This window comes from Bacillus sp. sid0103 (assembly GCF_019219025.1).
In genome coordinates this window covers 1-57,671 of record NZ_JAHUWN010000037.1, presented here as the reverse complement: position 1 = coordinate 57,671, position 57,671 = coordinate 1, and the positions used below count along the sequence as shown (strand labels likewise).

42 protein-coding genes and 13 pseudogenes (1 of these 55 running past the window's edge) are annotated in these 57,671 nt (G+C 37.6%); 42 read left to right on the top strand and 13 right to left on the bottom strand.

The window, feature by feature from the left end; translation table 11 throughout:
- From KW850_RS34385 to KW850_RS28450, 5 genes and pseudogenes are all read left to right on the top strand, one after another.
- A pseudogene (locus tag KW850_RS34385) lies at positions 1-60 on the top strand (hypothetical protein) (its annotated part extends 21 nt beyond the left edge of the window); the annotation flags it as partial.
- A 244-nt stretch (positions 61-304) separates the two neighbouring features.
- Positions 305-1,238, top strand: a pseudogene (locus KW850_RS28465) (aldo/keto reductase).
- Between the two features lie 50 nt (positions 1,239-1,288).
- Positions 1,289-2,044, top strand: a complete 756-nt coding sequence (locus KW850_RS28460) for a M15 family metallopeptidase (RefSeq protein ID WP_218351064.1) — start codon at positions 1,289-1,291, stop codon at positions 2,042-2,044.
- A 599-nt stretch (positions 2,045-2,643) separates the two neighbouring features.
- Positions 2,644-2,922 (top strand): annotated as a pseudogene (locus KW850_RS28455) (group II intron reverse transcriptase/maturase); the annotation flags it as partial.
- Between the two features lie 354 nt (positions 2,923-3,276).
- A complete protein-coding gene (locus tag KW850_RS28450; protein WP_098935116.1) occupies positions 3,277-3,459 on the top strand; it encodes a hypothetical protein in 183 nt (60 codons plus the stop codon).
- 655 nt (positions 3,460-4,114) lie between these two features.
- Here KW850_RS28450 and KW850_RS28445 read toward each other — a convergent pair.
- From KW850_RS28445 to KW850_RS28435, 3 genes and pseudogenes are all read right to left on the bottom strand, one after another.
- A pseudogene (locus KW850_RS28445) lies at positions 4,115-5,167 on the bottom strand (IS110 family RNA-guided transposase).
- 392 nt (positions 5,168-5,559) lie between these two features.
- Positions 5,560-6,775, bottom strand: a pseudogene (locus tag KW850_RS34380) (IS110 family RNA-guided transposase).
- Between the two features lie 727 nt (positions 6,776-7,502).
- Positions 7,503-9,461, bottom strand: a complete 1,959-nt coding sequence (locus KW850_RS28435) for a fructose-1,6-bisphosphatase (RefSeq protein ID WP_218351063.1) — start codon at positions 9,459-9,461, stop codon at positions 7,503-7,505.
- Between the two features lie 1,358 nt (positions 9,462-10,819).
- Here KW850_RS28435 and KW850_RS28430 point away from each other — a divergent pair.
- From KW850_RS28430 to KW850_RS28400, 7 genes are all read left to right on the top strand, one after another.
- Positions 10,820-10,954 carry a BA3454 family stress response protein gene (locus tag KW850_RS28430; protein WP_098934455.1) on the top strand — a complete coding sequence of 45 codons (135 nt, stop codon included), beginning with the start codon at positions 10,820-10,822 and terminating at the stop codon, positions 10,952-10,954.
- Between the two features lie 52 nt (positions 10,955-11,006).
- Positions 11,007-11,678: a ribose-5-phosphate isomerase RpiA gene (rpiA, locus tag KW850_RS28425; protein ID WP_218351062.1), complete on the top strand. Its 672-nt coding sequence runs from the start codon at positions 11,007-11,009 to the stop codon at positions 11,676-11,678.
- Positions 11,679-11,781: 103 nt separating this feature from the next.
- Positions 11,782-13,320, top strand: a complete 1,539-nt coding sequence (gene zwf / locus KW850_RS28420) for a glucose-6-phosphate dehydrogenase (protein WP_218351061.1) — start codon at positions 11,782-11,784, stop codon at positions 13,318-13,320.
- A gap of 3 nt (positions 13,321-13,323) precedes the next feature.
- The gene (tkt, locus tag KW850_RS28415; RefSeq protein WP_218351060.1) at positions 13,324-15,321 is read left to right on the top strand and encodes a transketolase; all 1,998 of its coding nucleotides are present in this window, start codon (positions 13,324-13,326) and stop codon (positions 15,319-15,321) included.
- A 60-nt stretch (positions 15,322-15,381) separates the two neighbouring features.
- Positions 15,382-16,278, top strand: a complete 897-nt coding sequence (gene gnd / locus KW850_RS28410) for a phosphogluconate dehydrogenase (NAD(+)-dependent, decarboxylating) (protein ID WP_098934459.1) — start codon at positions 15,382-15,384, stop codon at positions 16,276-16,278.
- Between the two features lie 37 nt (positions 16,279-16,315).
- The gene (fsa, locus tag KW850_RS28405; RefSeq protein WP_218351059.1) at positions 16,316-16,978 is read left to right on the top strand and encodes a fructose-6-phosphate aldolase; all 663 of its coding nucleotides are present in this window, start codon (positions 16,316-16,318) and stop codon (positions 16,976-16,978) included.
- A 98-nt stretch (positions 16,979-17,076) separates the two neighbouring features.
- Entirely contained in the window at positions 17,077-18,414 is a 1,338-nt protein-coding gene (locus tag KW850_RS28400; RefSeq protein WP_218351058.1) for a glucose-6-phosphate isomerase, read from the top strand.
- 71 nt (positions 18,415-18,485) lie between these two features.
- On the opposite strand, the gene KW850_RS28395 is transcribed toward KW850_RS28400, so the two are convergent.
- The 3 genes from KW850_RS28395 to KW850_RS28385 all read right to left on the bottom strand — a co-directional run bounded on the left by KW850_RS28395 (position 18,486) and on the right by KW850_RS28385 (position 20,278).
- Positions 18,486-19,121, bottom strand: coding sequence for an FMN-dependent NADH-azoreductase (locus KW850_RS28395; protein ID WP_218351057.1), 636 nt, complete (start codon positions 19,119-19,121; stop codon positions 18,486-18,488).
- A gap of 69 nt (positions 19,122-19,190) precedes the next feature.
- On the bottom strand, positions 19,191-19,514 hold the full coding sequence (locus KW850_RS28390; protein WP_098934462.1) for a winged helix-turn-helix transcriptional regulator: 324 nt from the start codon (positions 19,512-19,514) through the stop codon (positions 19,191-19,193).
- Between the two features lie 269 nt (positions 19,515-19,783).
- Positions 19,784-20,278, bottom strand: a complete 495-nt coding sequence (locus KW850_RS28385) for a hypothetical protein (RefSeq protein ID WP_218351056.1) — start codon at positions 20,276-20,278, stop codon at positions 19,784-19,786.
- A 254-nt stretch (positions 20,279-20,532) separates the two neighbouring features.
- Here KW850_RS28385 and KW850_RS28380 point away from each other — a divergent pair.
- The 8 genes and pseudogenes from KW850_RS28380 to KW850_RS28345 form a co-directional block, all read left to right on the top strand.
- Positions 20,533-20,751 (top strand): annotated as a pseudogene (locus tag KW850_RS28380) (NAD(P)H-dependent oxidoreductase); the annotation flags it as partial.
- Positions 20,752-21,178: 427 nt separating this feature from the next.
- Positions 21,179-21,754 (top strand): annotated as a pseudogene (locus tag KW850_RS28375) (VOC family protein); the annotation flags it as partial.
- A gap of 22 nt (positions 21,755-21,776) precedes the next feature.
- A pseudogene (locus tag KW850_RS28370) lies at positions 21,777-22,385 on the top strand (flavin reductase family protein).
- Positions 22,386-22,690: 305 nt separating this feature from the next.
- On the top strand, positions 22,691-23,296 hold the full coding sequence (locus KW850_RS28365; RefSeq protein WP_218351055.1) for a nitroreductase family protein: 606 nt from the start codon (positions 22,691-22,693) through the stop codon (positions 23,294-23,296).
- Positions 23,297-23,684: 388 nt separating this feature from the next.
- On the top strand, positions 23,685-24,308 hold the full coding sequence (gene wrbA, locus KW850_RS28360; protein WP_218351054.1) for an NAD(P)H:quinone oxidoreductase: 624 nt from the start codon (positions 23,685-23,687) through the stop codon (positions 24,306-24,308).
- A 594-nt stretch (positions 24,309-24,902) separates the two neighbouring features.
- Entirely contained in the window at positions 24,903-25,529 is a 627-nt protein-coding gene (cdaS, locus tag KW850_RS28355; RefSeq protein ID WP_218351053.1) for a sporulation-specific diadenylate cyclase CdaS, read from the top strand.
- A gap of 80 nt (positions 25,530-25,609) precedes the next feature.
- Positions 25,610-26,935 (top strand): glycoside hydrolase family 18 protein, encoded by a 1,326-nt coding sequence (locus KW850_RS28350; protein WP_218351052.1) that lies wholly within the window; start codon positions 25,610-25,612, stop codon positions 26,933-26,935.
- 255 nt (positions 26,936-27,190) lie between these two features.
- Positions 27,191-27,607: a nucleoside 2-deoxyribosyltransferase gene (locus tag KW850_RS28345; protein WP_218351051.1), complete on the top strand. Its 417-nt coding sequence runs from the start codon at positions 27,191-27,193 to the stop codon at positions 27,605-27,607.
- A gap of 167 nt (positions 27,608-27,774) precedes the next feature.
- Here KW850_RS28345 and KW850_RS28340 read toward each other — a convergent pair whose 3' ends face one another.
- A complete protein-coding gene (locus KW850_RS28340; protein ID WP_218351050.1) occupies positions 27,775-28,365 on the bottom strand; it encodes a hydrolase in 591 nt (196 codons plus the stop codon).
- Positions 28,366-28,981: 616 nt separating this feature from the next.
- Here KW850_RS28340 and spxA point away from each other — a divergent pair.
- From spxA to KW850_RS28305, 7 genes are all read left to right on the top strand, one after another.
- Positions 28,982-29,377, top strand: a complete 396-nt coding sequence (gene spxA, locus KW850_RS28335; protein WP_218351049.1) for a transcriptional regulator SpxA — start codon at positions 28,982-28,984, stop codon at positions 29,375-29,377.
- Positions 29,378-29,502: 125 nt separating this feature from the next.
- Entirely contained in the window at positions 29,503-29,931 is a 429-nt protein-coding gene (locus KW850_RS28330; protein WP_218351048.1) for a MarR family winged helix-turn-helix transcriptional regulator, read from the top strand.
- A 187-nt stretch (positions 29,932-30,118) separates the two neighbouring features.
- The gene (locus KW850_RS28325) at positions 30,119-31,057 is read left to right on the top strand and encodes a ring-cleaving dioxygenase (RefSeq protein WP_218351047.1); all 939 of its coding nucleotides are present in this window, start codon (positions 30,119-30,121) and stop codon (positions 31,055-31,057) included.
- 101 nt (positions 31,058-31,158) lie between these two features.
- Complete coding sequence (locus tag KW850_RS28320) at positions 31,159-32,103, top strand: ring-cleaving dioxygenase (protein WP_218351046.1); 945 nt, start codon at positions 31,159-31,161, stop codon at positions 32,101-32,103.
- The gene (locus KW850_RS28315; RefSeq protein ID WP_218351069.1) at positions 32,103-32,711 is read left to right on the top strand and encodes an alpha/beta hydrolase; all 609 of its coding nucleotides are present in this window, start codon (positions 32,103-32,105) and stop codon (positions 32,709-32,711) included. The genes KW850_RS28320 and KW850_RS28315 overlap by 1 nt, the downstream gene beginning before the upstream one ends.
- Positions 32,712-32,836: 125 nt before the next feature.
- On the top strand, positions 32,837-33,502 hold the full coding sequence (gene wrbA, locus KW850_RS28310; protein ID WP_098934475.1) for an NAD(P)H:quinone oxidoreductase: 666 nt from the start codon (positions 32,837-32,839) through the stop codon (positions 33,500-33,502).
- A 136-nt stretch (positions 33,503-33,638) separates the two neighbouring features.
- The gene (locus tag KW850_RS28305; protein WP_098934476.1) at positions 33,639-34,067 is read left to right on the top strand and encodes an organic hydroperoxide resistance protein; all 429 of its coding nucleotides are present in this window, start codon (positions 33,639-33,641) and stop codon (positions 34,065-34,067) included.
- Positions 34,068-34,273: 206 nt separating this feature from the next.
- On the opposite strand, the pseudogene KW850_RS34375 reads toward KW850_RS28305, so the two are convergent.
- Together KW850_RS34375 and KW850_RS28295 are read right to left on the bottom strand one after the other, a co-directional pair.
- A pseudogene (locus KW850_RS34375) lies at positions 34,274-35,259 on the bottom strand (acrylyl-CoA reductase family protein).
- A gap of 134 nt (positions 35,260-35,393) precedes the next feature.
- Positions 35,394-36,338, bottom strand: a complete 945-nt coding sequence (locus KW850_RS28295) for a 3-hydroxyacyl-CoA dehydrogenase NAD-binding domain-containing protein (RefSeq protein ID WP_256358508.1) — start codon at positions 36,336-36,338, stop codon at positions 35,394-35,396.
- 617 nt (positions 36,339-36,955) lie between these two features.
- Between KW850_RS28295 and KW850_RS28290 the strand changes: the two genes are divergently transcribed.
- The 4 genes and pseudogenes from KW850_RS28290 (at position 36,956) to KW850_RS28275 (ending at position 39,620) form a co-directional block, all read left to right on the top strand.
- Positions 36,956-37,090 carry a BA3454 family stress response protein gene (locus KW850_RS28290; RefSeq protein WP_218351045.1) on the top strand — a complete coding sequence of 45 codons (135 nt, stop codon included), beginning with the start codon at positions 36,956-36,958 and terminating at the stop codon, positions 37,088-37,090.
- A gap of 27 nt (positions 37,091-37,117) precedes the next feature.
- A pseudogene (locus tag KW850_RS28285) lies at positions 37,118-37,231 on the top strand (fructose-bisphosphatase class II); the annotation flags it as partial.
- 69 nt (positions 37,232-37,300) lie between these two features.
- The gene (gene gnd, locus KW850_RS28280; RefSeq protein WP_218351044.1) at positions 37,301-38,194 is read left to right on the top strand and encodes a phosphogluconate dehydrogenase (NAD(+)-dependent, decarboxylating); all 894 of its coding nucleotides are present in this window, start codon (positions 37,301-37,303) and stop codon (positions 38,192-38,194) included.
- A 100-nt stretch (positions 38,195-38,294) separates the two neighbouring features.
- Positions 38,295-39,620, top strand: coding sequence for a GntP family permease (locus KW850_RS28275; protein ID WP_098934479.1), 1,326 nt, complete (start codon positions 38,295-38,297; stop codon positions 39,618-39,620).
- A 213-nt stretch (positions 39,621-39,833) separates the two neighbouring features.
- Here the strand turns inward: KW850_RS28275 and KW850_RS28270 are convergent, their stop codons facing one another.
- Positions 39,834-40,274 (bottom strand): PaaI family thioesterase, encoded by a 441-nt coding sequence (locus KW850_RS28270; protein WP_218351043.1) that lies wholly within the window; start codon positions 40,272-40,274, stop codon positions 39,834-39,836.
- A 187-nt stretch (positions 40,275-40,461) separates the two neighbouring features.
- On the opposite strand from KW850_RS28270, the gene KW850_RS28265 reads away from it, so the two are divergent.
- From KW850_RS28265 to gntK, 7 genes and pseudogenes are all read left to right on the top strand, one after another.
- Positions 40,462-41,067: a TetR/AcrR family transcriptional regulator gene (locus KW850_RS28265; protein WP_218351042.1), complete on the top strand. Its 606-nt coding sequence runs from the start codon at positions 40,462-40,464 to the stop codon at positions 41,065-41,067.
- Between the two features lie 252 nt (positions 41,068-41,319).
- A complete protein-coding gene (locus tag KW850_RS28260; protein WP_098934482.1) occupies positions 41,320-42,024 on the top strand; it encodes an SDR family oxidoreductase in 705 nt (234 codons plus the stop codon).
- A 234-nt stretch (positions 42,025-42,258) separates the two neighbouring features.
- Positions 42,259-42,465 (top strand): annotated as a pseudogene (locus KW850_RS28255) (GAF domain-containing protein); the annotation flags it as partial.
- 17 nt (positions 42,466-42,482) lie between these two features.
- Positions 42,483-43,001, top strand: coding sequence for a peptide-methionine (S)-S-oxide reductase MsrA (gene msrA, locus KW850_RS28250; RefSeq protein ID WP_098934483.1), 519 nt, complete (start codon positions 42,483-42,485; stop codon positions 42,999-43,001).
- Positions 43,002-43,213: 212 nt separating this feature from the next.
- Positions 43,214-44,449, top strand: a complete 1,236-nt coding sequence (fabF, locus tag KW850_RS28245; protein ID WP_098934484.1) for a beta-ketoacyl-ACP synthase II — start codon at positions 43,214-43,216, stop codon at positions 44,447-44,449.
- Between the two features lie 122 nt (positions 44,450-44,571).
- Positions 44,572-44,775, top strand: a pseudogene (locus tag KW850_RS28240) (GntT/GntP/DsdX family permease); the annotation flags it as partial.
- A 156-nt stretch (positions 44,776-44,931) separates the two neighbouring features.
- The gene (gene gntK, locus KW850_RS28235; protein ID WP_142354506.1) at positions 44,932-46,455 is read left to right on the top strand and encodes a gluconokinase; all 1,524 of its coding nucleotides are present in this window, start codon (positions 44,932-44,934) and stop codon (positions 46,453-46,455) included.
- Between the two features lie 84 nt (positions 46,456-46,539).
- Here the strand turns inward: gntK and KW850_RS28230 are convergent, their stop codons facing one another.
- Positions 46,540-46,860, bottom strand: a complete 321-nt coding sequence (locus KW850_RS28230; RefSeq protein ID WP_098934486.1) for a winged helix-turn-helix transcriptional regulator — start codon at positions 46,858-46,860, stop codon at positions 46,540-46,542.
- A gap of 745 nt (positions 46,861-47,605) precedes the next feature.
- On the opposite strand from KW850_RS28230, the gene KW850_RS28225 reads away from it, so the two are divergent.
- From KW850_RS28225 to KW850_RS28215, 3 genes are all read left to right on the top strand, one after another.
- On the top strand, positions 47,606-48,205 hold the full coding sequence (locus tag KW850_RS28225; protein WP_256358513.1) for a hydrolase: 600 nt from the start codon (positions 47,606-47,608) through the stop codon (positions 48,203-48,205).
- Between the two features lie 306 nt (positions 48,206-48,511).
- Entirely contained in the window at positions 48,512-49,111 is a 600-nt protein-coding gene (locus KW850_RS28220) for a hydrolase (protein WP_256358512.1), read from the top strand.
- Between the two features lie 265 nt (positions 49,112-49,376).
- Positions 49,377-50,303, top strand: coding sequence for a LysR family transcriptional regulator (locus tag KW850_RS28215; protein ID WP_218351041.1), 927 nt, complete (start codon positions 49,377-49,379; stop codon positions 50,301-50,303).
- Between the two features lie 92 nt (positions 50,304-50,395).
- Here KW850_RS28215 and KW850_RS28210 read toward each other — a convergent pair whose 3' ends face one another.
- On the bottom strand, positions 50,396-54,784 hold the full coding sequence (locus KW850_RS28210) for a S8 family serine peptidase (RefSeq protein WP_218351040.1): 4,389 nt from the start codon (positions 54,782-54,784) through the stop codon (positions 50,396-50,398).
- A gap of 662 nt (positions 54,785-55,446) precedes the next feature.
- On the opposite strand from KW850_RS28210, the pseudogene KW850_RS28205 reads away from it, so the two are divergent.
- Positions 55,447-56,520: pseudogene (locus KW850_RS28205) on the top strand (IS110 family RNA-guided transposase); the annotation flags it as partial.
- 725 nt (positions 56,521-57,245) lie between these two features.
- Here the strand turns inward: KW850_RS28205 and KW850_RS28200 are convergent.
- Positions 57,246-57,671 (bottom strand): zinc-binding dehydrogenase (locus tag KW850_RS28200; RefSeq protein WP_218351039.1); only part of this gene is annotated, 426 nt, incomplete at its 5' end.

Here is a 57,671-nt window from a genome sequence, read left to right as displayed (position 1 = left end):
GGAAGTGTAAACCATAAAGTGGTCCAGCACGCTGATTGTGCTGTAATGATTGTAAAGTAAATATGAAGTGATCGTTACCCCAAGTACTAAGAGAAAAAGTACAAGAAGTAAGCCAGCTCGTATATACCATCAACGAGTAGTCGGCAAGAATATTCTGCCTAAGGTCTTTAGCAAAATAAGCCGAATCCTTGTCCATCCTTGTAATAATACAAGGAGGAATTTAAAAGAAATGTACTACTAATTGTGAAAAGACTGTTCGTATCAGTAAAGAAAAATAATACTAAAGGGTTGAAGGTTAAATGACGTGCACGTTCGAATCGGGAAAACAGATTTATATGTCAATCCAATTGGTTAAGGAACAAACGCAGTCGGCGGTCACAATCTTTTTCCTAACCTTGATGATGAAGCTGGAAGGGAATTAGTTCGCGCAGGACTGGCACACGGGATAAATTTTTTGGATACAGCTTTTATCTATGGTCCCAAACCGTTCCGAGGAGATAATTGGTGAAGTCGTAAAAGAAACCGGTAATCGCTCAGAAATTGTGATTGCGACAAAGGCAGCTCATAAATTTGTCGGTCCTGAAGTTGTGATTGATAATTCTCCTGCTTTTTTAAAACAATCTGTTGAAGAGAGCTTAAAACGTCTGCAAACGGATTATATTGATTTATTTTATATTCATTTCCCTGATCAGGATACGCCCAAGGATGAAGCGGTCGGAGCCCTAAAACAATTGAAGGATGAGGGGGAAATCAGAGCGATCGGTGTCTCTAATTTTTCGATTGAGCAATTGAAAGAAGCCAATAAAGATGGTTATGTGGATGTCTTTCAAGGGGAGTATAATCTGCTAAGCCGTGGGGCCGAGAAAGAGTTGTTCCCTTATGTTTCTGAGCATACCATTTCCTTTATACCGTACTTCCCGCTTGCTTCAGGATTATTAACGGGCAAATATAACAAAAATACCTATTTAAGTGAAAAAATGAGAAAACGCCCGCAATTCTGAGAGGGCGTTTATGAGGAGAACCTGGAAAAAATCGAGAAAGTTCGTAAAATTTCCGGTTAAAAAGGAACTGAAGTTGCCCATGTCGTTCTTGCCTGGTATTTAACCCGTGAAGCCATTGACGTCATAATTCCGGGAGCAAAAAGGGCAGAACAAGTCTTGCAAAATCTGAAAACACTGGAAGTCCATTTAACGAATGAATCTCTAATTAATCCCAATGGAATGTTTTTAGTCAGTTGATAGTGTCCATGATGATAACAGAATTTAATTTAAAAAAAAGGAAGTTATTCATGTTAAAATTATGGCCCATTACTTTATGTCTTTTCCTAGTTGTTATTATTTTAACTGGCTGCATGGAAAAATTCCATTTTGCCCAAGAAGAAGGAAAAATCTCGGCTAATATGTCTTCTTCACACCCTGGCAAGAAACATTCTGAAACGGATGATAGTATTGTGGTTGTCACCCATCCAGAAAGTATTCCTGTCCTCGTCAACAAACAAAATAAATTACCAGAAAATTATACGCCAGTGGATTTGGTATATGCGAATATCCCTTTTATTTTTGAAAAAAAATCCGAGAAGCGGAAAATGCGTGCGGTAGCTGCCACCGCGATTGAAAAATTATTCGCAGGTGCTAAAATGCAGGGTGTAAATCTTTTAGGTGTATCGGCATATAGGTCGCACGGTGCCCAAACGGCTTTGTTTAATAGTTATGTGAAACAAGATGGCTATAAAAAAGCGATGACCTATAGTGCTGTACCTGGAACGAGTGAGCACGAAACAGGTCTTGCCATTGATGTGACCGGCGAAAATGGGACATGTGCGGCAGAAGCGTGCTTCGAAGGAACAAGAGAGGTGAAATGGTTGGATAAACATGCCGCTGAATACGGCTTTATCATTCGTTATCCGAAAGGAAAGGACGACATAACCGGCTACACCTATGAACCATGGCACCTCCGCTATGTCGGTAAAACTATTGCTAAAAAAATCATGGCACGCGGTATCACCCTTGAAGAATACTACAACTCCGTTCTAGTTAATAATTAATCACGTCATGTAACAAGGGGTCTCCATTTTGGAGACCCCTTTTGGTGTGCGCCCGGCATGGGTGCAGTCTCTAGGGTGAAAGTCCCGAGCCATGAAGGCAGTAGTAATGGTTAGCTTAACGCAAGGGTATCCGTGGTGACACGGAATCTGAAGGAAGCGAGCGGCAAACCTCCGGTCTGAGGAACACGAACTTCATATAAGGCTAGGTATCATTGGACGAGTTTGCACTACAAAACAAAGTCCTTACTGCCGAAGGTGGTACAGAGTAAATGAAGCAGATAGGTGGAGGGAAAGACTGTACTCTTACCAGGGGAGGTCTGATTGATAAGCCAAGTACACTTGGTAACCTACCTAGCAATGGATAGCTGAACAATCAGAAGTCAGCAGAGGTCATAGTACCATTCTAACTCGAGAAAGAATGGGAAGGACTGAACTATTAAGAAAGAATGAAATCTGCACATTCGGTGATTGCATTGAACACAGACAATCCGAAAGGACTTACCTAAAGGAGGAAGCGGTGAAAACGCTGGGGACTCTAGGAGGGTGGAGCAAGAACCGGCATAAACAGAACCTTCATTCACGTGGAAAGGAATAGCATCATGTTAATGGAACGAATCTTGTCACGGGAAAATCTCTTAACTGCTCTATAACGGGTAGAGCAGAACAAAGGAAGTCACGGCATAGATGGAATGTCCGTAAAATTCCTACGACGACATCTCTATGAAAACTGGGATTCCCTTCGGGAAGCTTTGAGAACAGGTAACTATCAACCTTTCCCTGTTCGCCGTGTCGAAATCCCGAAACCAAGCGGAGGAATAAGGCTTTTAGGCATACCAACTGTGACAGACCGTTTCATCCAACAGGCAAATGCCCTTGTTTAGTGAAAAAGATATCCAATGAAAAAATGAAGAAATTTTCATTGGATGTGTAATTTTCATCATTAAAAATTTATTAGATTTTTTCCAATTTTCACAATTCAAATGCTAAATTATGACTAATAAATTGACAAATAAATATTTTTTTTAAAAAGTAACGTAGAACACGCAATCTGCCCAATAAGGGGAGATATCTAAATAACATTCAAACCAATATACAATTCTGTCATGTATAAGAGGTAATTTGCAATATAAACGCTATTGGGAAGGGATGTATGATCCCAAGTTCTAAATCAAAAAAACATCTTATTAACAATTATATGGCCTTTTTTTGAATGTAGCTTATCAACTAGTAAGATGTCGAACGTCAAGATTGGCGACCCGGCAAAAGCAGTGGAACTGATTATTTCCGTTATAAAAAGCGACAATTCACCGCTTCGATTGGCAGTTGGATCTCATGCTGCATATACGATTCGCGAAGCTTATACCAAACGGCTTGAAGAAGTCAACACAAGGTTGGAGCGTTCGGCTGAAGCCTAATTGAATAACAGGCTGAAACAGCGGCACTTATTATTAAACCTGTTCGAAAAACAACAATCTTTTAGAAAAGAGCCATTTTATAATTGCAGGTGTGAGTATCATTTTTGAAATTATACTTTTAAACATTATAAGGGTTGGAATTTTGGGAGTTCATTATTATTTAATTCAGTAATATTTCCAATGTAACTGCTACACTTTGTCAATTATAAATTAGCTTTATTACTAAGTATTCCATGTACACTCTTCATGCTGATGGTTTGATTATATGAGAAAACAAAATTGAAATTTAACAAACTGGTGTGGTGCTTCAATTAGGCTTCCCTTTCCTAGTGCGACTATCTAACAGATTGTGAAGAATTGTACTTAAACTATCCTGAAAATAAAAACGGCTATGAGGGATTTTAGGCAATACGAAACTAGACCCAGTAAAATTCGGTTAAAAAAAAGACCGGGACTCCAAATTAACAATATATTGTTCTTCATTATGCTATAGCTTCAACCGTTACCTTACAGCCAAGTACCTCTAGCCGTTTAATAGATTGTTTAATCACTATTTCTTTTTTTCGTCGATCAAAGTAGTCTGCACCCAACTCAACATAAAATTGTCTTTTGTTTAACAAATGATAAACAATGGTTAAAATGGTATGTCCAACTGCTACTGCCGCACGTTTTTTTCCAATTCTCGCCGCCAAGCGTTGATATTGAGAAGAAAGATAAGTGTTTTTCGTTTTTGCTGCTGAATGTGCTGCTTCCACCAGTGCCGCTCGTAACTTTTTATTACCTTTTCTCGTTTTACCGGACTTTTTTTTTCAGCACTTTCGTTATTACCCGGAACCATCCCAGCCCATGAACATAAATGGGCGGCTGTAGGAAATTGCCCCGCAATTTCTCTTCCTAGTCCTATTTCAGCCAAAAGTTGTTCCGCATGGCTTCTACCTATACCTGGAATTGAATCTAGTAATTCAATATCTTCTTCATAAGGTTGCATGCGTTGCTGGACTTCTTCACTTAACATTTTGATTTGTTGGTCCAAAAAGTCGATATGTGAAAGCTGTGTTTTTAACATCATTTTTTGATGGAGTCCGACGGATCCGAGTAAGGCACGTTCCAAATCATCCTTTTTCATTTTCATACTTCTTTTTGCCATTCCAGCTAATACTTGTGGATCTTCGATCCCATTGATGATCCCCTCAATCATTGATCGTCCGGATACACCCATAATGTCTGTTGCAACGGAAGAAAGTTTTATATTAGCACCTTCCAACACTTTCTGCATTCTACTTATTTCTCTTGCTCTTTCTTCTATAAGACTTCGGCGGTATCGAACTAGTTCCCGTAATTCTCTTTGATCTCGATTTGGAATGTAGCTGTGTTGAAGAAGACCGTGACGAAGCAATTTTGCGATCCATTCTGCATCTTTTACATCGGTTTTTCGTCCTGGGACAGCTTTGATGTGAGCAGCGTTGACAACCATGGGTTGAATGTCTTCTTATTCGAGAAGGTTGTATATTGGTTTCCAATAAACACCGGTACTTTCCATAGCAGCGTGAGAACAACATTTACTTTTAATCCAATCTATTAATTTAATCAGATCATGTGTCATAGTACCAAATGTTTGAATCTCCTTTCCTTTTGGAGTAATGGCACACGCCGTAATGCTTTTCTTGTGAATATCTAATCCACAACATCGTTCATTAATAACATCCATTATTATCTTCCTTCCTACGGGCTGAAGTAAATTAAGGCTGGTGCAACAACCATATAAGATTAATCTATCCAGCGTGCTTCCCGTGAGGGAGCGACAATTTGTGGTGCACCTGGTCGTTAAAAATCAGTCTACCATGCGGGCTCGAGGCACCATAGTTTAACGACCTTCCTTCGCCAGCCTATAAAAAGGATTGACAGGTATAATAAAAACTAGACGGGTTTAAGAACCATTTTCATTCATTTGATGGTGCCGCAGCGCGGCATGGTTGTCTATCCTGAAAATAAACTTCTGTAACTCAGAAAAAAGGCAATACTAAAGAAGACGCAGCTCATTCATTTTTAAAAAAGAGGAGAGCGCCTAATTCATTGATCTTTGGAATCGAGTTGAATAGATTAAGATGCTTCTGGTTCTTGTAAAGTAACTGAGTATCCTAAACTTTCAAGTCTTCGTAGTGAATGCCGAACAATGGATTGCTGTCTCTGTTTATCAAAGTAGTCTTTGCCTAAGTCTACATACATTTCTTTTCGTGTTAAGAGATAATAAGAGATACGTAACATGGCATGTGCGACCACTATTCCGGCTCGCTTTTTGCCTTTTCGTGATGCGGTACGCCTATAAAGTGCACCGAGATAGTTCTTCGAACCTTTTACTGAATGAGCTGCTTCAGTTAATGCTGATCTCAAATATTTATTTCCTTTTTTGGTTTTAGCTGATTTCCTTTTCCCGGCACTTTCGTTTTGTCCAGGAACCAAACCTGCCCAGGAACACATATGGGCTGCACTTGGGAATTGTTTCTTAATATCAGTTCCGATTTCAGCCAAAATTTGCTCAGCCATCCTGGTGGCAATACCAGGAATAGAATCTAATCGTTCCGCATCTTCTTGGGAGGTACGTACTCTTTTCGCTACTTCTTGATCGAGCATCTCAATCTCTTCAGTGAAAAAGTCAATATGTCTTAAAATCGTTTTTAACATTAGACGTTGATGGGATTGGATATAGCCTTTAAGTGCGAGTTCCAGTTCATCTTTCTTCTTTCTTCTTTTTCATTGAGCGACGTGCAAAGTTTGCTAGTTTTTCAGGATCCTCTTCGCCTTCGGCAATAGCGTCAAGCATATCTCGAGCTGAAACACCCAAAACGTCTAAAACAACTGAACCCAATTTAATGTTCGCTCCTTCTAATACCTTTTGGATTCGATTGATTTGTCTTGCACGTTCCTCAATGATACTCCGACGATATCGAACGAGTTACGTAGTTCCCGTTGATTACGATCTGGAATGTAACTAGCTTTCAACAGTCCATGACGAAGAAGTTTGGCAATCCATTCTGCATCCTTAACATCTGTTTTACGTCCGGGGGACAGCCTTCATGTGTTGTGCATTTACAACTAATAACTCAATATCTTCAGCTTCTAGTAAATTAACAATTGGTTTCCAATAAACACTCGTACTCTCCATGGCAACATGAGTACATTGATGTTGTTTGATCCAATCGAGCAGTTTTAAAAGAAAAACTGTTTTGGTAGAAAACGTTTGAACCTCCTTTCCTTGTGCAGTAATGTTGTCTTTATGAACATCCATACCACATGCTCTTTCAATGACTACTTCCATTGAAAACATCCTTTCTACGGCACTGAATATTATTGGAGGCTGGTGCAGCAACCAGAATAGGATTAATCTACCATGTGTGCTTCCCGTTAGGGAGCTACAGTCAGTGGTGCACCATGGTCGTTGGAGTCAGACTAACGGATGGGCTCTAACGCACCATAGTTCATCGACCTTCCTCTCCAGCCGTAGAATCAGTATTGACGGTTTAAAAACATTTTCATTCTTTGTGTGAAGAGCTGTTTTTAGCGATTCATGGATGGCTAATGGGTGCTTTAGTTTAAGATCTGAGCTGTCATCGTGCAGCTCTTTCTTTTTGAACTAACGTGGCATTTTATTGAATAACTCTTTATAAGATAATTGGATATTTTATTTTAAATTATTGAGGAGTTTCTGAAGAATTGTACTTAAGCTAATTTTGAAAAATGCTCATTTTATCAAAATGGTAAAGAGACAGCACCTAAAGGTATTTTACTTTTTTGAAAGAAGATAAAAATTTTTTATCTATTAAAGTGAGCTAATTAGCCCACTCCACAAACGAAGGGATTCTTAAATGATAGATATAACAAGAGAGCAAAATTGTGCAAAAAATAGAAGGTAAAAACAACGAGTTAGATTTGTTTCTACCTTCAAAAATTATTATAAACCCAAGATGCTTACCAAGACTAAATTCCCATCAACACTCTAATTTGAAATTGTCATGGCATTAAGCATTTATGTTTAAATAGAGTCTTTAACCATTCGATTGTAATGATTGGTCTAAACTCATACAGCGATATTCCATCAGACTTTTTAAAACAGATATATTCTGTAATAATCGCTGTCCCTCATTCGTTTCTAGAACCTTTTTCCTCTCGAGTTTTCTATCCACCACTCTCTTTACTGATAAAACATCTGACCCATTTAGTAGGACATCTTTTTTTGAATTAAACTTTTCATGGGCGACAAGTTGCATACCGTAGGAATTATATAATAAAGTGTATCCAGCAATACCAGTTGTTGATTGATAATCCTTGGAAAATCCTCCATCAATGACAATCATCTTTCCGTTTGCTTTTATTGGATTCTCTCCTTTAATTTCTCTAACGGGTGTGTGGCCATTTATGATATGACCTTCATCAGGATTAAGATTAAATTCTGCTAAAATTTTACGGCAGATTTCCTCTTTTTCACGTAAATGGTAGTATGGGTTCTTAATCTCCTCATGGGTTTCTTTGTCCTTAATGAAATACCTTTCAAAGGTCGTCATGGCTCTTTTCCCAAATAATGATGAATATTCTCCTGTCCATAAATACCAGACCATATCTGTTGCGAGATCATCTATCTCTTCAGGATGTGCAAAAGCATGTCGTAAATAATGTTCAAAAATATCAAGTAAATCACGACATGAATAGGTATTATTTTCAATAACCATTTTTTCCATTTTTCCGTTTTCATCAAGTGGAATGCAGCCATGTATTAATAAGTTCCCATTATATTTCAAATAAAGACTGCCTTTCTTCATAAGAAAATTCATATGTCTGGCCAACTTTTCCGAATGCTGGACAGAAAACAATAGTCTGTTCATAACTTGCTCTTCTTCATCCAATAATTCACCAGGTTGTTCCGGATTAATGGTTGCAAAGCAAGTATTTTCCAGTTGGTAAGTTTTCCCATTCAGTGTTATTTCGTTTTTGTCATAATCAATTTTCTCAAGTAAAAGTCTTTCTGACATTTTAAAATACGGGCGTCTCTTTATGATTGGCATTTCAAGCTTAAACTGAATCATTGCTATCGCTTGATGCATTTTTGTAATTTGTAATAGTTCTTGATCAGACTTTTTTTTATCTGAAAGGCTCTTGGGTCTAAATGCTGGATTGTCCTCATAGTTCTTTTCCGCAAGATTAAGAAGTGGTATAAGATTGATTCCATACACATCTTCAATAATACTTAAATTGTCGTACCTGGCACAGATACGAATAATATTAGCTAGACAAACCTTTGATCCAGCAAAGGCACCGATCCATAGAACATCATGATTTCCCCATTGAATATCAACAGAATGATAATGAATGAGTGTATCCATAATTTTATCAGGATCAGGTCCGCGATCATAAATATCTCCCACCACATGAAGATGGTCGACTACCAACCTCTGAGTCGTATAAGCCAGACCTGTAATGAGCTTATCTGCCTGACCAAGAGAAATAATTTGCTGAACAATTTTTGTATAATATTGTTTCTTATTTGTGGATTCATCCGTTTTGTATAGTAGCTCTTCTATAATATAAACAAACTGCTCAGGCAATGCTTTACGTAATTTTGTGCGTGTATATTTAGAAGAGGCATAGGAAATGAGCTTAATCATATGGTCAATGGTTTCTGTGTACCATTGGAGTAATTCTTGTTTATTACCACACTTATCTCTAATTAACTTTAATTTTTCTTCAGGATAATAAACTAATGTCGCAAATTCATTAAGTTCTGTATCAGATAGTTCATCTTGAAAAAGGTCTTTAATTTTCTCTTTTACTCTACCCGAACCATTCCTTAGCACATGTTGAAAAGCATGATACTCCCCGTGTAAATCACTGACAAAATGCTCAGTCCCCTTTGGCAGATTGAGGATGGCTTCAAGATTAATAATCTCAGTTACCACTTTTTCTTCACTATCATAATTATGAGCCAGTAAATCTAAGAATTTTGTGTTCAACTTTATGGTATCTCCTTTATAATTTCTTCATTTATTTTTATCTTGAAGATTGCGTTTAATACTTACATGTTATAAGAAAACTCAATTGAAAAGAAATTATTTAACACAGGCCCTTTTTTTGATGGTTATTTACTATCAACGATACCCTAAGTAGCCCACTCATGAAATTATATTTAGGTTGTAGAGGTTAAAGTCAATAAAATCAGAGGCAGGGACATATTTGATATGTAAAATATGTCTCTGCCTTTTGTGGCTTTGAAAGAAAGTTGCACCGTGGTCGTTGGAGTCAGACTAACGGATGGGCTCTAACACACCATAGTCCATCGACCTTCCTCTCCAGCCATAGCTTTGGCGGGGAAATGTAACAATTGGAAGAATGAATTTGAAAGAAAGTACGTCTTTATAAGTTTATAAAACAAAAGAACATCTGAATAAAGGATTTGTATTATAATAATTCTGAATATTCACAAAAAGAGGGAAAGCATGCAAATATCTAAGCAGTGGAAATTCAGAGAAAAGCAGGTACGTTGCTGATAATCGCTCCGTCACCTGCTTTTTTTATATTGCTATATCTTTCTAGGCTATCGGAATCATTTTTAATTCTCCATTTAAAATCTCAGGATGATCTTTTAAAGAATAATCGTAGATTGGCATTATTCCAAAATTTTCTTTAATCATTTTCTTTAACAAAGAAGAATTATTAGATGTAATCAGTATTTCACTTTTATTTAGTCGCGATTTTTTAAATAATTTATCATGATTAGAATTAGGTACTAATACAAGTTTTATAAAAAACTTCACCTCCATTGTTAGTTTTGTGTCTAACAATGGAGGTGCAGCTCAATTTTTAAATGCACCACTAAAATTAGAAGAGTTAAAGAAAATTGAACAAAGGAGACAATTCCAATTTACGCTCTATGAAATATGAAAAATAGGTTATATGCTGGAACTTTACTTGGAATCATAGGTATAGCAGCAGGCAGTTATGCCTCTAACGCTATTATTTGGAACCTGTCCATTGGATTGACGGCAGTCACAGTTGTCGGGTATTTGATAAGCAGTTATAAACAGAAAAAATGGATGAAGTATATGCATGAAAAACGAAAAAAATAGGACATCATTCAGATAAGTTGAAGTCAACAGTATTTCTGTTGGTTTTTTTTTGATGAACTGAACAACATTGCAAAAAGAAAAAAATTAAAAATCTCGATTCTGAGATATTTTTGCTTGACGAAAATTATTTGAGGAAGTAATATGGTTACATAAAGTAACTTAATGAATTAAAAATAACTTAAGAACTAAAAGTTATCTACTCTTATCTATTTAAAGCACATTAAAGTTTGAAGGAAGTGAAAGATATGGTAGAAGTGACTGTTAAACTTCAATTGAAAGGTAAAAATTATCTGACGAATGTAATCGTTAAAAATGATACACCTGAAGAACAAATTTTGCGTATTGCACAGGAACAAATCGAGAAACAATGGTTAATTTAAAACAAATGAATTTCGAAATCATCTAGTCCTTAAATGAAAGGAGCAAAAGTCCTTGAATGAAAAAAAAGAAGTAGGTGAAAGAGCCGCAGAGTATGTGAAGGATGGAATGATAGTTGGACTGGGAACGGGGTCCACTGTATTTTTTACCATTTCTAAGCTTGGAGAATTAGTTCAACAAGGACTTTCTATTAAAGGAATCCCTACTTCCAAACAAACGGAAAAATTGGCAACACAAGTAGGAATCCCACTTGTTTCATTTAAAGAAATTGATCAAATTGATGTCGCCATAGATGGTGCCGATGAAGTAAATCGTGACTTATCTCTCATTAAAGGAGGCGGTGGTGCCCTTTTAAGAGAGAAAATAATCGCGAAGGCAGCAAATACTTTTATTGTAGTAGCGGACTCACACAAAATGGTGGATAAATTAGGAGCTTTCCCACTGCCAGTAGAAGTCGTTCCTTTTGGTCATGAAATGACGAAGAAATATATCCGAGAGCTTGGATGCAGTCCGCATTTACGGCAAAAAGATGGGATCCCATTTCGAACAGATAATGGTAATTATATTTTTGATTGCGGCTTCCCAGATATTACGCATCCTAGAGATCTTGAAAGAAACCTAAATATGGTACCTGGCGTGGTTGAAAATGGACTGTTTATTGGAATGGCGGATATCGTCATTACCTTGAATAGAAGTAAGGAAATTGGCATTAATTTCCGAAAATAGATTGGGGCGGGAAGAGAAAAAATAAATTAGGTTGTCTCTATGGCATTCTCTTCTAAGTCTCTAGTTTCAAGGAAGTATTTCACAATTATAAGGAGAAGTAATAATGGAATCAATGACCTTTGTCTTATTTGGAGCAACTGGGGATTTAGCTAAGAGGAAAATATTCCCTGCCCTTTACAATTTGTATATAGATAATAAATTACCTCAACCAATATCTATAATTGGACTTGGAAGAGGCGAACAATCACATGTTGATTTTCAAGAAAAAGTAAAAGAATCGATTTTAACCTTTTCGCGCCGCCTCGAGCATGATGTGACGGAAATGGGGGAATTTGTTGAGGCTTTTCGCTATAGCATGTTTGATGCAAACAAAATAGAGGATTATCAAAAATTGCTGCAGTTGGTAAAGCAAAGAGAAGAGGAACTGCAAATTGCGGAAAATCGTCTGTTTTACCTTTCCGTTGCACCTGAATTTTTCGACCTCATAGCATTAAACATAAAAAATAGCGGACTTGGTGCAACAAGTGGATGGAAACGTTTAATCATCGAAAAACCATTTGGACATGACCTCCAATCCGCTCTCGAGCTTAATGCAAAACTTAGCCAAGCATTTGAAGAAGAGGAAATTTATCGAATTGACCATTACTTGGGTAAACCAATGGTTCAGAACCTTGAGGCTCTGGAATTTGCGAACCCGATTCTCCAATCCATTTGGAACAAAGATCATATTGCGAATATCCAAATCACCGCAAGTGAGACGGTTGGCGTTGAAAAAAGAGCCGGTTATTACGATCATGCAGGTGCGATACGTGATATGGTGCAAAATCATATGTTGCAATTGCTCATGATGACCGCCATGGATTTGCCTTATAAGATAAACGCGACTGAAATCCGAAATGAGAAACGGAAGGTAATGGAGGCCATACGCCCTATAGAAAAAGAGGATATTCAAGCCCATATTGTTCGTGGCCAGTATATTTCCGGAGAGATGGATGGTAAGCCAGTGATCGGTTATAAAGAGGAACCGGGAGTAGATCCTTCTTCTCAAACTGACACATTTGTGGCAGCTCGTATATGGATTGATAATCCTTTTTGGAGCGGGGTCCCTTTCTATATCCGGACAGGAAAACGAATGAAGGATAAATCGACCCGGATCGTCATCGAATTTAAAAATACTTTAAAACTACTGTATAAACATAATCAGCAAAATGTGGAGCCTAATTTATTGATAATTGAAATCAGCCCGCAAGAAAATGTGTCTCTGCAATTAAATAGCAAAAATCCATTGAATAACGGGAAAATCGAACCTGTTAGAATTAATTTTTCTTGTGAAGATGTAGAAAACTTTAGCTCAGGAGTCCCAGAGGCCTATGAAAGGCTGATTTACGATGCTTTAATCGGAGATTCCACATTCTTTGCTCATTGGAAAGAAGTTGAATTGTCTTGGGAGTGGGTACAGCCAATTCTGAATGCTTATGAGGAAAATATGTTACCGCTTCATGAATATCGTTCAGGATCATATGGGCCAGATGCCGCTGATACCCTATTATCAGAAAATGGCTTCAAATGGTGGCCGGATGAAAAAATTCAACAAAACAGAGAACCAGCACATTTGAATTCACAAATGTCCAGGAGGATATAGACCATGTCACAAAATATTGAGAACTTAGCAGTTACAGCAATTCGAACTTTATCAATCGATGCCATCAATGCGGCAAATTCCGGGCACCCAGGTCTCCCAATGGGGGCAGCACCAATGGCATATGCATTATGGGCGAACCATTTGAATCACAATCCTGAAAATCCAAAATGGTTTAACCGTGACCGATTCGTTTTATCTGCCGGACATGGGTCTAGTTTATTGTACAGCTTGCTTCATTTGTCCGGTTATAATGTCACAATGGATGATTTAAAGAATTTCAGAAAATTGAACAGCAGAACGCCAGGGCATCCTGAATTTGGCCACACATCAGGTGTTGAAGCGACAACAGGTCCTTTAGGCCAAGGTATTGCCAACGCAGTAGGGATGGCAATGGCGGAAGCTCATATAGCGGCAAAGTTTAATAAAGAAGGGCACCCTGTTATTGATCACTATACGTATGCATTAGTCGGCGACGGTGACCTAATGGAAGGTATTTCTTATGAGGCGATGTCAATGGCCGGGCATATGAAACTTGATAAGTTGATAGTCTTGTACGATTCAAATGATATCTCCCTTGATGGGGAATTGAATGTTTCCTTTTCTGAAGATATCAAGAAAAGAGTGGAATCTGCACACTGGAACTATTTAAGAGTGGAAGACGGTAATGACATTGAAGCCATTTCAAAGGCAATCGAAATGGCAAAACAAAATACCGGTCAACCTAGTCTGATTGAAATCAGAACGATTATCGGTTATGGAAGCCCTAAGGTTGCCGGAACAAATAAAGCACACGGTGCACCACTTGGAGCAGAAGAAGGAAAGGTAACAAAAAAGGCCTATAACTGGCTGTATGAAGAAGATTTCTATGTACCTGATGAAGTCAAAGCACATTTTGAACAATTAAAGGGTAAGGGAATCGATACTGAACAAAGCTGGAATAACTTATTCCAGTCTTATAAGCAAGCATATCCAGAATTAGCAGAGCAATTATCCCATGCCATTGATGGAAAAGTGCTGATCGATGCGAAAGATATCTTAACCTTTGATACAGGAAAGGCCGTGTCAACCCGTGTTGCCAGCGGGGAAGCAATCAACCATTTTGTAAATAAAGTTCCAGCTATTTTTGGCGGCAGTGCTGACCTATCCCATTCTACAATGACCGAAATTAAAGGAGAGCAAATTTACGCAGTTGAGTCTTATAGTGCTCGCAATGTTTACTTTGGTGTACGTGAACATGCGATGGGTGCTGCAGCAAACGGGATGGCTTATCATGGAGGATTAAAGCCTTTTGTAAGTACATTCTTTGTATTCAACGATTATCTTCGTCCGTCGATCCGTTTGGCAGCATTATCAAAGCTTCCTGTCATCTATGTATTTACACATGATTCGATTGCCGTAGGGGAAGATGGTCCTACGCATGAGCCAATTGAACAATTGGCAGCCTTACGCGCGATACCTGGATTAACTGTCATAAGACCGTCTGACGCAAATGAAACGGCAAGCGCCTGGGCATATGCACTTCAGCAAACAGAAGGCCCAGTGGCATTGATTTTAAGCCGCCAAAACCTGCCGGTATATAACAAAACAAAAGCGAATCTGGATAATATTTCTAAAGGAGCTTATATACTGACTGAAACAACTTCGACACCAAATGTAATATTATTGGCTACAGGTTCCGAAGTCTCATTGGCTGTAAACGCAAAAACGGAACTCGAAAAGGAAAATATATCTGTTCGGATCGTTGCAATTCCAAGCTGGGAATTGTTCAACCAACAATCCTCAGAATATAAAGAATTTGTACTGCCTTCTTCTATTACTAAACGCGTCGCCATTGAAATGGGAATCTCCCTAGGATGGGAACGCTTCGTTGGCTTCGAAGGAAAAATACTATCCATTGAAACCTTCGGTGCATCAGGAGAGGGTAATGCAGTTATGAAACAGTTTGGATTTACTACTGAAAATGTGGTTCAAATAACGAAAAGTGTTCTAAATCAATCGTAAGTAGCAATGGAAAGTGCAAAATAATCAATAAAATTGTTACCGTTATTGGAGGAAAATAATATGAAGGTTGGATTAATAGGGTTAGGTAAAATGGGTTTAAATTTAGGAAAAAATTTAATGGATCATCATCACGATGTCGTTGCATTCGATGTAAATTCTAAAGCTGTAGAAGAAATAAAAAGTTATGGAGCTGCAGGTGTATCAAGTTATGAGGAACTTATTCAATCATTAGAAAAACCAAGAATTCTTTGGATAATGGTTCCACATGGCGTGGTTGATTCTGTTATTGGTGAAATCAGGCCGTTCCTAGAAAAAGGGGATATTGTCATTGAAGCCGGTAACTCCCATTATAAAGAATCAATTCGCCGTCACAACGAATTGAAAGAATTAGGCATGAGCTTTATGGATGCAGGCACTTCAGGCGGAATGGAAGGCGCCCGTAATGGGGCATGTTATATGGTTGGCGGCGATCCTGAAGCATGGGAAGTCGTTGAACCGATCTTCCGGGACACAGCAGTTGAAAATGGGTACCTATATGCAGGCAAAGCAGGAAGCGGTCACTTCTTAAAGATGGTTCATAATGGAATTGAATATGGAATGATGGCTGCCATTGGTGAAGGATTTGAAGTGCTTGAAAAAAGTGAATTTGATTACGATTACGAAAAGGTAGCAAAAGTATGGAATAATGGCTCCGTCATTCGTTCTTGGCTGATGGAATTGACAGAAAATGCTTTTTCTAAGGATACAAAATTGGATGAAATTAAAGGAATCATGCATTCTTCCGGTGAAGGAAAATGGACTATCGAAGCTGCCCTGGATCTTCAAGCTGCCATTCCAGTCATTGCTATGTCTCTATTGATGCGATATCGGTCACAAGAAAATGATACCTTTACAGGAAAGGTCGTAGCTGCATTAAGAAATGAATTTGGCGGACATGCAGTTGAAAAAAATAAATAAGGAAACTTTATTCATTTAAATTGGAGGAAAAAACATCATGAAATTTTTTATTGATACTGCAAATTTAGACGATATCAAAAAAGCGTACAAAATCGGAGTTCTATCCGGTGTTACGACTAACCCATCACTAGTGGCAAAAGAAGGCGTAAAATTTGAAGACCGGATTGCAGAAATCTTAAATGCCGTACCTGAAGTGGAATCCGTATCTGCCGAAGTGACTCCCAACGCTTTAACAGCTGAACAAATGATCGCAGAGGCAAATGAACTCCTTAAAATTAATGGCGGGGATAAAAATATTACAATAAAACTTCCAATGACATTAGATGGATTGGAAGCATGCAGATATCTTACAAAAAAAGGTGTAAAAACGAATGTTACCCTTATATTCAGCGTAAACCAGGCACTTTTGGCGGCACGCGCAGGAGCAACCTATGTTTCACCATTCTTGGGCCGGTTGGATGATATTAGTGAAGATGGTGTACAACTCGTAACACGGATTGCAGAATTGTTCCGTGTGCAAAATTTAGGTTCACAAATTATCGCAGCTTCTGTCCGCCACCCGGACCATGTAACCCGTGTGGCATTGGCTGGAGCACATATTTCAACGATACCATTCAACGTAATTGAGCAATTGTCTAAACACCCATTGACAGATCAAGGAATTGAAAAATTTGCAGCTGACTGGAAAAATGCACTATAAAAATTAGTGAGCCCAGAGAGCGTTAGAAATTTTCAAAAATACATGATGAATTTTCTAACGCTCTTAAAATGACATTTAAGATAAGGGAGAAAAATAAAATGACGATTTCTTTTGATTATACCAACGCACTCTCATTTATGCAGCAGAATGAAGTCGACAACCTTAGCGAATTTGTAAAAACCGCCCATCATATGCTTCACGAGAAGAAAGGCCCCGGTTCTGATTTTCTAGGCTGGGTCAATCTGCCGAATGACTATGATAAAGAAGAATTTGCAAGAATTAAAACAGCAGCAGAGAGAATTCGCAGTAATTCTGATGCATTAATCGTTATCGGAATTGGCGGTTCTTATCTTGGGGCAAGAGCAGCAATTGAAGCCCTTTCCCATACCTTCCATAACCAAATGGGCAACACGACACAAATTTATTTTGCCGGTCAAAATATTAGTGCTACGTATATTTCCCATTTGCTTGATGTAATAAAAGACAAAGATATTTCCGTAAATGTGATCTCCAAATCAGGAACTACAACAGAGCCAGCGATTGCTTTCCGCATCTTCCGAGACTATATGGAGAAAAAGTATGGGAAAGAAGAGGCTCGAAAACGGATTTATGCAACAACCGATCGCTCAAAAGGGGCTTTAAAAACGCTTGCTGATGGAGAGGGATATGAATCTTTTGTCATTCCTGATGATGTAGGGGGAAGATACTCAGTATTAACCGCAGTGGGTCTACTACCTATAGCTGTGTCCGGTCTCAATATTGACAAAATGATGGAAGGGGCGGCTGCTGCTGCAGACAAGTATAATAATCCGGACTTGGCTACAAACCAAAGCTATCAATACGCGGCTGTGAGAAATGCACTATATCGGAAGGGAAAATCCATCGAACTTCTTGTAAACTTTGAACCATCCCTTCATTTTGTGTCTGAATGGTGGAAGCAGCTCTTCGGAGAAAGTGAAGGGAAGGATCAAAAAGGGCTCTATCCTGCTTCTGTCGATTTTACAACGGATCTTCATTCTATGGGGCAATATGTGCAGGAAGGTCGTCGCGATTTAATTGAAACAGTTCTGTCGGTTCATAGGACTAAAATCGATATAACCATTGAAGAAGAGGAATCTAACCTCGATGGATTGAATTATCTAACCGGAAAAACAATGGACTATGTCAACAAAAATGCTTCCCAAGGAACCGTATTGGCTCATGTAGATGGAGGAGTGCCAAACTTTTCTGTCGAGCTGGATGAATTAAACGAATTTACTTTTGGAGAAATGGTTTACTTCTTCGAAAAAGCATGTGGAATTAGTGGTTTATTAATGGGAGTAAACCCATTTGATCAACCAGGAGTGGAAGCATATAAAAAGAATATGTTTGCACTGCTTGGCAAACCGGGATATGAAGCAGAAAAAGAGAAATTGTTAAAACGGATTTCTAAATAATTTCATCAAACAAACACCCTTATCTTACTGTTTTATCAGTCAAGTTAAGGGTGTGATTTCATTAAAGAGCACTAAAAAATATGTGCTGCTTCCTTTGCGGTAATAATGGCTTTATCTTTGATTTCTTGCGCTCTTTCTGGAAATCGAAGGTGTCCTTCTATGATAATTTTTTCCAAGTTTTGCACTCCAAAAAAATTCATCATGACTTCAAGATATCGATGCCCCATTTCCAATTCCGCTTCCAGCCCCTCAGAATATATATCTCCCCGAGCTTGAATATGTATAGCCTTCTTTCCAATTAATAGGCCCATAGATCCTTGTTTGGAATATTTAAAAGTTTTACCTGATACTGCTACAGCATCAAGATAGGTCTTCATGATGGCTGGGACAGAAAAATTCCACATTGGGGTAACAAATACATATTTATCTGATAATATGAATTGTCCACCGAGTTCGGCTAATCGTCCAACCTTAGACCTTTCCATGGATGATAATTGCTCAAATGATTTACCTGTCTGAAGTTTTTCCCAGCCATTAAATACATCTGTATCAAGATAGGGGATGTCAGCTTTATATAAATCAAGGTGGACAATTTCATCCTGAGGATGAAACTCCTTATAAGAATCGATAAATGCGTTTCCAACTGTTAAGCTAAATGACCGTTCGGGGTCAAGAGGATGTGCTGTAATATAAAGAACATTTGCCAAAAATCTCATCCTGCCTTTCCTAAATTAACCGGTAATCGTTATGTGAGTAAATAACCTTATGAAATCTTATTAGTTATTTTCTTTCATCCAGTTCGTTGCCCACTGACTAATAGGGCCAAGAATTTTCCCTAACTCGTGTCCTTTTTTTGTTAATAAATACTCTGTTCTTACAGGGCGTTCAGGTATAACATGACGTAATACAATTCCATGCTCTTCTAATTCTTTCATTCTTTCTGTCAACACTCGTTTACTTAAGTCAGGTATAATGGAGTGAATTTCACTAAATCGCTTTGGGCCGCTTGATAATACATATATAATTAACCCTGTCCATCTTTTTCCTATTAATTCAAAGGATTTTTCAACCTCTGGTTGAAGGTTTTCCTGTTCTTCCACTAAATATTTTACCCTCCTTAATGAATACACATATTTTATTTCTTATGAACTTATTGTAACCAATTAAGGTTGGTTAAAAAGGTTATTAATCAAATTTTTGTAATGTTAATAAGGGAAGTTTACATAAAATCAAAGATTTTAGTATAGAAGGTGAGGAAAATCTAAAGAAATTTATAATGAAGTTAAGAGGAATAATCAATGGGGAAAAGCACTTTTATTATTTTAGCTTTTCCCCAAACGAATCTATATTAAATAATAAATGATATAACTCAAGCTATTATTTTCCTTTGTATTGCAAATTTAACATCTTCATAAGTGACTTTTAATAATTTTTCTAGTATTGCTTCTTTTTCTTTTAATTTACTTATTTCTTTTTCAAAAATTCCATTTTCCGTTTTGAGATTACGGATCATTGTCATAACTAACTGTTTAAAGTTAAGCGATTCAATTAATAAATAATTAATTAATTCTTTTGCAGCATCCTTTTCCTCATCATTTTTAGAGGCAAAAATACTTTGTTGATCGGGTCCAAATATGATCATTGATTGTAAATCCTCAGTAATTCGTATACCAAAGTATGCTTTTTTAGTTCCATAATATTCATTAGCCCTTATCCGAATTAATTCTAAGCCAACCATAATTTCATAATAAGGATAGGTTTTATCAGGATATTGGATACTGCTTATTTCAATGTTTGTATTTTGATCAATGTATATTTCTTTTTCTGACTTAGTTTGGATAACTTTGGATTCTAATAAGTTCACTTTAATTACCTCACTTTTTATCTTTATTATATAACATAGCAAATAACTAAAAATAACATGTGTATAAAAAGTAACTTGGTTACATTTATATTGTAGTTGAAATGGGTCATAAAATCAATATGTAATTTTAGAGTCATAATTATCATAATCTGCCAACAAGCAATAGTATGATATGAAAAAATTCTTTTTAAACATAAACAATATTGTTGAATTAACTTCTAAATTATATTATTATTTCGAATTAAAATTATCTAAAAGCGCTACATATTCAAGCTCATGGCGGTTTTTATTCAGAAGGTCCTGCAGCTCAAATGGAAATGGGACATCGTTATCTAAATGTCATGATGCAATTCTTCGGAGTTCCTTCTTTTGAAGGTTTATTTGTAGAAGGACATAACGCAATGCCAGATAAAGCACAAGAAATTAAAGAAAATGCAATTGCAAGAGCAAAAGATTTGGCTCATAATTTTTAATTGATTGGAAAATTATTAGCATAGCAAATTTATTTAAGAGTCAACAAAATTGTTGACTCTTATTTTTTTGATTGAATATTAAGATAGGGCTTAATTACGTTCCGATTAAAAGTGCATTAGCTAAAGTGTGTGAAATTTATTTTCAGTCCGATACAAAAATTGACTGGATAAAAGGAATATCGAGTTAATCTTAACCGGTACCTATTAGCTAACTGTGCCTAACATAAGGTTGCAAGTCCGCGTTCTCTTAATTCTCCTCGTTACCAAAAATAAAACGTAGATGATGTAGTAGTAATAGTCCCATTAGGACAAGCTAAATAGCAAAATGGAATAATACATAACCTGAATAGATAAAGGAAGGTGACTTTCAGATGAGAAAGGAAGAAGTGATAAAGCAATTTACAACTCCTTTGGATGCAGGGGTGTTCATGGACTTCACTTAGAAATTGTGGAAAGAGAAGAAGGGGAACTCAATACATGGACTTTCGGAGGGGTAACTCCTGAAGTTGCTATCAAAGGGTTCGGCGGCGCAACTCTTTTATCTGCACAACCTAACAAAACCGGGGAATTGTTAGAAAAAGTAATGGGACTTGAATTTATCGGAAAAGAAGGAGATTTCGCTCGGTATCGTTCTTCTGCAGATATCGGAAATATTATTGACCTAAAATTAACCCCTATTGGACGCGGTCAAATGGGTGTAGGAACCGTACACCACATTGCATGGCGGGCTAAAGATGACCAGGATCAAATGGATTGGAAGAGATTTGGAGAGAGAAATGGATATGGAGTAACCCCGGTAAGGGACAGAAACTACTTTAATGCGATTTACTTTAGAGAACATGGAGAAATTCTATTTGAAATTGCAACGGATCCACCAGGATTCGCTCATGATGAAACACACGCAACAATGGGAGAAAAATTGATGTTGCCTTCACAATATGAACCTCATAGAGGACAAATTGAGCGCGCATTGTTTCCGTTTGAAGTGAGAGAATTAAACTAATTCACGAAAAGGAATGATTGCTATGCTTTCCATAGACCCAGCCGCAAATACCGAAAGAGAAAATTATAAATTTTTAATAGGAAGCATTATACCTAGACCGATCGCTTTCGTCACAACGATTTCGAAAGGTGGTATTTTGAATGGTGCACCATTCAGTTATTTTAATATTGTTACAGCTAATCCGCCAATGATATCATTAGCGATTCAACGGCCAGAAGGAAGACAGAAGGATACAGCGAGAAACATCATCGAGGCCAATTAATTTGTTGTCCATATTGTGGATGAACAAAATGTTAAAAAAGTAAATAAAACAGCGGCAATCCTGCCTCCAGATCAGAGTGAGATTGAGTTAGCAAATTTAACTCCCATTGAAAGCATAAAGATTTCTGTTCCAGGAGTAGAGGAAGCAAAAATCCGAATGGAATGTGTTTTAGAACACTCCTTAGAATTAGGAGGATTGGAATCACCTGGCTGTGATCTAATTATCGGAAAAGTGGTTCAATTTCATATTGATAATGAAATTTATGAAAAGGGAAGAATAAACCCTAGGGGCTTAGCTGCTGTAAGCCGATTAGCTGGTAATAATTATGCAAAAATTGGAGAGATTTTTGAAATAGAAAGACCAAAATAGCTTCTTGTAAATCCTTTTCTTCTGCAAGATGTGGGATATCATCCGACAGAAACTCTTGACCGCACCTGCTTTAAAGCTTTATTTTTATGAGGGTATTTCCGTTGATGAACCTGTCGCTGAACTTGTAACAAAAGAATTAAATGAATTTGTACGAAGCATAACAAAAAAATGTTTCTGACGGAAATAACAGCCAAAGAGGTAGTTCTGCAGTAAAAATGGATAAAGAAGTTTAAAATGAGAAATTATTAAAATTGAATTTTGAATATTGATATTAACCAATAATAGAATGAGCAGGAGATGATTACATGACAGGATCGAAGGATTTTTATACCGCAGTAGAGGGTCGACGTACCTTTTATGGAATTAGTAGTGAACCAGTTGTATCTGATGATAGAATTCAAGAAGTAATAAAGCATGCTGTAAAGCATACCCCATCAGAATTTAACACTCAAGCCCAAAGAGTAGTTCTTTTATTAGGAGAACATCACACTAACTTGTGGAATATTACAACTGAAACGTTGAGGAAAATCGTTCCAGCTGAAAAGTTTGCTCCTACTGAAGAAAAAATGAATGCCTTTGGCAGTGGATATGGAACCGTATTATTTTTTGAAGAAATGGCAGTAATTGAATCTTATCAAAAACAATTTTCATCATATGCCGAAAATTTCCCTGTTTGGGCTCAACAATCTAATGGGATGCTTCAATATGTAGTGTGGACCTCGCTGGAACTCGAAGGGTTTGGTGCTTCATTACAACACTATAATCCACTTATTGACGATGAAGTTAAAAAGAAATGGGGAATTCCAAGTAGTTGGAAAATGATAGCCCAAATGCCATTTGGTAAGCCGACTGCATCACCTAAAGAGAAGCAGTTCCAGCCAATAGAAAATCGTGTTAAAGTATTTAAATAGAATTAAGGCTCTTTTAAAATTGCCTGTTGATTGGTGAGAAAGAAGTTCACATGTGGGGTGCAATGAAATAACTAATCGGATTCCATTCCGATTAGTTTTTTTATTTGTCGTAATTTATTTTGGCATGGGTGGGACAAATTACCAACCATCAAAATGACTTGTAGAAGCGCATCAGCAAAATGTCCAGTAACAGTTACTGAATGCTCAAAAAAGCAAATAGAAAACAACATAACGAATCGTAAAATCATTCGATTATATTATTTGTGGTAAAAAATATGAGGAAAGGTGTAAAACTTAGGATTGAAATTAAAAGCAAGGGCAACATATATTTGAATTTCTAATAAAGTTCTAATTTTATTATTTTCTAAATGAAAAGGAGATTGGCAATATGTCTAATGTAAATCTTGCAATCATCTTATATAGTTCAACAGGCACAAATTATCAGTTAGCACAATGGGCTGCTGAGGGGGCGAAGGAAGCTGGAGCAGAGGTTAAAATATTAACAGTTCCAGAATTAGCTCCTCAAACCGTAATTGATGCTAACCCTGCATGGAAAAACTACCATGAGGAAGTTGCAATATGCATTCCAACAGTATCACTTAGTGATTTAGAATGGGTAGACGCAATTATTTTCAGTGTTCCAACTCGTTTTGGTAATATGCCATCACAGATGAAACAGTTTCTAGACACAACAGGTGGTTTATGGTTTAATGGGAAACTGGTTAATAAAGTGGTAAGTGCGATGACATCCGCACAAAACCGACATGGCGGACAAGAAGCAACCATATTATCGCTATATACAACGATGCATCATTGGGGAGCGATTATTGCAACTCCAGGATATACTGATCAAGTGATATTTGGAGCTGGAGGAAACCCATATGGAACAAGTGTTACTGTTGATCAGAATGGGAAAATGGTTGAGGAGTATTCTGCCGTTCAAGCTGCCGTTAAGCATCAGGCAAAACGTACAGTTACAATAGCAGAATGGATAAAAAAAGCTAATCAATAAATAATTACCGAGTTACTTCGTTGGAGTAAAATATTAAAATTACATATGCTATTAATTGAGGTTGAGCTCAATTATAACCAGTTTGGACCTCAAAGAATGCTTTGAAAGTGTTCGTTAATTTTTATTGATTATCACCAGTATCATCTAATTAGATGTTTTTATTATTACATACTGTCTTATAAAAGGTACCATTTCGAAATTTTTTTAATTGAATTAATTAAAGCAAATAAAGCAAGAAATATCTAAGGAGCCTATCAGTATGGGATCCTTTTTTATATGTCTATAATGGATTGATTTGGATTAATTTACCATTTTATATTAACAGAGCAACTAACTAATACTATTTTTATTATGATCAAATAGCAGCATCTCCCTGGTTTAGATATCTTGATAAAAATGGAACTAGACATGAAGTATGGTTTGAAGACCCCCGCAGTCTTCTTGCGAAATTCCGGCTAGTTAAGGAATATGGATTAGGAGGGTTAGGTTGCTGGCATTTAGGTACCTCTATGCCACAAACAGAGGAGATATTACTAATTGAATTTAATGTTCAATAGTGCTACAGGATAAAAATGTAAATGGAGGGATCCATGCATGGACAGTAATAATTGTGACTTTTCGCCTATGAAACAACATTTACTAGATGGTATTCAACACCTGATTCTTCTGCTGCAATCAAATTTAGACGTACTTGGTACCGAAAATTATTGTGTACTGGGAAGTCTCGAGGACGTTAAACAACATCTAATTGAAATTGAATCAATGGCTGCCTCATTTTACTTAAATTGTTATTTATCATCTTTTACTGACACTTATGAAGATTTATCCACTTCTGTGCAGAATCTTTCGAGACAAAGACATGGTGCCTTGATTGTAGTTCAACGTGTTGATTCAGTTGAGACAATGATTCAAAAAGGAACGACAATAGGAGCATCAGTAACACCTAAATTATTGGAATCCATCTTTTACCCAGGGAACCCATTGCATGATGGGGCGGTTTTAATCAGGGGAAACAAAGTGGTTTCTGCAGCAAATGTCCTTCCTTTAACAACAAAGAATATAGAGGGTAAAAAACTGGGGACACGTCACAGAGCAGCTCTTGGAATATCAGAAAGAAGCGACGCACTTACATTAGTGGTTTCCGAAGAAACGGGCAAAATTTCATTTGCCTTAGACGGAAACCTATATCCTATTAATACTAAACAGCCCATTGTTTTTTAAGGTCATAAACTAAGAAATAGCCTGTTTCAAAACAATATGAGGTATTAATATAATAGAAAATTTATTTTTGGAGGATTCCTATGATAGTGAAACTTTTGTTTTTCTTCATTTCAGTTAGTGTGGTTTTAATGACTCCCATTTTCGCTTGTGCTCAAGTCATCTATGAAGTGAAACCTGGTGATAGCCTCACCAAAATTTCCAATCAATACAAAATAGACGAAGAGGGGCTAGCTAAGCTAAACGGTTTAGCTAAGAATACTCAACTAGTCCTTGGACAGGCAATGATGATACCTGGTTCGACTTATATTGTTCAGCAAGGTGAAAGTATATGGGAGATCGCTAACCGTCACGCAATTAGTGAAATAGCATTAATGAGACAAAATCATTTAAAGAGTCGGGTAATTGTCCCTGGTCAGAAATTAAGTATTCCCAGACCGCCAAAAATGAATATTTGGACTGGAACTTATTTTGTTCCAAAAGATAAGAATTCAAATGCTTGGATGCTGAATAACTATAAGAAGACTCTTACTAGTATTTTCGTGTTTGAGTATCGGTCCGATGAACAAGGAAATATCATTGAAACACCAGAAAACCAGGCGCATAAGATTGCTTGGAAAGAAAATCTTCCACCTTTTGCCACACTTACAAATTTAAGTGAAAAGGGGTTTGATCCTAACCTTACTCATCGATTAATAAGTACGCCATGGTTACGACAAAAATTAGTCAATAATATATATTCCCTTTTAGATAGTCACGATTACAAAGGAGTAGTTATTGACTTTGAACAGGTAAAAACAAAAGATCGGGCTAACCTTAACCAGTTTATTAAGGAATTAGCTTCAAAACTTCATCCAGCAGGAATGGAAGTTATGATGGCTGTTCCACCAAAAGAAGGTGATCAAATGCCCTCTTATTCAGCAGGTTATGATTATCGAACGCTTGGAAAATACCTGGATAAAATGTTTTTGATGACTTATGATTGGCATTGGCCTGGAGGTCCTTCTGGTCCAATTGCACCGATAGACAGAGTAAAAGCTACACTTAATTATTCAGTTTCTGTTGTGGATAAATCAAAGTTAATGCTTGGAATTCCTCAATATGCATACGATTGGGTTATAGGAACTAATAAGCGTTCGGGCTCTGCTTATTCCACTCAACATGCCATTGATTTATACACTGGATATCAAAGTCCGATTCACTATAATGAGAGTGCTGCTGCACCTTGGTTCCGTTATGTTGACAATAAAGGAAACCTACACGAAGTGTGGTTTGAAGACCCCCGCAGCTTACTGGTTAAGTTCCGTCTAGTTCGACAATATGGACTAGCTGGAATGGGGTGCTGGCATTTAGGTCTAACCATGCCTCAAACAGAAAAAATGTTACTTGAGGAATTCAATGTGCATTAATATTGTTACACCTTAATATCATTCTGTTCCAGGGGACTTAAAATTGCTATTGACTGGTTTTCAAGAGTAGACCAATAAATTGTAAAAAAACCTGTTATTCATGCAGAACGGTCTCCTGGTGTTTTTATTAGCAATCCTTTGTAAGATCAGTAAATGATTTGACATGTTTGAAACTTAAAAAAATTTTTACTTTGTGATTTCTAATTTCATAAACCTCCTAATATTTATTTTTTATAACCATTTGGAGGGCAATAAATGAACGTATATTTGGCTGGACCATTTTTTAACCCAGAGCAAATTGCACTGTTAGAAAAATTAGAAATAATTTTATTTAACAAAGGATTAAATGTATTTTCTCCACGAAAATACAAAAGCAAGTTTCCTTTGGGGTCTTATCAATGGCAAAATCAAAACTTTGTTACTGATGTAAATGCAATACAGTTTAGCGATATTATTTTCGCAGTATATAACGATCAGGATCCTGGAACAATGTGGGAAGTCGGATATGGATGGTCACTTAAAAAGCCTATCATTATTTTTAATACCAAAGAGAAAGTGGTAAATCTTATGATTACACAATCTTTACATGCATATTTAGATAGCTTTGAGAAAGTAATTCATTATGAATTTAATAAATTACCTCGAATACCTTATGAAGGAGCCGTAACTTAATAAAATAATAAAGGTAAATAAAAAAAGGAATCATTCCTCATTTTACTTTTTAGTAAGATAAAGAATAACTTCCTTTGTAGGTCGGTCTTTCCTAAACTATTCAAATAGACCAAGTATTATGCTGTCAGTTTAAAAAGTTAGATATAAGGGTCCTGGAGGTAATTCTCCTATCCTTCGTGGGACCCAAACATTTCACCAGCGTATCTTACTCCTAGACCATAAGCACCACCGTGTTCCATCGCAATTTGCAGTGTTCCATTGTAGGTGTCTTTACGTGCCCAATCACGCTGTAGCTCTAACATATATTGCAGCCAAGTCATTGGAATTGCACCTGCTTGGAGCATACGTTCAACCGCCCTTTCATGGGCCTCTACACTTACTCCGCCTGAAGCATCAGCAATAAAATACACTTGATACCCTTGCTCGATTGCAGAAAGAACCGGGTCAGTCAAACACACCTCGGTCCAAAGACCAGCCATGACGATTCTTCGTTTACCGTACGAATTGACTGCATTTATTACTTTCTGATCTTCCCATGGGTTCATCGTCGTGCGATCGAGTGGTTTTTGGTCTGGAAAGACCGCCTGAATCTCCGTAAAGATTTTTCCGCTAAAAGTTGCGGCGGAGACGGTAGTCAAAATGGTAGGAACTTTAAATAACTTGGCAGCTTTTGCTAGTCCGGTAACATTGTTGCGCAACTCAGCAACACTATGTGATTTGGTTGCAAAGGCCATTTGTGGTTGATGGTCAATTAACATTAAGATATGGTCAGTTGGAGTCACCAAACTACGGGCAGGTGTCGCCTTTGCCGGTACCCGATTATGTTCTATCTGTTCGCCGGAATAGTTATAAGGTTGATAACCATAAGGTTGATAACCGTAAGTTGGATAACCATAAGTTGATTGATCATACGCACCATATGGTGTTCCCCCTGTGTTATGTCCATATGTCGATGATGCCTGGCGTTGATACGCCCCATTGTTTAATTGTTAGTTCACTTGATACACTCCTCAATTTTATAAAATATATTACTTTAGATATATATGCACAAGTTCATGTCTAGGAGTAAGTCCAGATTGCCCATAATCTTCATAATTATAGGTAATTCTCGGGAATTGTAGGAAGTCGCACATTCACTTTCGCTAGTATTAGCGCTGCTTGTTATAAAATATCAATGTTGACAAATTGTTTAATTTGATTATAATTAAGTTATCTTGAATTCGAGATAAATAGATTAGAGATATTCTTTTAATAAGTTATTTATATAAATTCACTAAGAATGTAAAAATTTTTCGATATAGACAATAGTTTTTGTAATTTTTTCTTTATTTCCAGGATTGATATTATTGCTAATATTAGGGAAGGTCAAATAAAATGGTAACTTTATATTTAACACCTAGTTGTGTATATTGCCGTAAAGCCAAAACTTGGCTCGAGAACAACCAAATTGCATATAAAGAAAGAAACATTTTATCTGAACCGCTTACGATCGATGAGATTAAAAAAATTCTTCGACTAACAGAATATGGTACAGATGAAATCATTTCAACACATTCGAAAGCATTTCAAAAATTGAATGGTAACATTGAATCTCTATCACTTCAAGAATTGTACAAGTTCATTAAAGATAACCCAGAATTATTACGAAGACCTTTAATCATTGATGAAAAAAAGTTACAAGTCGGATATAACGAAGAAGAAATTCGTAGATTCATGCCGCGTGAAAATCGTACTATCCAACTTCGTGAAGCTCAACGGATGATTAATTAGATATAAAGTTTAAAAACAAATAAAAAAGATATTGACTAAAATAACACCGTATATTATTATTTTTGTCAATATCTCGAATTCGAGATATACTAAAATGAGATATTTCGTTAAAGTAGGTGGTTAAAATGAATAGAGAATGCACCAACCAACCATTTCTAGAATTGATGCATACATCTAAAATAATTCAGGAGCGAATAAGGGATGAAATGTCCAAAAATAACCTAAGTATTACAGAATTTTCGGTTTTAGAAGTGCTTTACCATAATGAAAAACAAACGATTCAGCAGATTGGTAATAGCATACTAATATCCAGTGGTTCGATGACGTATGTTATTGATAAATTAGAACAAAAAGGTTTATTAAATCGACTTCCATGTCCTGATGACAGGCGTGTCATACATGTCACATTAACTGATGCTGGAATTGATTTGATGGAGAAAATCATGCCAAAACATCAAGAATTAGTGGATGATATTTTTGATTCTTTAAATAATGATGAAGTTCAGATAATCGTCAATCTTTTGAGAAAAATTAATAATAGAGTGAAAAAATAATTTTTTTGTTTAAATATCTCGATTTAGAGATTTTTGAATCAAAATTAATTGGACTTATAAGAGTTAATTTGCATCAAATGTACAATATATTTATTAGGGATTAGATTAATACAATTTATGTGTTTTCCAAAGTATCAGACAATTGAACAGGTTTGGTAAAAAAACTTTAGAAAATGGAGTGACAAAAATGACTAAGAAAACGATGGGTATTCACCATATAACAGCTATCGTAGGACATCCACAGGAAAATGTAGATTTCTACGCTGGCGTTTTAGGGTTACGATTAGTGAAACAAACGGTAAATTTTGATGATCCTGGTACTTATCATCTTTATTTCGGTAATGAAGGCGGAAAACCGGGTACGATTATCACCTTTTTCCCATGGGCTGGAGCTCGTCAAGGAATCATTGGTGACGGTCAAGTTGGGGTCACTTCTTATGTTGTTCCGAAGGGCGCTATGGAATTTTGGGAAAATAGATTGGGAAAATTCAACGTTTCATTCACTAAAATGGAACGCTTTGGAGAGCAATATTTAGAATTTGATGATCCGCATGGACTTCACTTGGAAATTGTGGAAAGAGAAGAAGGGGAAGTCAATACATTCACTTTCGGTGGGGTAACTCCTGAAGTTGCTATCAAAGGGTTTGGCGGCGCAACTCTTTTATCTGCACAACCTAACAAAACCGGGGAATTGTTAGAGAAAGTAATGGGACTTGAATTTATCGGAAAAGAAGGAGATTTCGCTCGTTATCGTTCTTCTGCAGATATCGGAAATATTATCGACCTAAAATTAACTTCTATTGGACGCGGTCAAATGGGTGTAGGAACAGTACACCACATTGCATGGCGGGCTAAAGATGACCAGGATCAATTGGATTGGAAGAGGTATGTTGAGGCGAACGGTTATGGTGTTACACCTGTACAGGATCGAAACTACTTTAATGCCATTTATTTTAGAGAACATGGGGAAATTCTATTTGAAATTGCAACAGATCCACCAGGATTCGCTCATGATGAATCATTAGCGACGATGGGAGAAAAATTGATGCTGCCTTCACAATACGAACCTCATAGAGGACAAATTGAGCAAGAATTGCTTCCGATTGAAGTAAGAGAATTAGATTAATTCACGAAAGAGAAAAATTGCTTTGCTTTTGATAGACCCAGCCGCGAATACCGAAAGAGAAGGTTACACCCAATCCCATTGCTGAAATGGAGTAGATAAAGATGCAAAAAACAGAAGGTATCCATCATATAAGCGCGATGGTTAACGATCCACAAAGGAATATTGATTTTTATGCTGGTGTACTGGGGTTAAGGCTCGTTAAAAAAACGATAAATTTTGATCGCCCAGAAGTATATCATCTTTATTTTGGGAATGAAATGGGCCAACCTGGAACTGTTATCACTTTTTTTCCATGGCCTAAACAGCTCAAAGGTCGAATTGGAACAGGACAGGTGGGTGTAACAAGTTATATTATCCCAAAAGGCTCGATTCAATTTTGGAAGAAACGTTTGCAAAAATTCAATATTGAATTTATTTCATCCGTTCGTTTTGGGGAAAGTTATTTGAAATTTAACGATCCAGATGGACTTCAACTTGAACTAATTGAACGAGATGAAGGACCAATGAATAATTGGAACTTTGGGGGAATTCAAGCAGAGAATGCTATTAAAGGGTTTGGCGGCGCTGTTCTTTTATCTGCTCAGCCGCATAAGACCACGGACATGCTAGAAAATATTTTGGGATTAGAATGCATTGGACAAGAAGACGAATTTCTAAGATTTAAATCTGAAGGACAACTTGGAAATACCATTGATATCACGCTAAATCCCTCAGTCCGAGGGCTAATGGGGGCAGGGACGGTTCACCATATAGCATGGAGAGCAAAGAATGACGAAGATCATAGCAGGTGGAGAATGCTTCTCAAAGATAAGGGGTATCATCCGACAGAAATACTTGATCGGAACTACTTTAAAGCTCTTTATTTTCATGAAGAAGGAGGAATCCTCTTCGAAATAGCGACCGACCCGCCAGGCTTTTCGGTTGATGAACCTGTTGCTGAACTTGGAAAAAAACTCATGTTACCTTCATGGTTAGAGTCAAAGCGTGAAGAATTAGAAGAAACCTTACCCCCAGTGGAGGTTCGCGTTCTGGAAGGAGATAAATGATGAAACATATATTTAATAAGGGGACTGATTCATCAAAACCAACTTTACTGTTGCTACACGGTACAGGTGGAAATGAATTAGACCTGCTGCCTCTTGCGGGAAGAATTGATGATAAGGCTTCAGTATTAAGTGTACGTGGAAATATATTGGAAAATGGAATGCCTCGATTTTTCCGAAGATTAGCTGAAGGAGTTTTTGATGAAGAAGATTTAATATTCCGAACAAAAGAATTAAATGAGTTTCTTGACGAAGCATCAAAGAAATATGAATTTGACCGAAATAATATTATTGCTATTGGGTATTCTAATGGTGCAAATATTGCGGCTAGTTTATTATTCCACTATCAAAATGCATTGAAGGGTGCCATTCTTCATCATCCAATGGTGCCGAGAAAAGGAATTGATCTTCCAGATTTGTCAGGGAAATCAGTATTTATTGCAGCTGGAACAAATGACCCAATCTGCTCACCGATGGAATCGGCGGAACTACAAGCGTTACTTGAGGACGCAAACGCAGAGGTTGAACTTCATTGGGAGAATAGAGGCCATCAGTTAACCGTCGAAGAGGTAGAAGCCGCAGCTCAATGGTATCGCAAATTATTTATTTAAAAAATTTTAGGACAGACTATGTAATGAATGTTTATCAACTGGTTTTTAAAAAATGAATCAAAAAGTTAAAATGCTTTTTATGAATAATAATTAAAAAAGATTGAGAAAATAGGTGGTGTGTTAAAATGGGTTTTTTATCAAAACTATTTGGAAATTCATCAGAAAAGGAGATCGAAACAATGACAAATGTAAAATTAGCAGTCATTTATTACAGCATGGGTGGAACAAACTATCAACTAGCAAAATGGGCTGAAGAAGGAGCGAAAGAAGCAGGTGCTGAAGTAAAAGTATTAAAAGTGCCGGAACTCGCTCCACAATCAGTTATTGAAGGAAATCCAGGTTGGAAAGCACATGTTGAAGCAACGAAGGCAGTACCTGAAGTAACCTTAAATGAATTGGAATGGGCAGATGCCATTATTTTCAGTGTACCTACTCGATTTGGTAACATGCCAGCACAGATGAAGCAGTTTTTGGATACAACAGGAGGGTTATGGTTTAACGGGAAGCTTGTAAACAAAGTAGTTAGTGCAATGACGTCTGCGCAAAATCCTCATGGCGGTCAAGAGGCAACAATTTTATCACTTTATACAACCATGTATCATTGGGGTGCAATTGTGGCGGCTCCAGGTTATACAGATCCAGTCACCTTCGGAGCAGGTGGTAACCCTTATGGAACAAGTGTTACTGTTGGACAAGATGGAAAAATGATTGAAGACGTACAGGCAGCTGTTAAACATCAAGCTAAACGTACCGTTACAGTTGCGGAGTGGGTCAAAAAAGCGAATCAATAACATTTTGACCGATAAGAAAAGCTAGTGGGAAATTTCCGATTAGCTTTTCAAATTGTTAGGTTTTGAATTAAGGGTAATAAGCTCTCTCTTTGTGAACATTAAGGCAAGACATTATTCTCAAAAAAGGAGAAAATCGATGACTACAAAACCATTATTCACATCATCTGCAACAGCTCGTGGAGGAAGACAAGGCAGAGTTGAATCATCTGATGGCAAGATAAAAGTGGATTTAGCAATGCCCGGCTCCCCAAGAGCGAAAGAATTACCAAACGCGACAAACCCTGAACAGTTGTTCGCTTGCGGTTACTCTGCTTGTTTCGATGGAGCTTTACAGCACATCGCAAGGCAGGAACATGTCAAATTCGAATCACAAGTAACGGCAAATGTAGATTTCTTAAAAGATGAGGCTGATCAAGGATTCAAAATTGCAGTAACGCTGCAAGTAAAAGGAACTGGTGTAGAAAAGGAAAAATTGGAAGAGCTTGTACATAAGGCCCACGAATTCTGTCCATACTCAAAAGCCACAAGAGGGAATATTGATGTCACTCTCCAGGTTGTTGAATAAATCGTTGCTTAGTGCTAATTTATTTAAAAGCATAAAAGCCTTATCGAGGACAGTGTTCTGCAATGTAGGTTTGTCTTACATTTTTATTTCCAAAAATTAATACTGAGAATCATATTAAAACGCCTCAGAACTAATTCTGAGGCGTTTTAGACATAAATGCTCAAATCATAATTGATGTATATTTGTTGTGATTTGAACTAAGCATATTATAGTTTAACAATCGTTCTTCCACGTATTTTTCCGTCTAAAATATCCCTTAATACTCCTGGAAGCTCTTTAAAGGAGATTTCATTTGCTACGTAATCATTTAACGTTGTTGGTTTAAGATCATCACCGAGACGATCCCAAACCTTTAATCGCTTATTCATTTGACATTGAACTGAGTCAATACCGAGCCAATTGACGCCCCTTAAAATATGCGGAAGAACTGTTGTAGAAACTTCTCTCCCACCTGTAAAACCAGAGGTAGCTACCGACCCTCCATATTTCAAAGTACTCAATATGTACTGAAGTGTTTTTCCACCAACAGGATCTATAGCACCAGCCCATTTTTCTTCACGAATTGGTGTTTGATCTGTATCTACTATCATTGCGATTAATAATTTGTTTAGCCCCCTAATCTTTTTAAATATCCTTCTTGGTTAGATTTACCTGTACTGGCTACAACTTCATAACCTATTTTAGCTAAGATATTTACGGCAATACTCCCTACACCACCTGTAGAACCTGCTACCAAAACGGGTCCTTGGTTAGGTTCCAATCCATTATCTTCAAGCCTTTGAACAGATAATGCTGCGGTAAACCCAGCTGTTCCTAGGATCATGGCTTCTTTTAAAGACAATCCTTTTGGAAGAGGAACAACCCACTCTGCAGGTACACGTGCCATTTCACTAAATCCGCCAAAATGTCCTGTTCCTAGTTGATAGCCGGTCACAATTACTTCATCACCTGTTTTAAATCGTTCATCCCTTGATTCCATAATCGTTCCAGATAAATCTATCCCTGGCACTAATGGATAGGACTTTACAAGTCTATCTTGGAAAGCTACGATACCGTCTTTAAAGTTCACACTAGAATAAGCAACACGAATAGTAACTTCCCCTTCCGGTAAATCTTCCATATGTAATTGTTTAATTTCTAACTTTGTTTGATCTCCAAGTTTATCTAACACCATTGCTTGAAAAGTATTCATTTTCTTAATCATATCCTCTCTTCATGATATAAAACATCCTGTTCAGCTTTAGCATAAAAAACCATGTTCCTATTGGGAAAGAACATGGCAAACGGTTCTTTTTTATTATGTGTACGTAGGTGTCATTACTTTTTCTAATTTAGTGCATGGAGCACGGATAATTGTCGACGATCACGCTCTTCTTCAAGTTGCTTTTCTGAAATGTTGCCATAAGAAGAGATACCCTGTTCGGATAATGTTTGAATCGTAGTTTCATCAAGTCGTGGCTTACCAAGATTATCCCAAAGTGCCTCCATTCCAGGTCCTAGATGTTTGAGAAAGGCTGGGAATCCTCCTTTTCCACCTCCCAGGTGGAAAGTCAAGAATGGACCACCTGCTGCCCATCGAAGACCAATCGAGCTTGTTACAATTTCATCAAGGTCCTTGATCGAAACAACTCCTTCTAATACCAAATGAATGGCCTCGCGGAATAATGCTGATTGTAGACGGTTCGCTACAAATCCAGGTATTTCTTTCTTCAACACAAGTGGGTGCTTACCTAACCCTTCATAAAAAGACACGGCTTTTTCAACCGCACTAGAAGCCGTATTTTTTCCAGGCACAATCTTGACCAATGGGACAAGATGTGGTGGATTAAAAGGATGGCCGATTAACATATGTTCTGGATTTTCCATTTTCTCTGCTATATCGCTTGCTTTTAAACCCGAAGAGGATGACAACAATAATGTTTCTCTATTCACAAATTGTTCGATTTGACTGTAAAACTCTTGTTTAAAGCCTATACGTTCAGGGCCGTTTTCTTGTACAACAGCGGCACCGTCAAGCGCACGTTCCAGGTTTTGCTCAATAATTAGTCGATCTGTAAGGCCTTCAGTTGGAAGTCCAAGATCACGTAATGTTGGGATAATCTGTTTTATACCTTCATGCACAACTTCCTCTAGGTCAGAACGGACATCGTTTACTCGAACCTCTAAACCTTTTGCTAGAAATAAGGCTGTCCACGAAATCCCAATAACACCGGCTCCAAACCTACGTAGATCTTCGGGTAAATGGGGACTGTTAGTTTGTTTATTCATCATAGCTTGTATTTTTCCTTTCAAGAATTTTTTGACAGAAGTCAATGATATTTTTACCCATAGAGAATCCTTTATTTTACAAATCGTTCACATACCTCCTAACAACATTAAAATGATTCCACTAATAATTGAATGTATTAAAAATAACCAATACATTTATAGTGGTAGAAATAAATGTATATAAAACCTTTAGAAATTTTATTAAATATTTATCTTAAAAGTAGTTTTCACCTAGATAATAATAGAATTGATAAGGTTTTATTGGGCTTAGCAACTTTTAAAAATTTTAATTGACAATGAATGTAGATAGAGTTATTATGGTTACGAAAGATAACCTTATATAAAAAAGTTACCAAAATAAAAGGCGATCTTTCAAGGGTAGTGTATCTTTTGGATCTGTTTCAAAACTTATGAATGCAGAAAAGATATTGCATAAACACTGACTCTCGCTATGATTCTAAGTTCTTTATCCGGAAACGGCTGATATAGCATTTTCACCAGATGGAATATCCTTTTCCGCTGAATTCTATTTGTCATTAATTGTTATTTTGACAATCGAAAATGAATTTTAGGTTACGGGAGCCTCCACTTAATTTACATTGTAGAAAGGAGAGATAATTATGATGGAAATAACTGTTACAGTCAGATTTCAAGGGAAAAATTATTTAACAAATGTTATTGCCCATAAAGAGGTTTCAAAACAAGAGATCTTACGTTTGGCTGAAGAACAAGTTAGAAATCAATGGGCGAAATAATAATAATTCACAATCTTACTATTCCATTTGTTTAAAGGGGTTCAATATAAAGGAAGTTTCGCTACAACTCATTCGGTTATCATGCGTGCTAAAACAGGCACGGTTCGGTTTATAGAAGGTCAACATAGTTTAAAAAAATGATGTCGATTTAGACATGGTTAGGGAAGAATCATCCTTTTTTATGAAAATAATTTTTAGGAGGAAATTAGTATGCAAGTTGGATTAATCGGATTAGGGAAAATGGGGTTAAATTTAGGACAAAATCTATTGGATCACAACTACGAAGTTGAAGCCTTTGATTTAAATGCTGACTCAGTCAAAGAAATGGCAAAATACGGAGCTAAAGGCACTTCCAACTTAAAGGAACTTGTTCAATCTTTGGATACACCAAGAGTCCTTTGGATTATGGTTCCACACTCCGTAGTTGATTCGGTAATTGATGAGATAACACCCTTTTTAACAAAAGGGGACATAGTGATTGAAGCTGGTAACTCCCATTATAAAGAGTCGGTTCTTCGTTACAACCGGCTGAGAGAAATTGGAGTTCACTTTATGGATGCAGGAACATCTGGCGGGATGGAGGGAGCTCGAAATGGAGCGTCCTACATGGTAGGCGGAGATCAAGAAGCATGGAATATTGTGGAACCTATTTTCCGTGACACTGCTGTGGAAAATGGATATTTGTATGCAGGGAAGGCTGGTAGTGGTCACTTCTTGAAAATGGTTCATAACGGAATTGAGTATGGAATGATGGCTGCGATCGGTGAAGGATTTGAGCTATTAGATAAGAGCGAGTTTGACTACGACTATGAAAAAGTAGCAAGAGTGTGGAATCATGGTTCCGTCATTCGCTCATGGCTCATGGAATTAACAGAAAATGCATTTTCTAAAGATGCGCATTTGGATGAAATCAAAGGGGTCATGCAATCTTCCGGTGAAGGGAAATGGACAGTTGAAACAGCTTTGGATCTTCAAGCCTCTACTCCTGTTATAGCAATGTCATTATTGATGCGCTATCGTTCACTAGAGAACGATACATTTACAGGGAAAGTCGTGGCAGCCTTGCGCAATGAGTTTGGTGGACATGCAGTGGTAAAAAAATAATAGTAAATCGTGTATTTCTTTTTAATTACTCAAACACACTATCATTTATACAACAAAATGAAGTAGATAATCTAAGTAAATTGGAAAGGTGGAATTAAGTATGGATACGTATTTACTGCTCGTAACATTAGCAGCAATTGTGATCGTCGTTTTGGGAGTCTCTTGGTGGAAATGGCATGCGTTTATTAGTTTAACCGTTGCGGGTTTGTTTTTAGCCATTATGGCTGGTTTATCAATGGATAAAATCGTGAGTGCCTATGAAACTGGGGTTGGGAATGTTCTAGGTCACTTAGTAGGAATTTTGGCGTTAGGTACGATTTTAGGAAAGATGATGGCAGAATCAGGTGCTGGAATGCAAGTAGCGAATTTCTTCGTTCGTTCCTTTGGTGTCAAGAATTTACCATGGGCTATGCTACTTTCTGGTTTTATTATCGGAATTCCGGTGTTCTTTGAAGTTGGCATATTGATTTTATTACCTTTAGTGATCTCAATTCATAAAACAACGAAACAAAATATTTTATTAATCGCATTACCTGCCATCACTGGACTATCCGTCGTACATGGTCTAGTACCGCCGCACCCAGGGGCAATGGCGGCAATAGGAATCTATAAGGCTAATCTTGGGAAAGTGCTACTCTACTCACTAATCATTGCGTTGCCTGCAGCCATCATCGCAGGTCCATTATTTGCAAAGTGGGTTCATAAACACGTGATTCCTGAGGGAGAACCAGAGTTGATTCGTATTAATACAGAGGCGAAAAAATTACCTGGAACAGGGATTTCATTCTTTGTTATTTTATTACCAGTATTATTAATGATCTTATCAGCTATTGCACCATATATGTCACTACCTGCCGGCCTGCTGAAATTCTTAACATTAATTGGCAGTCCTGTCATTGCGCTTTTGATTGCTAATTTTACGGCATTTTTCTTTCTCGGATTTCGTCAAGGCATGGATAAAAAAGCCATTAAAAAATTTACAGAAGAAAGCTTGCTGCCAGTTGGTTCAATCCTTGCAATCATAGGGGCCGGCGGTGGATTTAAGCAAATTCTTATCGATAGTGGTGTAGGTACAACCATTGCTCAAATGTCCGAACATTTATCACTATCTCCGCTTGTTTTGGCATTTTTGATTGCTGGATTAATTCGCATTGCGACAGGTTCAGCAACGGTTGCCTTAACAACAGCAGCTGGTATCGTTTCACCAGTTGTCCAACACATGTCAGGTGTGAATCTAGAATTGCTTGTTATCGCGACAGGTGCAGGATCATTGATGTTCTCACATGTAAACGATGCTGGATTCTGGATGGTAAAAGAATACCTTGGATTATCCGTGAAAGAAACCTTTAAAACGTGGACAGTGTTAGAGACAATCCTTTCATTTATTGCTTTTGGGGGTGTATTATTGCTTAATTTGTTTGTTTAAAAACAATACTACTAATATAAACTATAGAGGAAGTTTAAAGAGCCACATCTATAAATAATTTACGTGAAGGAGAGAAGCTTATTTTGAGCTTCTCTCCTTCATTAGGTATCAATCATTTGTATAATTTACGAGTATGTGTTATTGAATTTTGTTACTGTCACCGCTTTTTAAAGCAGTCTTTTCTCCATTAATTTATAAGCTAAAATTGTGCTCCTATCTTCCTGCTGATTTTTCTCCTCGAAGAATCATACATGTGCTTAAAGCATGGGCGACTAAGGAACCTCCTTCATCAAAAACATCACACTTAATCAACCCTATAGTGTTTCCTCTTTTCATAACCTCTCCTTTTGCTATAATTTTTTCGTTCCAAACGGGTTTTAAATAGTTAATTTTAAGTTCAACGGTTGTAAAGGTTTCATTAGTTTCTAATGTACTCGAAAAGGCTACACCCATCGCCATATCGGCAATATCGCATAGAATTCCACCGTGGATCGTCCCCATAGGATTTGCATGTTTTTCTGTATTACATTGTAATTCAAAAACTGCTTTTCCTTCTTCAACATATACCAGCTCCGCCCCAATTAACCTTGCAATGGGTGGTGGTGGAACCTCACCATTAATAATTTTTTGCATATCAAGAACTTTTTTACTCATTTTAACATCCCTCCATTATAAAAAAATACAAAACGGTCTGTTTTTATTATATACTTTAGTAGGTTTTATTTGTCAATATAATTGCAATGTTCAGATAAAAATAATGTGATTATGAAGACTTATAGAGTTATACTAATTTTAACAGACCAATCAGTTTGAAAAATCAGTTAGAAAAGAGGACAAAAATATGCGCAAGGGTGAACGAACTAAGCAGATGATTATTGAAAAAGCCTCTGGACTATTAAATACAGAAGGTTATATGAGTACTTCTATTACTACTATCATGGAAAAAATCGGGATGGAAAAAGGAGGAATATATAATCACTTTAAAAGTAAAGCAGAACTTTCATTGGATGCATTTTCTTACTCAATTAATACCATGTTCATGACTTTTCAAAAAGCTATTGAAAACCAAAATAATACTATTGAAAAGCTGAATGCTATACTTGATGTTTTTTTGTTATTAGTAGAAGGGAAGCCCATTCCTGGAGGTTGTCCGATCTTAAATGCCGCGATAGAGTCAGATGATGCACATCCCGATTTACGGGAGGCGACAGTAAGGGCTATGAATGATTTATATTCCATGATCGTTCGAATAGTTCGAAATGGGATAAAAAAGGGAGAAATCATTCCTACAATAGATTCTGAAACTTTTACAACTATATTTATATCCACAATTGAGGGATCTCTAATGATGACAAAGCTATATTATGACACTATTTATATAAACCGCTCTATTGGCTTCTTAAGAGATTACCTAACTAAACTTGAAACGACGAATAATATAGATTGAGAATTGAATTTTTCACACTATATAAAGAATCAATAACTGATAAAAGTGGGGGAACTTCTAGTCCTTCAATACCAAATCAAGGAGCGTAAATATGTTATGTATTAACGAATGTAAAGTGGGAATTCAAACACGAACACTAAATCATTTTTTGTAAATTTAAGAATGATTATTCTTAAACGAATAAATCAATTTAATGATACAAATTATTAAGACAGTATGCTTAAAAAAATACAAAATGAGGTGTATACGTATATGGAAATTTCAAAACAAATAGCACTAATTACAGGAGCAAATCGGGGCCTTGGTCGTCATCTTGCACAGGAACTTCTCGCTAGAGGTGCTAAGGTTTATGCAGGAGTCAGAAAACCGGAATTGATTGATCTTCCTGGAGTCATCCCACTACAGCTAGACATAACAGACGAAAAGTCGATTGCTGCAGCAGCCGAGATTGCTAGGGATGTAACTTTACTGATCAATAATGCTGGATCGAGTACCGGAGCTGCGCTGCTAGATGGTGATGTGGATAAAATTCGTTTGGAGATGGACACTCATTTTTTCGGCACTCTCTCGATGATACGCGCTTTTGCTCCTATTATTGAGAAAAATGGCGGAGGAACAATCCTGAATATTCTCTCTGTTCTATCCTGGTTGAGCTTGAACGGAGGGGGGGCATATCCAGCAGCGAAGTCGGCAGAATGGAGTTTGACGAATACGTTCCGCTTGGTCCTAGCTCCTAAAAATATTCATGTTTCTGGGTTGCATGTAGCGTTTATGGACACAGACATGACAGCAAATATTAAAGCACCGAAAGCTAACCCTGCTGACATTGCAAAGATTGCTATCGATGGTATAGAAGCCGATAGCTATGAAATTGTAGCAAACGATTTGAGCCGAAAGGTACAGCAAGATTTCTCTGGCGGGGTAAAAGCGATATACCCACAATTGTTTCACCAATAACTAAAGAGTTAATTTAATTGGCAACTGTATTATTCGTAACTGCTCATTCTTTCAGAGAGGGCACTTTTAGCTTGTCGGTTGAATATGAGATTCATTGTGAATTTGAAAATTACGGAAAAGTTATTGAGAACAATAAAAGAGTATGTAAATTCTATATATAAGTAAAAACTACTCGAGATGCTATGCGTCAAGATAAAACTTAAATATTAGTAAGTTAATAAATGAAGGAGATGGGAGACAGTTCGAGTCAAGGATGTCCACTTGCTCCCAGGCCATATTGCATGCGATGCGGCCACACAGTCGGAAATCGTTATTCCGATCGTAAAAAACAATCGGCTAATTGGCGTACTGGATATCGAAAGTCCGATCAAAAATAGATTTGATGCAATCGATCAAGAAAGCTTAGAACAATTGGTTTGGGCTCTAGTGCAATACATCTAAGGAAGGGGACATAGAACATGCAAAAAGCAACCTTTGCCGGAGGGTGTTTCTGGTGTATGGTTACACCGTTTGAAGAACTGCCCGGAATCGAAGGTATCGTGTCAGGCTATACCGGCGGTACCAAGGAAAACCCTACGTATGAAGATGTTAAATCGGGGAAGACGGGACATGTCGAAGCCGTACAAATCACATTTGATCCCGAGCTTTTTCCATATGAAAGGTTACTAGAACTTTATTGGCTGCAAATTGATCCGACAGATGCATTCGGACAATTCCAGGATCGTGGAACGCAATATACAACCGCAATATTTTACCATAATGAACAGCAACGACAGTTGGCACTTCAATCCAAGCAAGATTTGGAATTAAGCGGTCGATTTGCAAAACCTATTGTAACGAAAATTTTGACGGCCGAGCCTTTCTATGCAGCCGAAGATTATCATCAAGATTACCATATGAAGAATCCAAAACATTATAAGGAAGATCGGGAAAAGTCCGGCCGTGATCAGTTTATTAAAGAGAACTGGACCAAATAATTGAAAAATTATTAAACTATTGGAGAAAAGAGCTGAATAATTTCAAAATACTGACGATCTGTAAGCATTAGCAGTTTTTCTCATTTCTAGTATTAAAGGCCGATTCAATGTAAACTTGTATTCAGAGATGGTTTTTTGTCTAAAATATTGGAACAACTTAAAGATCTTTTGAAGTAGTTATGCAATAAAGGAATGACAGGAGAGTGTTGGTGATGGCACGAAGGGTTGTAGTGACAGGATATGGAGTCGTTTCACCGTTAGGAAATACAATTGAAGCGTTCTGGAAGAACATTAAAGAAGGTAATTCAGGCATCAAAAGAATTGAATCTGATGACTATAGCAATATTAACACCCAAATTGCAGGTTATATTACCGACTTTGTCGCAGAGCAATATATGGATAAAAAAGAACAGGAAAAATATGACTTATTCATACAGTATGCTGTTGCTGCTGCTCAACAAGCTTTAGAACAAGCGAATCTAGATTTACAAAATGTTAATAAGGAGCGATTAGGGGTTTATATTGGTTCCGGTATTGGAGGAGTTAATACTACATTAGAAAATCATAAAGCTTTGCTTGAAAGGGGACCAAGAAAAGTTTCACCATTTATGGTTCCAATGATGATCAGTAATATGGCGTCAGGAATAATATCTATAAAAACGGGTTTTAAAGGGCCTAGCTTTTCACCTGTTTCTGCTTGTGCAACAGGGAATCAAGCAATTGGGGAGGCTTTTTTAAATATTAGACATGGTTATGCTGATGGCATATTAGCAGGAGGCGCTGAAGCTCCTATTAATCCACTAGCTTTTGCTGGATTCTCAAGAATGAGAGCAATGTCTACTCTTAATGATTTTCCAGAAAAGGCAAGTCGCCCATTTGACAGAGGGCGTGATGGCTTTGTCATGTCTGAAGGAGCGGGTGTTTTATTCCTGGAAGAATATGAGCATGCAAAGGAAAGAGGAGCGACAATTTTAGGAGAAATCGTAGGTTATGGTTCCACAACAGATGCATACCATATTACTTCACCTGATTACAATGGGGCCGCAAATGCCATGAAATTAGCTTTAGAAATGGGAAATATTCGATTGACGGATGTGGATTATATAAATGCACATGGTACAAGTACCCCTGAAGGAGATAAATCAGAGACCAAAGCGATTAAAAGTGTTTTCGGTGCTCATGCTTATAACTTAAAGGTAAGTTCCACTAAATCAATGACTGGGCACCTTTTTGGAGCAGCAGGTGGGATTGAGGCTGTTATAACCCTCAAAAGTATCATGGAAGATATAGCTCCTCCAACTATTAATTATGATGTACCAGATGAAGAGTGTGATTTAGATTATGTTCCAAACCATGCAGTTAACCAGAAAATAAACTATGCTATTTCTAATGGTTTTGGTTTTGGAGGACATAATGCAGTGTTGGCATTTAAGAAATTTTCGATATAGATAGAGCTGAAGAAAAGGAATAATCGATAGGTGATCCTGGTGCGAATATAATTCTTCGGAAACATAGAAGTTGATTTACTCGCTATTTTTTATTAATGCATTACCTGCAATTACTGGACTAGTCAGGTGTAAATCAGGCATTGCTTGTTATCGCGACAGGTGCAGGATCCTTGATGTTCTCACATGTAAACGATGCTGGATTCTGGATGGTAAAAGAATACCTGGGATTATCCGTGAAAGAAACCTTTAAAACGTGGACAGTGTTAGAGACAATCCTTTCATTTGTTGCTTTTGGCGGTGTATTATTGCTTAATTTGTTTGTTTAAAAACAATACTACTAATATAAACTATAGAGGAAGTTTAAAGTGTCACATCTATAAATGATTTACGTGAAGGAGAGAAGCTTATTTTTAGCTTCTCTCCTTGATTAGGAAGCAGTAAAAATCCTTTGTAAGGAGGAAGAAATCGTGAGTACAAAATATATGATAGGTGTAGACATCGGCACAACTAGTACAAAATCTGTTCTATTTACAATCGACGGCACTGTTATATCAAGCCATGGAATTGAATATCCTTTGCATTCTCCTACACCGGAAACGGCGGAACAAGACCCTGAAGAGATCTTTCAGGCCGTGATCACCACCATTAAGAAGGTTGTACAAGCAAACCATGTCCAGCCTAATGATGTTCTTTTTGTTTCCTTTAGTTCAGCGATGCATAGTGTGATTGCTGTTAATAAAGAGGGAATGCCGTTAACCAAATGTATCACTTGGGCGGACAATAGAAGCGCAGAGTGGGCTGAAAAAATTAAGAATGAAATGAACGGGCATGAAATCTATCTTCGCACCGGGACGCCAATTCATCCCATGTCACCTTTATCAAAGCTGACTTGGCTTCGAAATGAGCATTCAGAATTATTTTCAAGTACATATAAGTTCATTTCCATTAAGGAATATGTATTCTATAAGCTATTTAAGGAATTTGTCATCGATTACTCCATTGCATCAGCAACAGGAATGTTTCATTTGAGAAATTTGGATTGGGATGAAGAAGCTCTTCATGTTGCAGGGGTATCAGCACAACAACTTTCCAAACCAGTTCCTACAACATATTGTTTAAAAGGGTTGGACGAAACATTTGCAAAAGAGATGAACTTGCTTCCATCCACTCCATTTGTCGTTGGCGCTAGTGATGGAGTGTTATCCAACTTAGGTGTGAACGCGATTGAACCTGGAGTAGTTGCCGTTACAATCGGGACAAGCGGCGCTATTCGGACTGTGACAAATCAGCCTGTGACAGACCCTAAAGGTAGGATTTTTTGTTATGCCTTAACCGAAGATCATTGGGTGATTGGAGGTCCGATCAATAACGGAGGCATGATTTTCAGATGGGCCCGTGACCAGCTGGGTTCTTCAGAGATTGAAACCGCGAAACGTTTAGGAAAGGACCCGTATGAAGTACTGACGGAAATTGCAGCAAAAGTGAATCCTGGATCTGATGGCTTATTATTCCACCCATACTTAGCAGGTGAAAGAGCTCCCTTATGGGATGCAAATGCAAGGGGATCCTTCTTCGGATTGGGCTTACATCATAAAAAAGAACATCTTATCCGCGCTGTTTTGGAAGGGATTATCTTTAATTTATACACGGTTCTTCTTGCCTTAAAAGAATTGATAGGCGAGCCGAAAAAAATTCAAGCAACCGGAGGTTTTGCAAGATCACCGCTTTGGAGACAAATGATGGCGGATATTTTCCATCAAGAGGTGCATGTACCTGAAAGTTTTGAAAGTTCTTGCTTGGGAGCGGCGATTCTGGGTTTATATAGTCTTGGTGAAATTAATACGTTACATGTAGTTTCGGAAATGGTAGGTGCTACTCATTATCATGAACCGCATATAGAAAATGTGGAAATATATAAAGAATTAGCTCCAATCTATATTCGCCTTTCTCGACTTTTGAAAGAAGAGTACGAAAGTATTTCTGCTTTTCAAAAGAAAAGGAGTTAAAAGCACAGCCATTAAGTTAATTTGACTGCCAAACCACCTCTTTAAAGAAGTGGCTTGGCATTCTTTTTTAATTGAAGTTTAACTTTATAGCCATTTATCAGCCCAATCCTCTACTGTCTTTAGGGCTCTTCCTAATTCCGTCCCTTTCTTTGTAAGTGAATACTCTGTTCGTACTGGGCGATCTGTAATTACATTTCTTAGAACGATTCCGCAATCCTCAAGTTCCTTCATTCGTTCGTTAAGCATTCTCTTACTTAAATCAGGAATATAAGCATGGATTTCACTAAACCGTTTTGGTTCTTCCATTAGAGTATGGATAATTAAACCCATCCATTTTTTTCCGATAATATTGTACGATTCTTCAACCTTTGAACATACTTTATCCTGTGTTTCCTTCTCACTCAAGATAAACACCTCCAATTTGCAATAATTGTGTACTAAAAGTAACAAGGTATTTCTTTGATATAAATGATTATATCGTAAATACACTAATAAATAAAGATTTAAACGATTAAGTTTAAAAGGAAATTTGTATTAAAAAGTAACCATAAAATAAAATAATTTTTAAATTTAAGGTTGACAATTCAATTAAATTATTTATAATAAAATTATCTCGAAATTAAAATGTTTTGTTTCAAGATTGTTTTGTTTGAAATATATTATTCGAGAAAAATTAAATAAAAGGAGGAGAAGAGTAGGGGGGTTCCTAGACAATTCCTACATATAAATTAGGGGCGGTGTAATGAAGAAGAAATCCCTAATTTTAAAATTAGCATTTGTTAAGGAACATGGATGAAGATATCAAGTAAAGGATAAGCAAAAGAAATGTTAAATTCTAATGAAGGTAAATAGGATTAATTTTTTTACTTAAATATCTCAAATTCGAGATATTTGAATTCAAAGTAGTTTGCGACCTTAGATTGAACATGTTTTGAAAAATTACTACAAATATATAAAGGGAGAGGTTTAGAATATGAAATCTTTATTTAAAAAATTAGCAGCAGTAGGAATGGCTTTATCAGTTGCCGTAGGAGCAGTAGGGGCAGTAGAATTAACACATAGTTCAGTGACAAAAGCATCAACAAATGAAAATCAACCAATAAAGGTAGATGACCAATCTACTTCAAAATTATTAACACCAACCAATCATATGTTATTAATGATTGACCACCAGCCTCAGATGGCTTTTGGGACTAAGTCAATCGATGTGGCAACACTACGTAATAATGTAGCAGGATTGGCTGAAGCAGCTAAGACGTTTAAGGTACCAACTGTACTAACAACAGTCGCTTCTAAGTCTTTCAGTGGTTCAATCTTCCCGGAGATTAAAAAAGTGTTCCCAGATCAAAAAATTTATGATCGTACATCTATGAATGCTTGGGATGATAAAAACGTGGTCCAAGCCATTAAAGATACTGGAAAGAAAAAAATCGTTGTTGCTGGTCTTTGGACTGAAGTTTGTGTCGTGATGCCAGTTTTAGAAGCACTCAATGATGGTTATGAAGTTTACGTGGTAACGGACGCTTCAGGCGGTGTTACCGATCAAGCCCACAATATGGCAGTTGAACGTATGGTTCAAGCTGGTGCTACACCAATCACATGGATGCAATATATGCTGGAATTACAACGTGACTGGGCAAATCAAGCAACTTATGATCAAGTACTATCCATTGCTAAAGAACACGGTGGTGCATATGGTTTAGGTATCCAATACGCAAAAGAAATGTTCGACACTGGTGAAGGCAAATAATTACTTCATTTTACCCAAATATCTTCAAATAGAGATAAATGAATTCGAAATAGTTTGTGGGCCTTAGATTAAACGTGTTTTGAAAAATTACTACAAATATATAAATATATAAAGGAAGAGGTTCAGAAGATGAAATCCGTAATTAAAAAATTAGCAGCAGTAGGAATGGCTTTAACTGTGGCCTTAGGTGCAGTAGGGGCAGTAGAATTAACACATAGTTCAGTGACAAAAGCATCAACAAATGAAAATCAACCAGTAAAGGTAGATGACCAATCTACTTCTAAATTATTAACACCAACCAATCATATGTTATTAATGATTGACCACCAGCCTCAGATGGCTTTTGGGACTAAGTCAATCGATGTGGCAACACTACGTAATAATGTAGCAGGATTGGCTGAAGCAGCTAAGACGTTTAAGGTACCAACTGTATTAACAACAGTCGCTTCTAAGTCTTTCAGTGGTTCAATCTTCCCAGAGATTAAAAAAGTCTTCCCAGATCAAAAAATTTATGATCGTACATCCATGAATGCTTGGGATGATAAAAACGTGGTCCAAGCCATTAAAGATACTGGAAAGAAAAAAATCGTCGTTGCCGGTCTTTGGACTGAAGTTTGTGTCGTGATGCCAGTTTTAGAAGCACTTAATGATGGTTATGAAGTTTACGTGGTAACGGACGCTTCAGGCGGTGTTACCGATCAAGCCCACAATATGGCGATTGAACGTATGGTACAAGCAGGTGCTACACCAATCACATGGATGCAATATATGCTGGAATTACAACGTGACTGGGCAAATCAAGCTACTTATGATCAAGTACTATCTATTGCTGAAGAACACGGTGGTGCATATGGTTTAGGTATCCAATATGCAAAAGAAATGTTCAACACTGGTGAAGGCAAATAATTAAAATGAAAATTACCTTCCTATCAATGATAGGGAGGTTTTACCATTCATTGGAGAGGTATTTTCCAAAGGGTACAATAAATCGCCCAATTAACAAGGGTTTCAATTCTAGATAAGTATTGGATAAATTTGCGTAATATAATTTCATTGAGGTTATATACCTAGTGTTCTACAATAAATAATAAGAAAATAAAGACAATGATTTGAAAACGTTGCCTTTTGCTTATTTGAATTTTACCATCAGACGATGGAGAGAAGGGGAATTATGGAATTAAGGGAATTGGAATACTTTATGGCTATATGTGAGGAATTACATTTCACTAGGGCAGCAGAAAAATTAGGAATTTCACAACCTGCTTTGAGCCGTCAAATGAGAACGCTTGAAGATAAATTAGGAGTCCGTTTATTTGATCGTTTAGGAAAAAAAATCGCCATCACAGAAGCTGGTGGAATTCTCCTGGAACAATCTGGGAAAATATTCTCCAATATAAAAAGTGTATATGAACAATTAGAAGAACTTCAAAAAGTAAAAAAAGGAAAACTTATCATTGGGGCAATGTCGGAAGAGTTAAGTCAGCTTGCATCCGTCGTTTTCTTAGAACTTCATCACAAGTGGCCCCAAGTGCAAACAAAGATCTTAATGTCAGATAATATTGAAGAAAAGGTTATTCGAAATGAAATTGACATAGCATTGACACTCATGCCTATAGAGAATGAACAGTTAACGAATATCCCTTTATATATTGTAGAAAATTATTTGGCCGTTCCATATGACCATCCATTGGCAAATAGGGATAAAGTGAAGTTAGAAGAGATTAAGGACCTGTCACTAATATTATTTCCTATAAACCACAAGTGCCGAAAATTAATTGATTTTGCCTTCGCCTCTGTGGGATTTGCCATACAGCCAATCATAGAATTGACTGAGGTAAAATCTATATTGAGTTTAGTGAAAGCAGGTATTGGAGCAACCATTCGTCCCAGAACACTTCTCGATTCGGAGAATGATGGAACCCTAAAGGTTATTAAAATCGAAAACCCAGCTATTTGTAAGGAAATTGCCATTGTACATCATAAAGAAAAGTATATTGGACATGCTGCAAGATGTTTTATAGACTTGTTGGTTGCTTATGTGGAAAAGACAAAACTGAATGAGAGAGTGTATAATGAAAATATTTTAATTACTTCTTAAAAAGTACCAATTAAAACGGCTTACATAAAAAACTTCCCCATTCCAGGAAGCGGAATGGGGAAGGGAATAAGAAGATTTCTGTTTATGTGATCTTACCGATGATTATTAGACACTTTCAATCGATGGACACTGCCACCCTGTGTGCCGACAAACAAATATTCTTCGTCTGGTGATAGTTCAAGGGCAGTTGCATTTTTGTTATCAAGGCCATCGGATATATTCGTCCATGTTTCCCCGCCATCCACACTCATTAACACACCGCGACCTCCCTTAAGAAGACCTCCTTGTCCCCCTTGATAAAAGGCACCAGTTGCTGCATAGACGACCTTAGGATTAGTAGGGGAAACGATGATATCATTGACATAAATGTTGAGCTCAGATTCAGCATACTTTGCTTTTTCTAAAGTTTTCCCGCCATCTGTACTGACATATAAATGGTTTCCTCCCACTACTAAATGGTCTGGATTGTGTGAGTTAATCGCAATACTGCTTACAGGAACGTTTTGAATTTTTTGGAATGATTGGCCCATGTCTTGGGACAGAAATAGCCCGTCATTTCCGCCAGCCCAAATCCGGTTAGGATCTTTGGGATCACCGGCTATGGCTGTAAACTGGTGTTCTTGCTTCATATTTTTCCAATTATCCCCACCATCTTGGCTGACCCACACGCCTTTTACGTCGGTGCCTGGGATATTATATGGGATCACGATTTCATTCGGGTTGGCTGGATGAACCAGTAGGGCAAGAGGGACTGAGGAATCTTCAAATTTCAAATCCCAGTTTTCTCCTCCATCTTTGCTTCGGTACACATTCATCGTCCCAATCGCACTAAAGCGTGTCTTGTAGACGACATTTGCTTCTGTTGGGGACGTTGCAACCTGATACACTTGTTCTCCTGTCATTCCTTCACCTTGAGCCGCTCCCCATTCGAGAGTGGCGGAAGCAACATTATTTTGATCTGGTAACATTGTCCGATACGTGTTAGCATCAGTTCCGGCAAGTAACTGGTACCCTTGGGTGTTACGGGAAATAGCCAAGTCGTAAACCGTTGCTCCAGGAATACCGACCCGTTTATATGTTTCACCTTTATCCTGTGTTTCATATATTCCTGCCTGATCTGAAGAAACATAAACTGGGCGATTCCCGTTAGGGGAAGATTTTGCTCCTAAGGCAAAATCGATATCAAGGGACCTAGACCCTGGAAGTGGTTGTTTCCAAGATTCCCAAGTTTTTCCGTAATCGTGGCTTACCCAAATTCCATCATAACCAGTTCCTACATAAATACCTCCATCGAGAATCTTAACGCAAAATACATCATGAAATGGTACTTGATTATGGGTAACTTCATTCCAATCTTTACCTTGGTTATAGGACGCATATAATCCACCGCCATAAGTACTTGCAATAAGTATATCCTGATTGCCTACTACATCTTGTATCCCTCTAAAACGCGGCTGAAACAATTTCACAGATGTTGCTGAACCTGAAAATACATCTTTAACAGCGTAAACACCGTTGTAGCCTGCTGAAAGGTATAGGTCGTTATTCAGAAGATGTGCTTTATTAAGATATGGCCAATTTCCAGACAATTTTTCCCAGTTCATTCCTTTGTCCAAGCTGACAAATACTTCGTTACTGGAAATAGCAACCAATTTCTGCCCGCTCTCATCAATGACTAAGTCAGATACTTCTATGTTAGGAAAAGGTAGTGTGTTCCATGTTATTCCAGCATCTTTGCTGGCGAATATCTTACCTATATACGTTGGATCATTATACCTCGACTTAACAGGAACATATATATTTTTTTCATTAGTAGGATCAACGACGATTGCAGTTGGCACTCCTCCTGCAACAGGAAAATTTCGAAACTCATGCCAAGTTTTTGCCCCATCCTCAGTCCGGAAAATGGAAGGAGACTGTGTAGATAATACCGTCATGACCTTAGGATTTTTTGGATCAATATGCATCAGCCCTGCATTAGAGTATGGTCCAACAGCTTTCCAGGAGGAAGAGTGTTCCTTATCGGCTGGTAATTTTTCCACATAACCAGAGCCTATTATCGTAGATTCCTCACTAGAGGAATTTTTGACTGTAGAGCTAGCATCAATCTGATATATTCCCACTTCGCTAGTCTGAACGGGCACTCGCCACCAATGATCATGATCTAAGACAGAAGTCACTTGAGTTGTCTTTCCGCTTGGAGTTCGAACTGTCACTTTTGGAGCTTGTGACAAATCAACCGGACTGTATATGAAGGCCTCCGTTTCATTCACTGTGGATGCTACTGGATCGGGAGATGCAGTAATTTGGAGATGCCGTACTGTTAACTGGTATGGCTCCTGCAAATGCTGCGATTCTGTTCCGGATTGGATATTTCCTTCTATCCATCCGGAAATAACCATATCCTGATCCGGCCGATTCATGTTGATATTCACATCAACATTGACCTGCTGACCTGGTTCAATATGAATATGGGATGGATTCACTGTAACGGCTGCCCCGGATTTTGTAGCGTCTTTTACAGTGAAATCCATATCAACTGGTTTTTCACCATGATTGTTCAAAGATAATGAAGCGCTTCTATGAATCTCAGAATCTTTTAAATCAGCTATTCCAAAATTTAAGCCATTAGGTGAGGCGACAACATTGGTTTCCGCTGCAGCCTTTACATCCAGTCTTCCTGCCCCTTGTGTAAGCACATCATATGATGCCAGCGGCTTCGCGGATTCTTTTAAAATACTGGCAATCTCGCTAGCTTTCCAGGAAGGGTGGAGTTGTTTTATGAGGGCAGCTGCACCTGCCACATGAGGGGCGGCCATGCTTGTCCCGCTCATTCTTGTGTAACCGGAATCATCATCTTGTTTCTTGATGTAGGTCGAATTGATTTCAACACCCGGAGCGACTAAATCAGGCTTTGCTCGTAAGTCGGAATTACCACGTGAACTAAAGTTAGCAATTTGATCCGTTGCGTCTTTTCCCGCAATCGTGATTTTAACGGGTCCCTTGGCCAAGTAGGACTTTAATTCCCCAGCTTTTGTTCCGGTAATTAGCATTGCGGCCAACGTATCCAACCGACCGTCCCAGGATGAATCTGTCTGGAATTGATCTTGAGCTTGTAACTTTTCAGATGAATTGGATGTATATTGTGATGGTATAGTATCTCCTAATTTAAAAACAGGGCCAGGTTGGTCAGGCAGGTAAAAGAGCGCAGCATCGGCCCCTTTTTCTTGAGCTGTAACCGCTTCTGAAAAAGCTTGCTGTACACTTGCACCTTGAGGCAATTGAATTAGGGCAATCTTTCCTTTTACATCTACTCCCTCGTAGTTTTCCAGTCCACCTTCTCCAACATCTACCAGCTCGCGGGTGGTGGCTGCTTCAGGAGGGTTTGCTGTAAACCCAAGGCGGGTAACGGACAAATTCTCTTCAACCGGGGCAACCATCTTCGCGACAGGCACTTTGATACCACTTGTACTTGCGCCGACAGCAAGTACTCCCTCTGCCATAGCAGGAGCACCAATTGTTCCATATCCAGGGCCTGAATTCCCGGCTGCCGCTACAACAACTACACCGGCTTCAACCGCATTTTGGGCGGCTTGGGAGATGGGATCACTGCCATCTCCTGGACCACTAAGGCTCATATTAATGACATCTGCCGGGTATGGATTGTCTGGAGAAATAGAGGCTTCTATTCCGGCAAGGATATCGGATGTATCTCCTGATCCGTTATTGTCCATGACTTTATAGGCTGTTATCGAAGCGTCAGGTGCCACCCCGGTCACTTTACCATGAGCCCCAATGATTCCGGCAACATGGGTTCCATGGCCGTAGTCGTCCATTGGGTCGTTATCATGATTGACAAAATCATACCCCCCGAGTACTTTGTGCCCTGGTCCGATCGCCCCGCCAAGGTCAGGGTGATTATAGTCCACGCCCGTGTCAATCACAGCGACCGTCACTCCTTTCCCGGTCACTCCTTGATTTTCTTGGTCGTGCATGGACCAAACGTCAGGAGCACCAATCAAAGGAACGCTTTCGGCCAAGTCTGTGTGATATTCCTGATCCGGATACACCGCTTTTACGCCGGGAATTGAACGCAGTTCATCAAGTTTGTTTTTGGGGACTTTCATTGAAATACCGTTAAAGGTAAATGTATATTCGTTAGACTCTTTGAATGGAATCCCTTTTTCATTTATTGTTTGTAATACTTTCCCGTGTGCCAGTTTTATACTCTCAGTACGTTCTTTCATCTTACTTACTGCTGATTTGGAAGCGGCCCCTATCCTTACTGACTTCGGCAGTGTTTGAATGGCGGGTGCGCCGTCCATTTCGACCACAACACGTGTCATCGCATTATCCGAATCGATTCCCTGTGCCAAACCAATGGGAGCATCAAATGCAAATCTCGCACTGGAGAATACTAGGGCAGAAGCGACAATACAGGTTGCGGTCCTCCCATTAAACCACTGATTTCTTTTTTTCATTTTATGTAATCACCTCTAATATGAATTGCATTTATGGATAGCAAAATTAAATTATTAATAACATTGGTATAATTAAGACTATTTAAAATGCTAAGGTAATTATATGGCGATATTTTTTTTGGGTAAATGACATCCTCGTTATGATAATGATTCATTTTAGTTATCAATAAAGAGTAGAAGGAGGGATTGAATCAATTTTGGATTTATTTGATCCTATAGAAGGTTGGAAGAAGGGGAATAGAAAAACGGCAGAAAATATACAAAAAAACCTATCCTTTTTCTATTAAAGGGTTCCGTTTGGGGGTGCAAAACGATAAATTGACACATGAAATGGCATAAGAACTGACTATGCCATTTTTCTTTTTATATAAAGGCTTTTTTAACTTTTTATAGAGAATTGACAACCTAAAGGATGTAATTATTTTATAGGACAATTGTTGTTGTACTCTAAAAAATAGTTGTCAATTAACGTGTCAAATGATCAGTCAATTTCACTAACATTTTGATATTAAATCATAAAAATTACCTAAGCTTACTCAACAGAAGGAGTATAGCATTCCTGTAGATCGTTAAATATCAGGTTTGAAAAAAATAAAGTCCCTCAGTAAGATACGAGTATAGAGACCAATCTAAACTCAGAGTCTTAAGGAGGAAGCCCTACTATGAATTTTAAAATGCAAGACAAACAAAATCAACTAATAGAAAGAATTTCCGATACACATCTTATTGTTGGTGTGGATATCGCTCAACAACTACACGTTGCTCAAGCTGTTAAGTTCCGTGGAATTGTAGTTGGAGATCCTCTTTCATTTGAAAATAATGAAGAGGGGTTCGTAAAACTAGTAAGTTGGATTCAAAACTTACAAAAACTAAAAAAATTAGATTCAACAATAGTTGGTATGGAGCCTACAGGCCATTATTGGATTTACCTATCCAAATGGTTATATAACCAAAACATTGAGGTAGTAACAGTCAATCCCCACTTAGTAAAAAGGAATAAAGAGAATCGTGATAATACCCAATCTAAGAGTGATAAAAAGGATGCGCTCGTTATCGCGGATATGGTCAAAAACGGCTACTATTCCTTCATTCGCCCATCATCAGAATCATTTGAGAAACTTAGAGTTCTAATGTCTAATCGTGATGTGATTGTAAAACGTCTCGTAATGTCTATTAATCAAATAAATCGATGGGTAGATGTTGTCTTTCCAGAGCTGAGACAAGTGTTTAAAAATGTTTCGTGCAAAGGAGCCATCGCAACCCTTCGTTTATTTCCAACTCCAGATGAAATATCTTCAATGGAGTCACTAGATGTCCAGAGGGGTTGGAAGTCTATAATGAAACGACAACCAGGACCCAAGAAGGGCCAATTACTCATCAATCTAGCAAAAGCCTCTATTGGAACCGGACAAGCCCTTGATACTTATAAATTCCATTTAGAACAATTATTAGAGGAATATGACCTCGCTGTAAAACAACTCTAAAGAGTTGAACAACAAGTTAAAGATGTCCTCAACAAAATACCATTCGCGAAAAAACTACTTATGATTATGGGAATAAGTGAAATTTCATTAGCTGGGATACTAGGTGAGTCAGGAGACTTAAGCGGATTCTCTCACGGAAACTCTCTATTACGCCATGCAGGATTGCATCTAGCTGAAGCAAGTTCAGGAAAATGGAAAGGTCAGATTGTCATTTCAAAGCGTGGAAGATCTCGGCTACGGCGATTCCTCTACTAAAATGTGGAGTGGTAGCTGACTCCTTTATTTAACTATGCCTTCACGAAGCCAAAATGATCTGAACTCATATCAATTATACGTAAATCCAAATACAAGGGATATGAAATCCTGCGAATAAGTGAGCATTCGAGAGATAATCGTATCAAACTGAGGGTGTTGAATAAGTTTGCTAAAATAAATGGGAATGTTTTCCTGGGAGAATAGAAGTAATTTTCTGATAAAATTTATTGATATATGATTAAATAGATAGTAAAAGTTGAATAAAAAAATAGTATTATTAAATCTATTGTTTGTTGTAAGTTATTTTATTGCTGTTTGGTATACTGACGTTAATAAGATTTACGAATTAAACAATCACTACGATCAGTATTTAGATTATACTCAATATTTTTTTTTATGTTAAATATATTTATTCTAATGGAAAAGAGTTAATAATAAACCACGATCGAGTCGTTGTATTAATCTATATATTAATACGTTTATTAATAGGTACAAGAAAAGTGATTAAAAATAAAAAGTGGTAAGTTTCATATGCAAAAAGGGAGCTTCGCATCACGTTGAAGCTCCTTTTTATTGCGATATTTGACAGGGGTAAGACCAAAAAAAAGGTACCTTTCGTCCAAAAGTAATCATTACTGCGGTGTTCCCGAACTTACTTCGCGTGAAGATTTTTCATCGGATCGGGAACAACTGCCTAAAGATGCACATTTGCATTAACCCTCTTATTCAGATACCTTTACCAATAACTTACCTGTATTTCCACCAGTGAATAACTGGAAAAAAGCAGATACTGTATTTTCAAACCCCTCAACAATCGTCTCTTGATATTTGATTTTTCCGGCTGAAACCCATTTAGCCATAATCTCGGCACCTTCTGCAAAACGTGATGCATAGTTACTGAAGACAAATCCCTGCATCAATGAGCTAGTAGTCAAAAGTTTAATTTGCACACGTGGACCAATATCAGTCTTAGCTCCATTATACGTTGCGATTTGACCACAAATCGGAATTCTGGCTCCGTGATTAATAAGTTTCATAATCGTGTCGGATACCGTACCACCTACATTGTCGAAATAGACATCAACACCGTTTGGGCATGCAGCCTCAATCTGTTTCTCAAAATCCGGCTCCCTATAATTGATTGCGGC

Coding starts and splice junctions, on each gene's coding strand:
- KW850_RS28460 (WP_218351064.1), top strand. CDS start 1,289: ATGTTAAAATTATGGCCCATTACTTTATGTCTTTTCCTAGTTGTTATT.
- KW850_RS28450 (WP_098935116.1), top strand. CDS start 3,277: ATGTCGAACGTCAAGATTGGCGACCCGGCAAAAGCAGTGGAACTGATT.
- KW850_RS28430 (WP_098934455.1), top strand. CDS start 10,820: ATGGTAGAAGTGACTGTTAAACTTCAATTGAAAGGTAAAAATTATCTG.
- zwf (WP_218351061.1), top strand. CDS start 11,782: ATGGAATCAATGACCTTTGTCTTATTTGGAGCAACTGGGGATTTAGCT.
- tkt (WP_218351060.1), top strand. CDS start 13,324: ATGTCACAAAATATTGAGAACTTAGCAGTTACAGCAATTCGAACTTTA.
- gnd (WP_098934459.1), top strand. CDS start 15,382: ATGAAGGTTGGATTAATAGGGTTAGGTAAAATGGGTTTAAATTTAGGA.
- fsa (WP_218351059.1), top strand. CDS start 16,316: ATGAAATTTTTTATTGATACTGCAAATTTAGACGATATCAAAAAAGCG.
- KW850_RS28400 (WP_218351058.1), top strand. CDS start 17,077: ATGACGATTTCTTTTGATTATACCAACGCACTCTCATTTATGCAGCAG.
- KW850_RS28365 (WP_218351055.1), top strand. CDS start 22,691: ATGACAGGATCGAAGGATTTTTATACCGCAGTAGAGGGTCGACGTACC.
- wrbA (WP_218351054.1), top strand. CDS start 23,685: ATGTCTAATGTAAATCTTGCAATCATCTTATATAGTTCAACAGGCACA.
- cdaS (WP_218351053.1), top strand. CDS start 24,903: ATGGACAGTAATAATTGTGACTTTTCGCCTATGAAACAACATTTACTA.
- KW850_RS28350 (WP_218351052.1), top strand. CDS start 25,610: ATGATAGTGAAACTTTTGTTTTTCTTCATTTCAGTTAGTGTGGTTTTA.
- KW850_RS28345 (WP_218351051.1), top strand. CDS start 27,191: ATGAACGTATATTTGGCTGGACCATTTTTTAACCCAGAGCAAATTGCA.
- KW850_RS28340 (WP_218351050.1), bottom strand. CDS start 28,365: ATGTTAATTGACCATCAACCACAAATGGCCTTTGCAACCAAATCACAT.
- spxA (WP_218351049.1), top strand. CDS start 28,982: ATGGTAACTTTATATTTAACACCTAGTTGTGTATATTGCCGTAAAGCC.
- KW850_RS28330 (WP_218351048.1), top strand. CDS start 29,503: ATGAATAGAGAATGCACCAACCAACCATTTCTAGAATTGATGCATACA.
- KW850_RS28325 (WP_218351047.1), top strand. CDS start 30,119: ATGACTAAGAAAACGATGGGTATTCACCATATAACAGCTATCGTAGGA.
- KW850_RS28320 (WP_218351046.1), top strand. CDS start 31,159: ATGCAAAAAACAGAAGGTATCCATCATATAAGCGCGATGGTTAACGAT.
- KW850_RS28315 (WP_218351069.1), top strand. CDS start 32,103: ATGAAACATATATTTAATAAGGGGACTGATTCATCAAAACCAACTTTA.
- wrbA (WP_098934475.1), top strand. CDS start 32,837: ATGGGTTTTTTATCAAAACTATTTGGAAATTCATCAGAAAAGGAGATC.
- KW850_RS28305 (WP_098934476.1), top strand. CDS start 33,639: ATGACTACAAAACCATTATTCACATCATCTGCAACAGCTCGTGGAGGA.
- KW850_RS28295 (WP_256358508.1), bottom strand. CDS start 36,338: ATGATGAATAAACAAACTAACAGTCCCCATTTACCCGAAGATCTACGT.
- KW850_RS28290 (WP_218351045.1), top strand. CDS start 36,956: ATGATGGAAATAACTGTTACAGTCAGATTTCAAGGGAAAAATTATTTA.
- gnd (WP_218351044.1), top strand. CDS start 37,301: ATGCAAGTTGGATTAATCGGATTAGGGAAAATGGGGTTAAATTTAGGA.
- KW850_RS28275 (WP_098934479.1), top strand. CDS start 38,295: ATGGATACGTATTTACTGCTCGTAACATTAGCAGCAATTGTGATCGTC.
- KW850_RS28270 (WP_218351043.1), bottom strand. CDS start 40,274: ATGAGTAAAAAAGTTCTTGATATGCAAAAAATTATTAATGGTGAGGTT.
- KW850_RS28265 (WP_218351042.1), top strand. CDS start 40,462: ATGCGCAAGGGTGAACGAACTAAGCAGATGATTATTGAAAAAGCCTCT.
- KW850_RS28260 (WP_098934482.1), top strand. CDS start 41,320: ATGGAAATTTCAAAACAAATAGCACTAATTACAGGAGCAAATCGGGGC.
- msrA (WP_098934483.1), top strand. CDS start 42,483: ATGCAAAAAGCAACCTTTGCCGGAGGGTGTTTCTGGTGTATGGTTACA.
- fabF (WP_098934484.1), top strand. CDS start 43,214: ATGGCACGAAGGGTTGTAGTGACAGGATATGGAGTCGTTTCACCGTTA.
- gntK (WP_142354506.1), top strand. CDS start 44,932: ATGATAGGTGTAGACATCGGCACAACTAGTACAAAATCTGTTCTATTT.
- KW850_RS28225 (WP_256358513.1), top strand. CDS start 47,606: ATGTTATTAATGATTGACCACCAGCCTCAGATGGCTTTTGGGACTAAG.
- KW850_RS28220 (WP_256358512.1), top strand. CDS start 48,512: ATGTTATTAATGATTGACCACCAGCCTCAGATGGCTTTTGGGACTAAG.
- KW850_RS28215 (WP_218351041.1), top strand. CDS start 49,377: ATGGAATTAAGGGAATTGGAATACTTTATGGCTATATGTGAGGAATTA.
- KW850_RS28210 (WP_218351040.1), bottom strand. CDS start 54,784: ATGAAAAAAAGAAATCAGTGGTTTAATGGGAGGACCGCAACCTGTATT.